56 protein-coding genes and 1 pseudogene (2 of these 57 running past the window's edge) are annotated in these 55512 nt (G+C 62.9%); 28 read left to right on the top strand and 29 right to left on the bottom strand.

The window, feature by feature from the left end:
* Both CN673_RS13400 and CN673_RS13395 read right to left on the bottom strand, forming a co-directional pair.
* On the bottom strand, positions 1-1571 hold the 5' portion of the coding sequence (locus CN673_RS13400) for an acyl-CoA mutase large subunit family protein (RefSeq protein ID WP_099866851.1). It extends 55 nt beyond the left edge of the window; only the first 1571 of its 1626 coding nucleotides appear in the window; it begins with the start codon at positions 1569-1571; its stop codon lies beyond the left edge, outside the window.
* Positions 1568-2344 carry an enoyl-CoA hydratase/isomerase family protein gene (locus CN673_RS13395; protein ID WP_099866850.1) on the bottom strand — a complete coding sequence of 259 codons (777 nt, stop codon included), beginning with the start codon at positions 2342-2344 and terminating at the stop codon, positions 1568-1570. The genes CN673_RS13400 and CN673_RS13395 overlap by 4 nt, the downstream gene beginning before the upstream one ends.
* Before the next feature lie 253 nt (positions 2345-2597).
* Here CN673_RS13395 and CN673_RS13390 point away from each other — a divergent pair, with 253 nt between their 5' ends.
* Positions 2598-3344, top strand: a complete 747-nt coding sequence (locus tag CN673_RS13390; RefSeq protein WP_099866849.1) for an IclR family transcriptional regulator — start codon at positions 2598-2600, stop codon at positions 3342-3344.
* A gap of 48 nt (positions 3345-3392) precedes the next feature.
* Positions 3393-3815, top strand: coding sequence for a PaaI family thioesterase (locus tag CN673_RS13385; protein WP_198585993.1), 423 nt, complete (start codon positions 3393-3395; stop codon positions 3813-3815).
* A 37-nt stretch (positions 3816-3852) separates the two neighbouring features.
* Here CN673_RS13385 and CN673_RS13380 read toward each other — a convergent pair whose 3' ends face one another.
* Genes CN673_RS13380 through CN673_RS13370 form a run of 3 tightly spaced genes read right to left on the bottom strand, consistent with a single transcriptional unit; the run spans position 3853 to position 5682 of the window.
* Positions 3853-4440 (bottom strand): energy-coupling factor transporter transmembrane component T family protein, encoded by a 588-nt coding sequence (locus CN673_RS13380; RefSeq protein WP_245409901.1) that lies wholly within the window; start codon positions 4438-4440, stop codon positions 3853-3855.
* Positions 4440-5114 (bottom strand): energy-coupling factor ABC transporter ATP-binding protein, encoded by a 675-nt coding sequence (locus CN673_RS13375; RefSeq protein WP_099866846.1) that lies wholly within the window; start codon positions 5112-5114, stop codon positions 4440-4442. The genes CN673_RS13380 and CN673_RS13375 overlap by 1 nt, the downstream gene beginning before the upstream one ends.
* Positions 5115-5136: 22 nt before the next feature.
* Positions 5137-5682 (bottom strand): biotin transporter BioY, encoded by a 546-nt coding sequence (locus CN673_RS13370; protein WP_099866845.1) that lies wholly within the window; start codon positions 5680-5682, stop codon positions 5137-5139.
* 191 nt (positions 5683-5873) lie between these two features.
* Between CN673_RS13370 and maiA the strand changes: the two genes are divergently transcribed.
* The 4 genes from maiA to CN673_RS13350 are packed head-to-tail and all read left to right on the top strand — an operon-like array spanning position 5874 to position 8901.
* Positions 5874-6521 carry a maleylacetoacetate isomerase gene (gene maiA / locus CN673_RS13365; protein ID WP_099866844.1) on the top strand — a complete coding sequence of 216 codons (648 nt, stop codon included), beginning with the start codon at positions 5874-5876 and terminating at the stop codon, positions 6519-6521.
* A 23-nt stretch (positions 6522-6544) separates the two neighbouring features.
* Positions 6545-7759, top strand: coding sequence for a 3-hydroxybenzoate 6-monooxygenase (locus tag CN673_RS13360; protein WP_099866843.1), 1215 nt, complete (start codon positions 6545-6547; stop codon positions 7757-7759).
* Positions 7760-7798: 39 nt separating this feature from the next.
* Positions 7799-8680, top strand: a complete 882-nt coding sequence (locus CN673_RS13355) for a substrate-binding domain-containing protein (protein WP_099866842.1) — start codon at positions 7799-7801, stop codon at positions 8678-8680.
* 11 nt (positions 8681-8691) lie between these two features.
* On the top strand, positions 8692-8901 hold the full coding sequence (locus CN673_RS13350; protein ID WP_099866841.1) for a TOBE domain-containing protein: 210 nt from the start codon (positions 8692-8694) through the stop codon (positions 8899-8901).
* Here the strand turns inward: CN673_RS13350 and CN673_RS13345 are convergent.
* The 10 genes from CN673_RS13345 to CN673_RS13300 form a co-directional block, all read right to left on the bottom strand.
* Positions 8882-9676 carry an ABC transporter ATP-binding protein gene (locus tag CN673_RS13345; protein WP_198585999.1) on the bottom strand — a complete coding sequence of 265 codons (795 nt, stop codon included), beginning with the start codon at positions 9674-9676 and terminating at the stop codon, positions 8882-8884. The genes CN673_RS13350 and CN673_RS13345 overlap by 20 nt on opposite strands.
* Positions 9677-9678: 2 nt before the next feature.
* Positions 9679-10722, bottom strand: coding sequence for a FecCD family ABC transporter permease (locus tag CN673_RS13340; protein WP_099866840.1), 1044 nt, complete (start codon positions 10720-10722; stop codon positions 9679-9681).
* Positions 10692-11741 (bottom strand): iron ABC transporter substrate-binding protein, encoded by a 1050-nt coding sequence (locus CN673_RS13335; RefSeq protein WP_099866839.1) that lies wholly within the window; start codon positions 11739-11741, stop codon positions 10692-10694. Before CN673_RS13335 ends, CN673_RS13340 begins: the two co-directional genes overlap by 31 nt.
* Positions 11738-12535, bottom strand: coding sequence for a substrate-binding domain-containing protein (locus tag CN673_RS13330; RefSeq protein ID WP_157928896.1), 798 nt, complete (start codon positions 12533-12535; stop codon positions 11738-11740). The genes CN673_RS13335 and CN673_RS13330 overlap by 4 nt, the downstream gene beginning before the upstream one ends.
* The gene (locus tag CN673_RS13325; protein ID WP_099866838.1) at positions 12519-13358 is read right to left on the bottom strand and encodes an ABC transporter substrate-binding protein; all 840 of its coding nucleotides are present in this window, start codon (positions 13356-13358) and stop codon (positions 12519-12521) included. Before CN673_RS13325 ends, CN673_RS13330 begins: the two co-directional genes overlap by 17 nt.
* A gap of 21 nt (positions 13359-13379) precedes the next feature.
* Positions 13380-14120, bottom strand: coding sequence for an ATP-binding cassette domain-containing protein (locus CN673_RS13320; protein ID WP_099866837.1), 741 nt, complete (start codon positions 14118-14120; stop codon positions 13380-13382).
* A complete protein-coding gene (locus tag CN673_RS13315; protein WP_099866836.1) occupies positions 14113-14820 on the bottom strand; it encodes an ABC transporter permease in 708 nt (235 codons plus the stop codon). The genes CN673_RS13320 and CN673_RS13315 overlap by 8 nt, the downstream gene beginning before the upstream one ends.
* A 151-nt stretch (positions 14821-14971) precedes the next feature.
* A complete protein-coding gene (locus tag CN673_RS13310) occupies positions 14972-15982 on the bottom strand; it encodes a 4-hydroxyproline epimerase (protein ID WP_099866835.1) in 1011 nt (336 codons plus the stop codon).
* A 10-nt stretch (positions 15983-15992) separates the two neighbouring features.
* Positions 15993-17258: an NAD(P)/FAD-dependent oxidoreductase gene (locus tag CN673_RS13305; protein ID WP_099866834.1), complete on the bottom strand. Its 1266-nt coding sequence runs from the start codon at positions 17256-17258 to the stop codon at positions 15993-15995.
* 125 nt (positions 17259-17383) lie between these two features.
* On the bottom strand, positions 17384-17539 hold the full coding sequence (locus tag CN673_RS13300) for a DUF3563 family protein (protein WP_099866833.1): 156 nt from the start codon (positions 17537-17539) through the stop codon (positions 17384-17386).
* A gap of 340 nt (positions 17540-17879) precedes the next feature.
* Here CN673_RS13300 and CN673_RS13295 point away from each other — a divergent pair.
* The 8 genes and pseudogenes from CN673_RS13295 to CN673_RS13260 all read left to right on the top strand — a co-directional run.
* Positions 17880-18215, top strand: a pseudogene (locus tag CN673_RS13295) (transglycosylase SLT domain-containing protein); the annotation flags it as partial.
* A gap of 192 nt (positions 18216-18407) precedes the next feature.
* Positions 18408-19391 carry a serine hydrolase domain-containing protein gene (locus CN673_RS13290; protein ID WP_370853043.1) on the top strand — a complete coding sequence of 328 codons (984 nt, stop codon included), beginning with the start codon at positions 18408-18410 and terminating at the stop codon, positions 19389-19391.
* A gap of 145 nt (positions 19392-19536) precedes the next feature.
* Positions 19537-19785 (top strand): acyl carrier protein, encoded by a 249-nt coding sequence (locus CN673_RS13285; protein WP_157928895.1) that lies wholly within the window; start codon positions 19537-19539, stop codon positions 19783-19785.
* 176 nt (positions 19786-19961) lie between these two features.
* The gene (locus CN673_RS13280; RefSeq protein ID WP_099866829.1) at positions 19962-20228 is read left to right on the top strand and encodes an usg protein; all 267 of its coding nucleotides are present in this window, start codon (positions 19962-19964) and stop codon (positions 20226-20228) included.
* A gap of 154 nt (positions 20229-20382) precedes the next feature.
* A complete protein-coding gene (locus CN673_RS13275) occupies positions 20383-21804 on the top strand; it encodes an MATE family efflux transporter (protein ID WP_099866909.1) in 1422 nt (473 codons plus the stop codon).
* A gap of 28 nt (positions 21805-21832) precedes the next feature.
* Positions 21833-22675, top strand: coding sequence for an urease accessory protein UreD (locus tag CN673_RS13270; protein WP_099866828.1), 843 nt, complete (start codon positions 21833-21835; stop codon positions 22673-22675).
* A gap of 34 nt (positions 22676-22709) precedes the next feature.
* Entirely contained in the window at positions 22710-23012 is a 303-nt protein-coding gene (locus tag CN673_RS13265) for an urease subunit gamma (RefSeq protein WP_099866827.1), read from the top strand.
* A 12-nt stretch (positions 23013-23024) separates the two neighbouring features.
* The gene (locus CN673_RS13260) at positions 23025-23330 is read left to right on the top strand and encodes an urease subunit beta (protein WP_099866826.1); all 306 of its coding nucleotides are present in this window, start codon (positions 23025-23027) and stop codon (positions 23328-23330) included.
* Positions 23331-23353: 23 nt separating this feature from the next.
* On the opposite strand, the gene CN673_RS13255 is transcribed toward CN673_RS13260, so the two are convergent.
* Positions 23354-23878: a hypothetical protein gene (locus CN673_RS13255; RefSeq protein ID WP_099866825.1), complete on the bottom strand. Its 525-nt coding sequence runs from the start codon at positions 23876-23878 to the stop codon at positions 23354-23356.
* 145 nt (positions 23879-24023) lie between these two features.
* Between CN673_RS13255 and ureC the strand changes: the two genes are divergently transcribed.
* From ureC to ureG, 6 genes are all read left to right on the top strand, one after another.
* Positions 24024-25736 carry an urease subunit alpha gene (ureC, locus tag CN673_RS13250; RefSeq protein WP_099866824.1) on the top strand — a complete coding sequence of 571 codons (1713 nt, stop codon included), beginning with the start codon at positions 24024-24026 and terminating at the stop codon, positions 25734-25736.
* A 58-nt stretch (positions 25737-25794) separates the two neighbouring features.
* Positions 25795-26241: a host attachment family protein gene (locus CN673_RS13245; RefSeq protein WP_099866823.1), complete on the top strand. Its 447-nt coding sequence runs from the start codon at positions 25795-25797 to the stop codon at positions 26239-26241.
* Positions 26242-26312: 71 nt separating this feature from the next.
* Positions 26313-26723: a DUF2177 family protein gene (locus tag CN673_RS13240; RefSeq protein ID WP_099866822.1), complete on the top strand. Its 411-nt coding sequence runs from the start codon at positions 26313-26315 to the stop codon at positions 26721-26723.
* Between the two features lie 31 nt (positions 26724-26754).
* Positions 26755-27246, top strand: coding sequence for an urease accessory protein UreE (locus CN673_RS13235; protein WP_099866821.1), 492 nt, complete (start codon positions 26755-26757; stop codon positions 27244-27246).
* A gap of 11 nt (positions 27247-27257) precedes the next feature.
* Positions 27258-27956 carry an urease accessory protein UreF gene (locus CN673_RS13230; RefSeq protein ID WP_099866820.1) on the top strand — a complete coding sequence of 233 codons (699 nt, stop codon included), beginning with the start codon at positions 27258-27260 and terminating at the stop codon, positions 27954-27956.
* Complete coding sequence (gene ureG, locus CN673_RS13225; protein WP_099866819.1) at positions 27953-28591, top strand: urease accessory protein UreG; 639 nt, start codon at positions 27953-27955, stop codon at positions 28589-28591. The genes CN673_RS13230 and ureG overlap by 4 nt, the downstream gene beginning before the upstream one ends.
* Here the strand turns inward: ureG and CN673_RS13220 are convergent, their stop codons facing one another.
* The 4 genes from CN673_RS13220 to CN673_RS13205 all read right to left on the bottom strand — a co-directional run bounded on the left by CN673_RS13220 (position 28592) and on the right by CN673_RS13205 (position 32613).
* Entirely contained in the window at positions 28592-29344 is a 753-nt protein-coding gene (locus tag CN673_RS13220; protein WP_099866818.1) for a proteasome-type protease, read from the bottom strand.
* 89 nt (positions 29345-29433) lie between these two features.
* Complete coding sequence (locus CN673_RS13215) at positions 29434-30228, bottom strand: transglutaminase family protein (RefSeq protein WP_099866817.1); 795 nt, start codon at positions 30226-30228, stop codon at positions 29434-29436.
* Positions 30229-30230: 2 nt separating this feature from the next.
* Positions 30231-31169 (bottom strand): alpha-E domain-containing protein, encoded by a 939-nt coding sequence (locus CN673_RS13210; RefSeq protein WP_099866908.1) that lies wholly within the window; start codon positions 31167-31169, stop codon positions 30231-30233.
* Positions 31170-31176: 7 nt separating this feature from the next.
* A complete protein-coding gene (locus tag CN673_RS13205; RefSeq protein ID WP_099866816.1) occupies positions 31177-32613 on the bottom strand; it encodes a circularly permuted type 2 ATP-grasp protein in 1437 nt (478 codons plus the stop codon).
* A gap of 197 nt (positions 32614-32810) precedes the next feature.
* Between CN673_RS13205 and CN673_RS13200 the strand changes: the two genes are divergently transcribed.
* Positions 32811-33683: a DMT family transporter gene (locus CN673_RS13200; RefSeq protein WP_099866815.1), complete on the top strand. Its 873-nt coding sequence runs from the start codon at positions 32811-32813 to the stop codon at positions 33681-33683.
* Positions 33684-33768: 85 nt separating this feature from the next.
* On the opposite strand, the gene CN673_RS13195 is transcribed toward CN673_RS13200, so the two are convergent.
* The gene (locus CN673_RS13195; protein ID WP_099866814.1) at positions 33769-35076 is read right to left on the bottom strand and encodes a DEAD/DEAH box helicase; all 1308 of its coding nucleotides are present in this window, start codon (positions 35074-35076) and stop codon (positions 33769-33771) included.
* 461 nt (positions 35077-35537) lie between these two features.
* Between CN673_RS13195 and CN673_RS13190 the strand changes: the two genes are divergently transcribed.
* Positions 35538-36743 (top strand): ABC transporter substrate-binding protein, encoded by a 1206-nt coding sequence (locus CN673_RS13190; protein WP_198585992.1) that lies wholly within the window; start codon positions 35538-35540, stop codon positions 36741-36743.
* Between the two features lie 176 nt (positions 36744-36919).
* Complete coding sequence (locus CN673_RS13185) at positions 36920-39166, top strand: putative bifunctional diguanylate cyclase/phosphodiesterase (protein WP_099866813.1); 2247 nt, start codon at positions 36920-36922, stop codon at positions 39164-39166.
* Between the two features lie 24 nt (positions 39167-39190).
* Here the strand turns inward: CN673_RS13185 and CN673_RS13180 are convergent, their stop codons facing one another.
* From CN673_RS13180 to CN673_RS13150, 7 genes are all read right to left on the bottom strand, one after another.
* Positions 39191-40468 carry a branched-chain amino acid ABC transporter permease gene (locus tag CN673_RS13180; protein WP_099866812.1) on the bottom strand — a complete coding sequence of 426 codons (1278 nt, stop codon included), beginning with the start codon at positions 40466-40468 and terminating at the stop codon, positions 39191-39193.
* Complete coding sequence (locus tag CN673_RS13175; protein ID WP_099866811.1) at positions 40468-41466, bottom strand: branched-chain amino acid ABC transporter permease; 999 nt, start codon at positions 41464-41466, stop codon at positions 40468-40470. Before CN673_RS13175 ends, CN673_RS13180 begins: the two co-directional genes overlap by 1 nt.
* Before the next feature lie 8 nt (positions 41467-41474).
* A complete protein-coding gene (locus CN673_RS13170; protein WP_099866810.1) occupies positions 41475-42179 on the bottom strand; it encodes an ABC transporter ATP-binding protein in 705 nt (234 codons plus the stop codon).
* Positions 42176-42991 carry an ABC transporter ATP-binding protein gene (locus CN673_RS13165; protein ID WP_099866809.1) on the bottom strand — a complete coding sequence of 272 codons (816 nt, stop codon included), beginning with the start codon at positions 42989-42991 and terminating at the stop codon, positions 42176-42178. Before CN673_RS13165 ends, CN673_RS13170 begins: the two co-directional genes overlap by 4 nt.
* Before the next feature lie 264 nt (positions 42992-43255).
* Positions 43256-44302 (bottom strand): glycine betaine/L-proline ABC transporter substrate-binding protein ProX, encoded by a 1047-nt coding sequence (proX, locus tag CN673_RS13160; RefSeq protein WP_099866808.1) that lies wholly within the window; start codon positions 44300-44302, stop codon positions 43256-43258.
* Between the two features lie 81 nt (positions 44303-44383).
* Entirely contained in the window at positions 44384-45328 is a 945-nt protein-coding gene (locus CN673_RS13155; RefSeq protein ID WP_099866807.1) for an ABC transporter permease, read from the bottom strand.
* A 41-nt stretch (positions 45329-45369) separates the two neighbouring features.
* On the bottom strand, positions 45370-46593 hold the full coding sequence (locus CN673_RS13150) for a quaternary amine ABC transporter ATP-binding protein (RefSeq protein ID WP_099866806.1): 1224 nt from the start codon (positions 46591-46593) through the stop codon (positions 45370-45372).
* A gap of 624 nt (positions 46594-47217) precedes the next feature.
* Between CN673_RS13150 and CN673_RS13145 the strand changes: the two genes are divergently transcribed.
* From CN673_RS13145 to CN673_RS13125, 5 genes are all read left to right on the top strand, one after another.
* Positions 47218-48327: an ABC transporter ATP-binding protein gene (locus CN673_RS13145; protein ID WP_099866805.1), complete on the top strand. Its 1110-nt coding sequence runs from the start codon at positions 47218-47220 to the stop codon at positions 48325-48327.
* A gap of 119 nt (positions 48328-48446) precedes the next feature.
* Positions 48447-49547, top strand: a complete 1101-nt coding sequence (locus CN673_RS13140) for an ABC transporter substrate-binding protein (RefSeq protein ID WP_198585991.1) — start codon at positions 48447-48449, stop codon at positions 49545-49547.
* 80 nt (positions 49548-49627) lie between these two features.
* Positions 49628-50908, top strand: a complete 1281-nt coding sequence (locus tag CN673_RS13135) for an ABC transporter permease (protein WP_245409898.1) — start codon at positions 49628-49630, stop codon at positions 50906-50908.
* A 10-nt stretch (positions 50909-50918) separates the two neighbouring features.
* The gene (locus CN673_RS13130) at positions 50919-51770 is read left to right on the top strand and encodes an ABC transporter permease (protein WP_099866803.1); all 852 of its coding nucleotides are present in this window, start codon (positions 50919-50921) and stop codon (positions 51768-51770) included.
* A 115-nt stretch (positions 51771-51885) separates the two neighbouring features.
* Positions 51886-54897 (top strand): response regulator, encoded by a 3012-nt coding sequence (locus CN673_RS13125; protein WP_157928894.1) that lies wholly within the window; start codon positions 51886-51888, stop codon positions 54895-54897.
* 6 nt (positions 54898-54903) lie between these two features.
* On the opposite strand, the gene mnmC2 is transcribed toward CN673_RS13125, so the two are convergent.
* Positions 54904-55512, bottom strand: partial view of a tRNA (5-methylaminomethyl-2-thiouridine)(34)-methyltransferase MnmC2 gene (gene mnmC2, locus CN673_RS13120; protein WP_099866905.1) — the 3' portion only. The gene runs 102 nt beyond the window's last position; only the last 609 of its 711 coding nucleotides appear in the window; its start codon lies beyond the right edge, outside the window; its stop codon occupies positions 54904-54906.

Below are 55512 nucleotides of genomic sequence, written 5' to 3'. Positions count from 1 at the left end.
ATCTCGCCAACGGTGGCGTAGGCGTGGCAGCACTCGACGAGGTAGGGCATGACGTTCTCGTCATCCTTGGCTGCTGCCTCCCCAAGGCGGGCAAGCGAGCGTTCGACGGCCGCATCGTCGCGGCTGTCGCGGACCTTCTGATACTTCTCCAGCACCTGACGCACGCCTTCGGGATCGAGCCGGAAGACTTCGCCGCTATCCTGGTCGCGCGTTGCGCGTTCGCCGAGATTGACACCCACGACCTTGCGCAGGCCGTCGTCGACCGCCTGTTTGCGCTCGCGGGCGCGCTCGGCGATCTGCGCCTGGAGATAGCCGTCCTCGATGGATTTCACGACGCCGCCATAGTCGTCGATGCCGCGCATGACCTTGAGGATTTCCTCTTCCATCCGGTCGGTCAGCCACTCGGCGTAGTAGCTGCCGCCGAGCGGATCGACGGTGCGCGCGACGCCGCTTTCATGGGCGACGATCTGCTGCGTCCTCAGCGCGATTTCGGCACTCGTCTCGGTCGGGATCTGAAAGGCCTCGTCGAAGGCGCAGGTGAAGATCGACTGTGCGCCACCCATCACGGCGGCAACCGTCTCGATGCCGACCCGCACGATGTTGTTATAGGGTTGCGCCGCCGTCAGGGAGGAGCCGCCGCACACGACCCCGAAGCGGAAATGCAAGGCTTTCTCGTCCGTTACGCCGAAACGTTCGGACAGGAGTTTGGCCCATATGCGCCGACCGGCACGGAACTTCGCAACTTCCTCGAAAAGATCCATATGGACGTAGAAGAAGAAGCTGAGACGCTTGGCGAAGGCGTTGACGTCGCCGCCGCGGCGCATGAATTCCTCGACATAAGCCAGGCCGTTGGCGAGTGTGTAGCCCATTTCCTCGACGGCGGTGGAGCCCGCGTCGCGTACATGGGCGCCGGCGATCGATATCGGATTGAAGCGCGGCGTCTGCTCGTTGGCATAGAGCACGCTGTCGGCGATCAGTCGCATGGACGGGCGAACGGGGAAGATCCAGGTGCCGCGCGCCACATACTCCTTGAGGATGTCGTTCTGGATCGTGCCAGTCAGCTTCTCGCGCGCGACGCCCTTCTTGTCGGCCGCAGCCAGATAGAGTGCATAGACGATCGCCGCCGTTCCATTGATGGTGAAGGAGGTGGAAATCTTCGACAGATCGATCGAGTCGAACAGGATTTCGGCTTCGGCCAGATTGGATAGGGAGACGCCAACCTTGCCGATCTCCGATCTGGCGATCGGGTCGGTCGGATCGTAGCCGCACTGGGTTGGCAGATCGAGCGCGACCGAGAGCCCAGTCTGGCCGCGATCGAGCAGAAAGCGGTAACGCTCATTGGTTGCCTCGGCCGTGCCGAAGCCGGAATATTGCCGGATCGTCCAGAGGCGGCCGCGGTAGCCGTTTGGAAAGATGCCGCGTGTGTAGGGGAACTCGCCCGGGCCGCTGCCGTCGGACACGGTCATCTCAGGCGTCACCGTGATGGGGACCTCGATGCCGGAAGGCGTCGTGCCGAGCGCATCGAACTGCGTCGCGGCTTGCTCGGTTTTCTTGGCAGCGGGGACGCTCATGCTCTTTTCGCCTTGTTGAGGATTGCGTCGACGGCCGCGTCGTGGTCCGGGTGGGCCCAGACCTCGCCGAAGCGGGCCGTTTCGATGCCATCCATGGTGTCGCGGCCCGCGTTTTTCGCTTCGATGGCGAGCGCCTTGAAGGCGCGCATAACCTGCGGGGCCTGGGAGAGCATCGGAGAGATGAAGCGGTCCATCGCCTCGTCCAACGTCTCGCTTTCGCCAGCCGCTGCATCGATGAGACCCATGGTGATGGCCTGTTCGGCGTCCAGCATCTCCGAACGGGCGAGCAGGCGGAGCGCCCGCGACGGACCGACGAGGCGCATCAGATCCACTCCGCCGCCCCAGGCGCTGGCGATCGCAAGTCTGCCTTGAATGAAGCCGATCCGCGCATGGGCGGCTGCGACGCGCATGTCGCAGGCGACGGCAAGTTCGGCCCCTCCGCCGAGCGCATCGCCGTTGAGGCCGGCGACCACCGGCACGGGAAAATCGCGGATGGCCTGAAGCGCATGCTTGGCATCGCGGGCCATCTCTTCGGCGGCCAGGTCGCCCTGGACTTCGGCGAGATCGCGAAGGTCGCCGCCGGCGGCAAAGCTTCGGTCGCCGGCGCTGGTGAGCAGCGCAAGTTTCAACGAATTATCCGCCGCGCTTTCGCGGAACGCTTCGCCGATCGCGGCGAGAAGGGACCGGCTGAGCGCATTCCGCTTTTCCGCGCGATCGATATGGACCCGCAGCACGCCATCTGCGCGCGTTACCTGCAATCCGGGTCTATCCATGCCGAACGCTCCTCCACATTCGAAATACGGAAAGAGTGTTTGGCATTTCGAATATATTGTGTCAAGCGCGGGGGATATGGAATAGCGGCTGCATCGCGTGTGGTGCGCAGCCAGGATGGACGATCCGCTGATCAAATCGGGGAGGCGGCGCGAAGGTCGGGGGTGGGCATTCGAAATGGAAAAAACTATTTTCTAAAATAGAATCGTTGGCACAGGTCGCGCGATCGGGCGGCGAGCTGCAGGATTGGAAGCGATGTCCAGAAGCACAGGACGCACATTGGACCTTTTCGAGGTTTTCGCACGCGAGCGCCGCCCGCTCAGTCTTTCCGAGCTGTCCAAGGCAATCGGCGTCGCGCCGTCCAGTTGCTTTTCCATCGTGAAGACGCTGAAAAGCCGTGGGTTTCTCTACGAGGTCGGCGAGCGCAAGGCGCTCTACCCGACGCGGCGCATGCTGGAGCGCTCGCTGGCGATCGCCGAGCACGAACCCCATCTCATGCAACTCGTGCCGGTGATGGAAACGCTGCGCGACGCGACGGGCGAGACCATCATTCTCGGTCGACGCCAGAGCAACGAGATCGTCTATCTCAAGGTCGTAGAAGGATTGCACACCGTGCGCTACACCGCGCAGGTGGGAGAGCTCAAGCCGATGCATTCCAGCGCGATCGGCAAGGTTGTTCTCGGCGCACTGGATCGGGCAGACCGTCTCGCGCTGATCGAAAAGCTGCCTTTGCGCCAGATGACCGACAACACGATATCCGATCGCGGTCGGCTCGTCGCGGATCTCGATGAGGGCATCGCGCGCGGCTATCAGATGACGCTGGGCGAAAACGTCGCCGACGTCGTGGCGATCGCCATGCCGGTCAAGATCGGCAACGACGAGTTCGGAATCTGCATCGCCGGCCCGCGCCATCGCATGGAGCCAAGACACGCCGAACTTGCCGCGATCATCGCCAGCACTCTTCAATCCTTCGCCTCGGGCAAGATGCGTGGGCGATCGTGAAGCCCTGACCGCGCGGCTGCCAACGAGAGAGAGTTTCAGGACCAACGCATGACAACATCAATGAACGATCCGCGCACTGCCGGCTGGACGATGCAGGCAGATGACGGCTTCGTCGGCCTTGTCGGCCCGTTCTGGACCCGCATGGTCGGCGAACACCCGGCCTACGGATTCCTTGCCGAGCCACGCCATGCCAACCTTTTGAATGTGGTCCAGGGCGGCATGCTGATGACCTTTGCCGACCGGGCGCTTGGACTGGAGGCCTGGAAGGCGGCAGGCGATACGCCGTGTGTGACCCTGCAGTTCAACACCCAGTTCATCGCGGCGGCGCCAATCGGCGCGTTCGTCGAAGTCGAACCGCGCGTCATCCGCATGACACGCAGCATGGTGTTTCTGGAAGGGCAGATCCTGGCCGACGGCACGCTGGTCGCTTCAGCGCAAGGGATCTGGAAAATCCTTCGCCAGCGCAGCTGAACGGTCTTCGAGCACGGCGCGCGAACTGGCTCAATCTTCACGAGCGCGCGTCGATCGCATCGGCGATATCGTCGGCCATCTTGAGCAGGCGCAGGATGACGGGAACGGCGACGGCGATGACCGAACGCTCGAGGCCGCGCGCCTTCTGTGCCTCGCGCACCTGGGCAGTGACGTCGGCGATCAGCGGAATGAAGCGTAGCGCCATCGACAGCGCGAGGCTCACCCTTGACGGGTCGACGCCGAAATGGCGCAGCGGCGCCAAACCGCGCTCCATCGCTGCCAGCATGGCCGATACCTGCGTCGTCAGCGTGACCAGCGACGCCAGGAGGATGAGGGTGGAGAGCCGGAGAGTGACGAGCGCGCCGGCCTGCCAGTCATTGAGCCATAGCTGAAGCGCGAAGATCAGCGCCAGCAACCAGAGCGCTGGCCGGATTTGAGCGATGAGCGTGCGCGCATCGAGGCCGGCAATCCGGTAGGCCACGCATACGAGCACCAGGATGCCAGCGATGTGGAACGGATTGGCGATGAGGAAAATCGCGGTGCCGGCGATGACAAGGCCCAGCAGCTTGGACCCGGCCGGCAGGCGATGGAGCACCGATTCGCCGTGACGGTATAGGCCGAGCATCACGACATCGCTGCCACATAACGGGCGAGCGCAGGGCCAGGCACGTCATCGGCCAGGATGCGGCCTTCATCGAAGACGAGGACCCGATCGTAGTCGCGGACCAGATCGAGATCGTGCGAAACGGTGATCACCGGCTGGTCGAGGCCAGCGATCACCTGTGCGACGTGGTTCCGGTTGCGCAGGTCGAGAAGTGTCGTCGGTTCGTCGAATACGATCACCTCCGGTTCCATGATCATGACGCCAGCGATGGCGAGCAACTGTTTCTGCCCGCCGCTGAGCGTCTGCGTCGAGCGCTCGCTCAGACCATCGAGGCCGAAGCGGGTGAGCACGGAGGCGATCCGCGCCTCTTTCTCGGCCCTGGGCAGATCCAGGCGCTTCAGCCCGAACGCGATGTCCTCCTTGACGATCGGATAGACGATCTGGTTGTCGGGATTCTGGAAGATGAAGCCGACCTTGCGGCGCACGGCCTTGCCATGATCGGCCGTGTCGAGCCCATCGACCGTCACCGTGCCCAGACTCGGGACGATGAGGCCGTTGAGGAGGCGGGCAAAAGTGCTCTTGCCCGAGCCATTGGCGCCGACGACGCCGATGCGGCGTTCGCTCAAGGCAAGATCGAGGTCCTCAAGAACCGGCCGCTCGTCGAACTGATGGGATACGCCGGCGAGGCGGATCATGCGCGATACCCTCCAGGGACCGTCAGGCCCTGGCCATCATCGGATAAGCGCGCCGCACGGTCATGGCCACGATCGTAGCAATGGCAACCTTGACCAGGTCGCCGGCGACAAACGGCGCGTTGGCCAGCAGGGCCTGCATGTAGCTCAGGTCGACGACCACCGCGACCCAGGCGGTGCCGATCAGATAGAGGGCGGGAATGCCGCCGATGAAGATGTACGCCGTCGCCTTCAACGCCGTCAGATTGCGCCAGTTGCGTTCGAAGAGCCAGCCGATCAGCCATGCGGAAATCGCCCAGCCGAGAAGGAAGCCGCCGGTCGGTCCGAGAAAGACACCGAAGCCGCCGCGTCCGCCGGCCAGGAGCGGCAGACCGGCCGCGACGAGGACCAGCAGAAGCGCCTGGGAGAGAAAGCCCTTGCGCGCGCCGATGATCGCACCCGCCAGCATCGGACCCATCGACTGTGCCGTGATCGGTACGCCGGTGAGCGGCAGCGTCACGGGCGGAAACAGGCCGAGCGCCGCTGTGAATGCTGCAAAAAGGGCGATATGCACAATGTCTCTGGTGCTCATGGGCTCTATCCTGTCGCTTCTTCGTCCTCGGCGGCGCGGGCCGCCCTGTCAAGGCAGGCGCCTAGCCCAACGGGCGCGGATTGGCAACGCCGGAGACACGGCGCGATCGCGTGCCGTCCTCGGCCCTTGCCGGTTGCGAGCGGATGCGGCACATGGCAGGGCGAGGACATCTGGTAGGAGGCACCGCATCCATGGCTCTGACGCTGCATGGTTATTTTCGTTCTTCAACGTCGCTGCGCGTGCGCGTTGCGCTGAACTACAAGGGGCTGGCGTATGAGCAGGTCACGCATCACCTGCGCAAGGGTGAGCACCGGACGGTGGATTACCTGGACGTCAATCCGCAGGGGCTGGTGCCCGCGCTGGTAACGGACACGGGCGTGACCCTCACGCAGTCGCCGGCGATCCTGGAGTGGCTGGAGGAAGCCCATCCCGAGCCGCCGCTGCTTCCCGGCGATATTCAAGGGCGGGCGCGGGTGCGCGCGCTGGCGGCTATGATCGGATGCGAAATCCATCCGCTGAACAATCTGCGGGTGCTGAATGCGCTCAAGACGCGCTTTGATGCCGACGATGACGCCGTGGCCGAATGGTTTCGTCACTGGGTGGGCGAAACATTCGCGCCGCTGGAAAGACGCCTTTCCAATGACGCGGAGACCGGGCGTTTTTGTCACGGCGACACGCCGACCCTGGCCGACGTCTACCTCTATGCCCAGGTGATCAACAATCGCCGCTTCGCAGTGCCGAGCGAGGTCTATCCGACCATCATGCGCATCTTCGCCGCGTGCGAGGAAAGCGAAGCCTTTGCGGCGGCGCGGCCGGAAAACCAGCCGGACGCGGAATGACCGGGGCGGCGCGGGCTAGGGCGATGAAGCCCATCGTCATCGCCGGCGGCGGCATCGGCGGTCTGGCCACCGCCGTCGGGCTGGCGCGCAAGGGGTTCCGGTCGATCGTGCTGGAAAAGGCCGCACGCCTCGGCGAGATCGGGGCAGGCATTCAGCTCGGCCCCAATGCCTTCCATGCGTTCGACTATCTCGGCGTCGGCGACGCGGCGCGGAAAATGGCCGTTTATATCGATGCGCTGCGCCTGATGGATGCGCTGTCGGGTGAGGAGATCACCCATATCGATCTGACCGAGCGCTTTCGCCAACGGTTTGGCAATCCGTATGCGGTGGTGCATCGGGGGGACCTGCACGGCGTATTCCTCAAGGCCTGCCGCGACAGCGATCTGGTGGAATTGCGCACATCGAGCGCGGTTGAAGGATACGAACACCGGCCGGACGGCGTGGCCGCGCGCCTTGCGGACGGGACGATTGTCGAGGGAGCGGGTCTCGTCGCGGCAGACGGACTGTGGTCGGCCATCCGCGGTCAGCTGGTTAGAGACGGCACACCGGTCGTTTCCGGCCACACGACCTATCGGTCCGTCATCCCGGTCGAACAGATGCCGGAGGATCTGCGCTGGAACGCGGCGACGCTTTGGGCCGGCCCGAAATGCCACATCGTCCATTATCCGCTGTCCGGCTGGAAGGTCTTCAACCTGGTCGTGACCTATCACAACGACGCGCCGGAGCCGGTTGCCGGACAGCCCGTCTCACGCGAGGCGGTGGAGCGCGGTTTCGAACACGTGCATCCAAGAGCGCGGCAGATCATCGAACACGGCCGCGACTGGAAGCTCTGGGTGCTGTGCGATCGTGCGCCGACCGATCGATGGGTCGACGGACGTGTCGTGTTGCTGGGCGACGCGGCGCACCCGATGCTGCAATATTTCGCCCAGGGCGCCTGCATGGCGATGGAAGATGCGGTCTGCCTTGCCGATGCCCTTTATGAAGCCTCGGGCGATTTCGAAACCGCCATCGCGCGCTATCAGGCGGCCCGTATCGACCGCACGACGAAGGTGCAGCTCCAGTCCCGCCTGATCGGCGAACACATCTACCACCCGGCCGGGGCGCATGCCCATTTGCGCAACACTGTCATGGCCGCCAAATCGCAAGACGAGTGGTATGACGCTGTGCAATGGCTTTATGGCGGCAGCGGCCTTGTCGGCGGCGTTCAGTCCGTCACCGGGCAGCGCCGCCGCGTTTGACCATTGCAGGGATATGCTGCGCCGTTATGATGCAAGACCATGCATGAATTTCTCACCGTCCGCGAAGTCGCCGATCTGCTGCGGATCAAGGAGCGCAAGCTCTACGATCTGACCTCGGAAGGCGCCTTGCCCGTCACCAAGGTCACCGGCAAGCTCATCTTTCCGCGCGATGCCCTGATGGCATGGCTGAGGCACAATACCGACTACGGCTCGGCCCTGCCTGCCCTGATGGCGCATCCGGCGGTCGTTGCGGGCAGTCACGATCCATTGCTCGACTGGGCGCTTCGCGCCTCCGGCAGCGAGCTTGCAACCTACTATGACGGCTCGGCGGATGGCCTGAAGCGGCTGAAAGCCGGCCAGGCCGTTGCCGCGGGTGTGCATTTTCACAGCGCGCAGGAGGGCACCGCGACGGTCGACCGGGTCTCGGCCGAAATGGTGCACGAGCCCGTGGTCCTCGTGGAATGGGCGCGACGCGTCCAGGGACTGATCATCAAGCCGGAACTGGCCGATGGCATCAGATCGATCGAGGATGTCGCCGGCCGGCGGGTGGTGTGCCGGCAGGCCGGCGCCGGCAGCGAAGCGCTCTTTTCCCTTCTCCTTGGGCAAGGCGGCGTGGATGAGAGCGACTTTACGAGATTGCCGGAAGTGGCACGCAGCCAGAGCGATCTTGCCGAAGCGGTGGCGCACGGCAGCGCCGATCTCGGATTCGGCATCGAAGCAGTCGCGCGTCAGCACAAGCTGGCTTTCGTACCGCTCGAGACCGAACGGTACGACCTGCTCGCGTGGCGGCGCGATTTCTGCGAGCCGCCGATGCAGCGATTGATGGACTTCACGCGGACCGCCGCCTTTGCCGAGCACGCCCGCCAGATGGGCGGCTACGATGTCGAGGCGACGGGCCGGATCATATATAACGGAGCTTGAAGGAGCACCCGATGAAGCTGAGTGCAAGGAATGTCCTGACGGGCACGGTCGTCGACGTGACGAAGGGCGCCGTCGCCGCCAAGGTCAAGATCGATATCGGGGGCGGTCATCACATCACCTCCACCGTCACCGTCGAGGCCGTCGAGGAACTGCGCCTGGAGAAAGGCAAGAGCGTCAGCGCCATCATCAAGGCATCCGACATCATTCTCGGAGCCGATTGAGACCATAGCCGAGGCGCGGCACGCATATCGTCGTAAGGTCAGCCAGTCTCGTCACCTCGATCCGCACGCCGTAGACCTCGCTCAGCCTTTCACCAGTCAGCGTCCCGCCCGCCGGGCCGTTTGCGAGAATGCGTCCGTTTCCCATGAGGACGGCGCGGTCGGCGACGGCCAGGGCGTGGTTCGGATCATGGGTCGAAAATAGGACTGTATAGCCATCCCTTGCCAATTTCGCGATCTCGTTGAGCACGACAATCTGGTTGCCGTAGTCAAGACTGGCGGTTGGTTCGTCGAGGACAAGCGCATGGGTATCCTGTACGAGCGCCCGAGCGATGAGCACCATCTGGCGCTGGCCGCCGGAGATTCTGGAATAGTCGCGGTCGGCTAGATGGCTGCAGCCAAGGTGGGCAAGGACCGCTTGGACGCGCTTACGGTCTTCAGATCCAGGTGCTTCGAATAAGCCCAGGCGCGCCTGGCGGCCCAGCATGACAACATCCGATACGGTGAACGGAAATGGTGGTGCATGCTGTTGCGGGACGGAGGCAAGGCGGCGGGCCCGTTCAGCCGGCGTCATCGTGTCGATTGGCATGCCCTCAACGCGGACGGAGCCGCACAGGATCGGAATGGCCCCGATCAGGGTCTTGAGCAAGGTGGTCTTGCCGCAGCCGTTCGGGCCGAGCAGGCAGGTGATGCTGCCGGCGGCCACGTCGAGTGCGATGTCGGTTGCCACCGGATGGCGACTGCCATAGCCGATCGATAGGCCGCGCGCTTCTATCATGCTCACGACCACGCGTTGCGGCCACGGGCCATCAGGAAAACGAAAACCGGCGCTCCGATGACGGACGTCAGGATCCCGAGGGGCACTTCCGTTGCCGCGATGCTGCGCGCAATCGTGTCGACGATGATCATGAAGATCGCACCGAGCAGGATCGCGGTCGGCAAGAGCCTGGCGAACCCCGGCCCGACCAGCATGCGCGCGCAATGCGGAATGATCAGGCCCACCCATCCGACCACGCCGGCAAAGGAAACGACCGACGCGGTGATCAGGGTTGCCGCCAGGATCAGGATCAAGCGGATGCGCCGCGTATCGACACCGAGCGCGCACGCTTCTTCGTCGCCCATGGCGAGCACGTCGACCTTCCACCGCAGCAAGATCAAGGGGATCATCGCGCAGGCAGCAACCGGCAGGGCGGCGGTCATGTCGTTGGCATGGATCGCCGCAAGGCTACCGAGCAACCAGAACGTGATCGCGGGCAGTTGGTCGTAGGGATCGGCAAGGACCTTGATGAGCGACGTGGCCGAGCCGGCGAGAGCGCCGATGACGACGCCCGACAGGACGAGGACCAGGATGGTATCCTGTCGCCTGACGACGCCGGCTATGGCCATGACACAGAATACCGCGCCGAGCCCGCCGGCGAAGGCGAGAAACTGGATGCCCGGAACGGGTAGCGAAAGAAAGATCCCGAGTACCGCGCCAAGGCCGGCACCGGCCGAGACGCCAAGGATGTCGGGCGATACGAGCGGATTGCGGAAAATCTGTTGAAAGACGCTGCCGGCAGCAGCAAGGCAGGCACCGAGCGCAAGGGCGGCCAGCACCCGCGGCAGGCGGATGGACTGGACCACGGTCGCCGCCTGCGGATCGGCCGGCGCCCGGCCGACCATCAATGCCAGGAGATCGGACAGCGTGACGGGATAGGCCCCAACCGAGACCGCTGTCAGCGCCGTGACGATCACCAGTGCGGCGAGGGCGCCGAAAAGCGCCGCTTGCGATGTCGCGCTGCGGGCTTTCGATCTCACTGCTGCGGCGGCCGGCCTTTGGTCCATTCGATGAGTGTCGCAAGTTCGCTGTCGGTCAGATCGACATGATAGAACAATTTGTAGAAACGGCGGGTCTCGGCTTCCAGATCGAACGCGAATGCATCCGGAAAGAAGGATGCTGCCAGCCAGTTCAATCCGATCAGACGGTTGATGGATGGCGGGCGATCAATCCATCCGAACGGGGCTGTCGGGCTGAGATAGACGCGCCCATTCGCCACCGCATCGATGCCTTGCCACAGTGGGTCGGTCCACACGGCATCATAGAAGGCGCGGTCCCATGTCACGATCGTGTCGGGATCGGCGACGATCACCTGTTCGATCGATGTCTCCACCAGACCGCGCTGGCCGTTACCCGGATCGGCGACATTGATGCCGCCAGCGCGCTCGATGATCTCGGTGTTGATCGAGCCTTTCAGCCCGGTCTCGAGCCCGGCCGGCCCGCGTGCCAGATAGGTCCGCGGCCGGTCGGAGGGCGGCGTGACGGCGAGCACCGAATCGATCTTCGCGAAAGTCGCCTCGCTATAGCGGGCAAGCGCATCGCCGCGTTCGGCAACGCCGAGGATGTCACCGACAAGGCGCAGGGCCTCGGCCGTATTGGCAAATCGCCCATCGATCAGGACGTAGGGAATTCCTGTCTGCGACTGAACGCGATCGGCAAGCGAGACATAGGTATCGCTGACCGAGCCAAAGTCGAGAATGAGGTCGGGCGCGATGCCAAGGACGACCTCCAGGTTGGCTTCGCCGCCGCGCCCCGTCAAACGCCCGGTCTCAGGCAGATCGCGATAGGGCTCTGCGATGAACGGCAGCTCTTCGGGATAGGGTCGACGTGGCCAGCCGACCATTGCTTCGGGCTTGAGAGCGTAGAGCAGCACCATTGCCGGAGGCCCCGCCGCATAGACGCGATCGATCCTGTCGGGGATATCGATCGTCCGGCCGGCCGAATCGACGATCTGTCGTGCCGATGCCGGGCCGGTCAGGAGCGCGATCACGAGGCCCGCGACTATGGCTAGCCGTTGCAAGATCATGCCTGTTCGCCCTTGATCCCGATAAACCCGAACCGATTGAAATGGGCTGTCGCCTCCGCACTTGAGAGATAGCTATGGAAAGCCTTGGCGGACGGGCCGGCTCCGGCGAGTTGCGCCAGGCCATAATGCGCATCGACGGCTAGCGGTGCTGGCAGATCGATGATCGCCAGACCCTCGACTTCGGCCATGGCGCGCGTCGCGTTCGTCCGATAGGTGACGAAGATGTCGGCCTTTTCCGTTTCCATGAGCCAGCCATAGATATTGCGGCCCGCTGGCGCGGGGGGAAGACCCGGTGCGCCTGTCAGTCGCAAGGCCTTCTCAACAAGCGCAGCGAAAGCACCCGTGCGGGTTGTCTCGATACGCCGGAAGAGTTCGAGGGCGTAGTCGCCGGATGGGTCGTTTCCTGGCGTGGACATTCCGACAGATAGAGATGGATCAAGCAGAAGCGATGCAGGATCGCTCACTCCGGTGGCAAGCTCACGGCGCGTCAGGAGGCACAACCGATTGGTGAGAAGCGGGGCAACGGTGACCGCCAGTCCGCTCTTGAGGAGGGCGCGGGGATGGGCCATGTCGGCAGATAGGAAAAGGTCGGCCCGATGGTCTGCCTCGATGCGGCCGCGTAGCAGTCCCGACGCACCGAACTCCATCGAGATGGAAATCCCTGTGGATTGGCTGAAGCGATCAGCAACGCCGGCGGCTGCGGCCTTCAGGCTGCCTGCCGCACAGAGATGCACCCGACCGTCGTCATCGACGGCCGGGGGCGTGGCTGTCCTGTTCTCAGCTGTCGCTTTCATCAGCATCGGGGAAGAACAGTTGCTGGCCGTCGATCTTGTAGTCTGCGATCGCTTGCTGGCCTTCGTCCGACAGCATCCAGTCGATGAATTGCTGGCCGGCCTCGGTCTTGACGTTCTCGCAGTGGTCGGAACTGACGAGGATGATGCCATAGGGGTTGAACATCGCCTCGTCGCCCTCGACCGCGATTTCGTAGTCGCCCTTGTTGCCGTAATTGATCCAGGTGGCGCGGTCGGTGAGGACATAAGCGCCCATGCCAACGCCGGTGTTCAGTGTCTCCCCCATGCCGGAGCCCGTCTCGCGGTACCAGCCGCCATCGGTGCCGGCAACGTCGATGCCGGCTTCTTCCCAAAGCTGCAGCTCCTTGGAGTGCGTGCCGGAATCATCGCCGCGCGAGGCGAACGGCGCCTGGCTTTCGGCGATCTTGGTCATGGCATCGACCACGTCGCTTGAGCCGGCGACGCCCGCCGGATCGGCAGGTGGGCCGACGATGACGAAATCGTTGTACATCAGCGGCTCGCGCGAGACCCCATAGCCGGATTCGACGAAGGCTTCTTCCTGCTCGCGGGCATGGACGAGCAGCACGTCGCCGTCGCAATTTTCCGCGTTGTTGATGGCCTGGCCGGTTCCCACGGCGACGACGCGCACTTCGAGACCGCTCTCCTCCTGGAACATCGGCAAAAGATGCTCGTAAAGGCCTGAAGCCTCCGTCGACGTCGTCGACTGGACAATGATGAATTCGTCTTCCTGTGCAAGCGCCGAACCGCTTGTCAGCACGGACCCTGCGAGGACGACCGCGCTCCACCGAATTGCATTGGTCTTCATGGTTTTCTCCCTTTGTTGGCCTCAGATCAGTATTTCGCCGGCGGCGAAGGCGCGGGCCTCGTCGGTCGCCGGGGCGTCGAAAAAGCGTTGGGTCGGCGCGTGCTCGACGATCCCGCCGCGGTGCATCAGCATCACCGTGTCGGCGAGGCGGCGCGCTTGAGCCATGTCGTGGGTGACGAGTACGATCGAGGTGCCTTCCTCCCGTGCCTTGTCGATCATCTCCTCAATGCGCAGGGTCGAAGCCGGATCGAGGCTGGCGGTCGGTTCGTCGAGAAACAGAATTTCCGGGCGCATGGCCATGGCTCGTGCCATCGCCAGACGCTGCTTTTCACCGCCCGAAAGCCGCCGGGCGGACGTTGCCGCGATGTGGGAAAGTCCTGCATGCTCCAGGGCTGCGAGGGCTAGGCGTTCTGCCCGAGAACGGTCATGGCCGGCACATTTGAGCGCGTAAGCGACATTGGCGAGGGCCGAGCGGCGCAAGAGGACGGGATGCTGAAGCAGCATGCCGAGCCGCCGATAGTCGCTGCGGGCGGGCGGACGCCCGTTCCAGGTGACGTTGCCACGATCGGGACGCATCAGGCCGCACAGCGTCTTGATCAGCATCGACTTGCCGGCGCCGTTCGGGCCGACGATCGCGGTGACGGACCGCTCGCCGAACTCGATGTCCGAGACGTCCAGGAGGACGCGCCCGGCACGGGTGATCTGAAGGGCGCGGCCGCAAACGGGCGTTACTGCGGCGATCTGGCTTGTTCGATCAAGCATAGGCCGCGCGCTCCGCCGTACCGCGCAGGGCAAAAACCATGGCGTTCACGGTGACAGCGATCGCCACGAGGATGATGCCGAGACCCAATGCGAGGGCAAGGTTTCCCTTGGCGGTTTCCAGCGCGATCGTCGTCGTCATGACGCGGGTCACGTGGTTGATGTTGCCGCCCACGACGATGACGGCGCCGACCTCCGCGATGGCGCGGCCAAAGCCGGCGAGCAGCGCCGTCATCAGCGAGAAGCGGCCTTCCCACAGGAGCGTGACGAGCCGCTGGATCGCGTTGAGACCGAACAGCGTCATCTGCTGATCGTACTCGTCATTGAGATCTTCTATCGTCTGACGGGCCAGCGCGGCGATGATCGGAGTGATAAGCAGAGCCTGGGCGATGATCATCGCCGTCGGCGTGTAGAGAAGCTGCAGCGGGCCCAGCACCCCGGCATTGGACAGAAGCAGATAGACGACAAGGCCGACGACCACCGGCGGCAGCCCCATCAGCGCGGTTATGCCGACGACGAGCGCACCGCGGCCAGGAAAGCGCGACACCGCAAGCAGCGCGCCGAAGGGAAGCCCGATGATGGCGGCAACCAGCACCGCGGTCAGACTGACTTGCAGCGACAGGAACACGATCTCGCGCAGATCGGCATCGAAATTGACGATCAGCGCGAAAGCCTGTCCGAACGCTTCTGCAAAACTATGCATAATCCGCTGATGCCTTGGGTGCGAGCCTCTGATCGCGCCCAGATTATGCGAGCGTTCGAGCGTCTACAACCAAAAGACGATCGATGCTGGTCGAAATGCGCCGATTGTCTCCTGAAATTCGATCAGAAAGAACTGCGGACATAATTATGCGCTATTTTGCTGTATAAAGGGAAAAGCCATGAGCGTATGGGTCGCGATCGTCGATGGTGATCGTGTTGAGGCCGGTCACCCGTGCCCATCCACCGATCGAGGGAACGATCGCGGGCCGGTCCGCCACGGTGGTTTCGGCTTCCACTCGTCCGTGGAACAGAGAGCCGATGATGCTTTCATGGATGAACGCGTCGCCGGCCCTGAGCCGGCCCTTGGCGGCCCAATGCGCCATCCGGGCCGACGTTCCCGTGCCGCACGGCGAGCGGTCGATCGCGGCTTCGCCGTAAAAGACGGCATTTCGGGCATGCGCTGCCGGGTCGCGCGGTGCGCCGGCCCAGAGCACGTGCCGCAATCCCTTGATGGCAGCGTGCTCAGGGTGCTGGAACGCATATTCTTCGTTCAGTGACGCGCGCAGCTTGGGGCTCCACGTCAAAAGGTCGTTCACCGTCACGTCGGCGATGTCCGAAAAGGCCTCCTGGGGCTCGACGATCGCATAGAAATTGCCGCCATAGGCGACATCCACGGTGATCTCGCCCAGACCCTCGACATTCGCCGTCAGTCCTTGTGCATGAAGAAAGGACGGCACGTTGGTGATGCGCACTTCCTCGACATGGTCACCCTCCTGGCGGTAGGTCGCCGTGACCAGTCCGGCTGGCGTGTCGAGGCGAACAATCCCAGGCGTCTTCGGCTTCACCAGACCGTGCTCGATCATGGTCGTCACCGTGCCAATGGTGCCGTGGCCGCACATGGGCAGGCAACCCGAGGTCTCGATGAACAGGATGGCGATGTCGCAGTCTTCCCGCGTCGGCGGGTAGAGGATCGAGCCGGACATGATGTCGTGGCCGCGCGGCTCGAACATCAGGCCCGTGCGGATCCAGTCGTATTCGGCGATGAAATGTGCGCGCCGCTCCAGCATGGTCGCGCCTTCCAGTTGCGGCGCGCCGCCGGCGACGACACGAACCGGATTGCCGCAGGTGTGGCCGTCGATGCAGAAAAAGGTGTTGCGTGCCATGGGTGATCTTTCAAAAGCGGTCGGGAGCGTAGGGCGCAAGCGGGAGTGCCGCGGGCTGGCCGCCGGCGAGGTCGGCAACGAGTCTCGCCGTCGCAGCGGCTTGTGTGAGGCCGAGGTGACCGTGGCCGAAGGCGTAGATCACACGAGGCGCACCGGGTGAACGTCCGATCACCGGCAGGGTGTCTGGAAGCGAGGGGCGAAAGCCCATCCACTGCGTTCCGCCGTCGGTCTTCAATCCCGGCATGAAGCGCGCAGCCTTGGCCAGCATCACTTCGCAACGGCGATAGTCAGGCGGTCGCTTCAGGCCGGCCAATTCAACGGCGCCGCCGACGCGTACGCCACAATCGAGCGGCGAGACGACGAAGCCGTGATCATCGAACACAAGCTGACAGCGCAGGTCGAACGCGTCGGACGCCAGCGTCGTGTTGTATCCGCGCTCGGTTTCCAGCGGTATGCGGTCGCCGACCTGTGCGGCAAGGTGATGAGACCAGGCGCCGGCCGCGATCACAGCCTGGCCGGCCTCCAGGCTGCCGATGGCATCGCCGCGCAATGTGACGCCGTCTTCATTCGTCGTCACGGCCGTTATGGCGTCTCGCAGAAAGCTGGCCCCGCGATCGGTCGCCGCGCTGCCGACCGTTTTGGTATAGACCTGCGGATCGCCGACATTCGACCATTCCGGCACGAAGGTGGCATGGCTGAAGTGGCGGGCGAGGCCGGGTTGGATGGCATCGATGCCGGCCCGGTCGAGGTGACGAAACGCGATGCCGTGGCGCTCGCGCACGTCCCATCCCGGTTTGGCCGCCTCGAAGCTTCGGGCAGTGTCGTGCAGATGAAGGGCGCCATGGTCGTGCACCATGCCTTTGAGATCGAGGGCGGCGATCAGGGCCGAAGTCTCGCGCTGGGAAAGTTGCATCAGCGCGGCCTGCGCTTCGATGCTGCGACGATATCTCGGCAGGCGACCGGCGCGGAAGAAGCGCCATAGCCAGGGCGCGATGGCGGGCAGATGGGAGGGCGGGAGCGAAAGCGGTCCGCTTGGATCGACCAGCCACTTCGGCGCTTTCCAGAGGATGCCGGGCGAGGCGAGAGGCAAGATGTCAGAAAATGCGAATGCTCCGGCATTGCCCGCGCTGGTCTCCTCGCCGATGCCCGTTCGGTCGATGAGCGCTACGCTGAGCCCGCGCGACGCCAGCGCATGGGCGCAGCTGACCCCGACGATCCCGGCGCCGACCACCGCTACGTCGACGCGAATCCTGCCCCGGTTTCGCGAGCCGGTCATCTGTATTGCGCGTGACCGCCGCGGCGGTATTCTAGTGAACTGGCCATCGATCTTCCCGCTGTCGCGCCCCTTAAGCGGGCAGCGTCCCGAGAAGACCGCAAAGACCGGGTCGTTTCAAGCGGGTGTCAGCCGAAACGACCCCGGAAACGGCCCTGGTCGATTTCGCGCATACGCATTTCCAGATCGACGATCGAGGTCGCTCCGTTGAGATAGGCGTTCTCCCGGTCGCGGCGTGGCGACCCGTCGAACAGGCGGTTCATCCGCTGAATAATGTTCTTCATGACTAGCTTCCTTCTTTGTCTAGCAAAGGTAGGCTGCCTTGTGCGGCGCACAATAAGCTTGAAGGCATGGGTGCCATGCGTTCCATGCAGGCGGTCCGATCGTCCGGCTGTCCACAAAAACGCCGCATCCGTGTCCGATGCGCCATGAAAGGGACGAGCTTGCCGCTCCGGCGGTCCATCATCCAGGAGTTTCCCAATGCCGGCACTCAGCCGTCGGTCGGTCTTGTCTTTTTGCGCGCTTGCTGTCCTTTCGATGGCCACTGGGTGCACGACGGTGAAAGAGGAGCCGGAGACGGTCACCGCGCCCGCCGCTGCGCCACAGACCGATCTCGATCGGATGATCGCCCGTTATGCAGCCCATTACGACGTGCCGCTGTCGTTGGTGCGACGGGTGGTCCAACGTGAAAGCCGCTTCAATCCCGGCGCGTACAATGCGGGAAACTGGGGCCTCATGCAGATCCGCTACGACACGGCGCGCACCATGGGGTATCGCGGCGAGCCAAAGGGACTGCTCGATGCGGAGACCAATCTTCGCTACGCGGTAAAATATCTGCGCGGCGCCTACCTCGTCGCCGATGGCGATCACGACCGCGCAGTTCGGTTCTATGCCAGCGGCTACTATTACGACGCCAAGCGCAAGGGTTTGCTGGTGGAGACGGGGCTGCGGCCCGCATAAGACATCCCCCGAAAATCATCTTTCACGGCGGTGTGAATTGCCGCGATCGGCTCTGATCGGTCAGATGCCGGCATCATGATTCATCCAAAGCGCCAATCGATCTTCAGTTTGTTCGTTCTGCTCCTTCTGGGAACGAGCGCGACAGGACAACCCCTGCCATCGCAGGTGCCCGTTCCCTCATCCCCCGACGGCATGGTCGAGAATGATGGTGCGCGTTCCGGCCGCGCGGCGATCATCGCGACAGCCGATGCGTTCGAACCGCTCCAGACGCTCATCGTTGCAAGAAGCGGCAATGTGCTGATCGAGGAGGGCTTCGACGGCCACCTGCCAAGCCAGCCGACCAACATAAAATCGGCATCGAAATCGATCCTCTCCGCTATGGTCGGGATCGCGATCGACAAGGGACTGATCGAGGGTGTGGATCAACCCATCGCCGATTTTCTTTCAGACAGCTTTCCCGAAAATCCCGATCCGCGTCTTAACGAGATCACGATCGGTCATCTCCTTTCGATGCAGGCAGGATTGCAGCGCACGTCCGGCGGCAACTACGGGCGGTGGATCGCCAACCCCAACTGGGTGAGCGCCGCACTCGCCCAGCCATTCGTGGCCGAACCGGGCACGGGGATGCTCTATTCGACGGGCAGCAGCCATCTGCTTTCCGCCATCCTCACCAGGGTGGGCGGACGCGATACGATGGCCCTTGCCAATGAGTGGCTCTCCATGGATGGCGCTTTTCGCATCGCCGACTGGGAGCGCGACCCTCAGGGCATACCGCTCGGCGGCAACCAGATGGCGGTAAGCCCGAAGGCCCTCTTCGCCTTTGGCGAACTCTATCGCAACGGCGGAGAATTCGACGGCGAGACCGTTGTTCCGGCCGCGTGGATCACCCAGTCGTGGACGGCGCGCACCAATTCCGTCTTTTCGGGCGAGCGCTACGGCTACAACTGGTTCATCCGGAATATGGACGGATACGACTGTTTCTATGCTTGGGGCTATGGCGGTCAGATGCTCTACATCCTGCCGGAGCTCGACATGACGGTCGTAATCACCTCCGACACCGACCAGCCCTCGGGACGGTCGGGTTACAAGGATGACCTGCATGCCTTCGTCGAAGACGAGATCATACCGTTTGTCCTCGATCAGGACACATCCGGCGACGCTGTCAGAAATCGTTAAGCTTTCCGAATTATGAATGAGGCCGGAAGCGGCATCTCGTCGGCGCCGACCTGCCGCAAGACCGGCCAGTGCGGAAATGGGTTCCGGACAGGTCCTCAGACTTCACCGGCGCAAGGCCGCAAGAGGCGGCCATCGAGGGCAAGCCATGACCCAGCTTTCCGACGAAATCATCCATTATATCGCCAGCTACAGCGACCGTGACGTGGCCGAAGTTGAGGGCGACACGAGCATCGACGACCTGGGAATTCATTCCCTGGAGATGACCGAGATCGTACTCGACCTTGAAGAGCGCTACGGCGTGGAGACGGACTCGATCGACCTGTGGCGATCGTTCCGGACCGTCAACGACATCATCCACGCGGTCGGCGAGTTGCTGTCCGCCAAAGCGGCCTGAGCACGCAAGAGCCGAAAGCAACGTCAAGGCGGATGATTGGTAGCAGTTTCGCTGATATGCTGCTAGTTGGCTGATTTAACTAATGAAATTGTAGTATTATCGAAGTTTCTGGTGGACCGGACGGTTTGAAGCGCGCACACTTGGCGGTGCGAATGCGGTTGCCGTTGTGAGGTCACATGGAAAGCGACTTTGAAAGGCAGTTGAAGGGATACGGTCTGACGACCGCCCATATTCTCTACAGGTTGCCGGATCATCCCGTCGTCCTGCAATCCTACATATGGCAGGACTATGATCTTGCGCCGGATTTTCCGCTGATGCGCGGTTTCCTCGATTTTTGGCAGTCCACCCTCGATGGATTGCTCCATTCGGTTCGCTATACCCATCAGCGCCTGATCGCGCCGCGCGAGTGGCGCATGCTCAACGGCGAATTCATTCTTCACTGAGTAGAGCCGTGCGTATCCCGTCCGCCGCGCTGATCGCATCCATCAAAAACTCTCATCGCAGAAGCGATTTCGTCTCGCCGAGAATTGCGGTATGGCAGTTGGCATTGGCCGCCCTGCCATGGTGCCGGTGGCCGCGATCTATTCGGAGACAGACATGGACACGCGCGTCGACGCTGCAATCGTCGATCAGGCAGGCCTGCGTCCCGGCATGTCCTGGGGTGGTCATGCCCGCGCAACCGTGGTGCTCGCCACGCCGTTGATCGGTGCCCAACTCGGCCATATGGCCATCAACATCAGCGATACGGTGATGGTCGGCTGGCTCGGCGCGACCGAGCTTGCGGCGGCCGTCCTTGCGACGCAGGCCTTTTTCCTTGTCTTCATTTTCGGTGTCGGGTTCGCCCAGGCCGTCATGCCGGTCGCGGCGCATGCCGAGGGGCGGGGCGATGTGCGTGGCGTGCGCCGCTCGGTGCGAATGGGCCTTTGGGTGCTCGCCCTTTATTCCGCCGTCGTCATGGTGCCGCTCTGGCAGATCGAGCCCATCCTGCTGGCTCTCGGGCAGGCGCCCGAAACCTCGGCGCTCGCCGGCCAGTACATGCGGGTCGCGCAGTGGGCGATGTTCCCCGCGCTGTTCCTGATGGGGCTGCGATCCTATCTGGCCGTGATCGGCAAGGCACATGTGCTGATGTGGGCGACGTTCGCGGGCGTGGCGCTCAATATCGGGCTCAACTACATCTTCATCTTCGGCAATCTCGGCGCGCCGGCGCTGGGCATCGTCGGTGCCGCCGTTGCATCCCTCGGCACCAATCTTTTCGGCGCGCTTTGGCTCATGCAATACACAAGCACGAAGCCGCAGCTGAAGAAATACGAGCTCTACGTCCGGTTCTGGCGACCCGATTGGCCTGCCTTCTTCGAAGTGATTCGACTGGGCTGGCCGATTGGCCTGACGATCATAGCCGAGGCAGGCCTGTTCTCGGCGGCGTCCATCATGGTCGGCTGGCTCGGCACCATCCCTTTGGCGGCGCACGGCATTGCCCTGCAACTGGCTTCGATCGCCTTCATGATTCCGCTTGGTCTGGCCAGCGCCTCGACCGTGCGGGTGGGGCTTGCCCATGGACGTGAGGACTGGACAGGCCTGATGCGCGCCGGATGGTCGGCCGTGGTCATGGCCGCGGGCATCGGCCTTGCGGCGGCGCTCACCTTCTGGCTTGTCCCTGAACTTCTGGTCGGGCTCTATCTCGATGAAACCAATGCGACGGCGAGCGAGGTCATCGCCTTCGCCGTGCCGCTGCTTTACGTGGCGGCGGCATTCCAGATCGTGGACGGGATCCAGGCGGTCTCCGCGGGCAACCTGCGCGGGCTGAAGGATACCCGCATGCCGATGATCATCGCAATCGTCAGCTACTGGTTCATCGGGCTGCCGGCAGGATACGTCCTGGCATTTCCGATTGGTCTCGGCGCGGTCGGAATATGGTGGGGTCTTGCAGCAGGGTTGACCGCCGCCGCGGTGCTGATGTCCTGGCGCTTCGGCGAACGCGACAGGCTGGGCCTGACGACACCCCACAGCGAGATTGCGTGAGCGGGCAAAATCCATAAAGTCGCCGGCCATGCATGAGACAGCACCAGTCGTCATAGAGCCAGCGCTTCAGCGTGCCCGTGGAGAAGGCCGGCTCGCGGTCAAGTCGGTCGACGGGGAAAGCAGGCTCGCAACGCTCTACCAGGATGGCTGCGCAAAGATCAGACTGCCGTGGCCCGTTCGAAGTGCGCCGCTCGAAGCGGTGCTGATCAACACGTCCGGTGGCATGACCGGTGGTGACCGCATGACCTGGTCGGTCGAGGTCGGGCAGGGCGCTCATGCGTCCGTCACCACACAGGCCTGCGAACGCATCTATCGATCGACCGGCGCGGAGGCGCTCGCCAGCACACGGCTCGATCTGGCCGATGGCGCCACGCTCGCCTGGGTGCCGCAGGAGACGATCCTTTTCGACCGCGCCCGGTTCAGGCGCAATCTTCAGGTCGACATGGCCGTTGACGCGCGCCTGCTTGTGGTCGAACCGCTGATCTTCGGACGCGCCGCGATGGGCGAGGTGGTCGAGAAGGTGGATTTTCATGACCGGTGGCGCATTCAGTGCGGCAATCGTCTCATCCATGCCGAGGATCTGGCGTTCGCTGGAAGCGGGCAGGCGCAGCTTGACCGGCCGGCGATCGCCGGCGGCCATATCGCACTGGCAAGCCTTTTGCTGATCGCCGATGATGCCGAGCAACTGCTTGAGCCTGCCCGCGACCTGATCGGCGATGCCGGCGGCGTGAGCGCGTGGACGGTGGGCGGACGTGGCAAGATTCTTGCTCGTCTTTCAGCAGAAAGCAGTCTGGCCCTGCGCAAGACCCTGATGCCGCTGCTCGCATTGCTTAACGGGCGGGCACCATTGCCCAAGATATGGGCAAGCTGACGGGGCGCCGGCTTAAAGGAGGATTTTCGAGGGGATGAATCTCACACCGCGTGAAAAAGACAAGCTGCTCATTTCGATGGCTGCCATGGTCGCGCGCCGCCGCCTGGAGCGTGGCGTGAAGCTCAACCATCCGGAAGCGATCGCCTTGATCACCGACTTCGTCGTCGAAGGCGCGCGGGACGGGCGTCCGGTCGCCGAACTGATGCAGGCCGGCGCCGAAGTGCTGACGCGAGCCGAGGTGATGGAGGGCGTGGCCGAGATGATCCACGACGTGCAGGTCGAGGCGACGTTTCCCGATGGAACAAAGCTCGTCACCGTTCATGAACCCATCCGCTGACAGGAGCACGATATGATTCCGGGCGAAGTGATTACGGCAGCTGGCGATATCGAACTCAATTCAGGCGCCCAGACGACGACGCTGATCGTCGCCAACACCGGCGACCGGCCGGTGCAGGTGGGCAGCCACTACCACTTCTTCGAGACGAACCCCGCGCTTGCCTTCGACCGCGACAAGGCGCGCGGCATGCGGCTCGACATCGCGTCGGGTACGGCGGTGCGCTTCGAGCCCGGCCAGGAGCGCGAGGTGACGCTGATCCCGATTGGCGGAAGCCGTCGGGTTTTCGGCTTCCGTCAACAGGTTATGGGTGATCTTTGAGTCCGGGCGGAAAGCGCGGCGGTTTATTCGCCTTCGGCTTCGTCGATGGTCACGCCCTGATCGGGCGCCACGCCGCGGACGAAGATGGTGGCATCGGGCTCGTCGAGGTCGATCGACACGACATCGGGAATGTTCACCTCTCGCGAAGTCAGGGCGTTGTAGAAGATGGCGCTGGCTTCCAATGCCTTTTGAAGCTCCAGGATGCGTTCGCTGCTTGCCTCGATCGCTTCTTCCACTTCGGGCGGCGCATTTTCGATCATGTCACTGAGATAGACGACGTCGATCTTCTCCATGTTGGTGATGATCTTCACCCGATCGATGCTTTCGCGCAGATCGGCGATCGTCTGCTGCAGGTCGTCGACACGTTCGGCGGCGCTGGTGTCCTCAACCGAAATTTCCGAATCGGCGATGTTTTCCGATGCGTCCCGGTTCTCGAAGCTCTGCGAGATCGCCGGCGTTGCGGTGAGAAGGGCGCAGGTCCCGGCGAGCAAGAGTGTCCGGACGCGGCTCTCCACGCCTTTCAGCCCGGTCTTGATCGCAATTCCCATCCTTCTCTCCATTCATTTGTCGTTTCTCTCGGCGCGTGCTTCGCCCCGCATCAGCTCGAGCCCGCTCATAAACCATCGCGAGGCTCGTTGTCGAACGTGATTATCGCGCCTTCCAATTTCAATAGACTGCCACGGAGCTTCTGCCATGCCCGCGAGAATTGACCGCGCCTCCTATGCTGGCATGTTCGGTCCGACGGTGGGCGACCGCGTGCGCCTTGCCGACACCGAACTCTTCATCGAGGTCGAAGAGGACCGCACGCGCTATGGCGAGGAAGCCAAATTCGGCGGCGGCAAGGTCGTGCGGGACGGCATGGGCCAGAGCCAGGTCAGCCGGGCGGACGGTGCGGTCGACACGGTCATAACCAACGCCCTGATCGTCGATCATACCGGCATCGTGAAGGCCGATATCGGGCTGAAGGACGGTTTGATCGTGGCGATCGGCAAGGCGGGAAACCCCGATACGCAGCCTGGGGTCGATATCGTTATCGGTCCCGGGACGGAAGCGATCGCCGGGGAAGGAAAGATCGTCACCGCCGGTGGCTTCGATTCCCATATCCATTTCATCTGCCCGCAGCAGATCGAGGAAGCGTTGATGTCGGGCGTCACAACGATGCTCGGCGGTGGCACCGGGCCGGCGCATGGAACGCTGGCGACGACCTGCACGCCCGGACCGTGGCATCTGGCGCGCATGATCCAGTCGCTCGACGCCTTCCCGATGAACATCGGGCTTTCCGGCAAAGGGAATGCCTCGCTTCCCGGGGCATTGGAGGAGATTGTGCTGGGCGGCGCCTGTGCGCTCAAGCTCCACGAGGACTGGGGCACGACACCGGCCGCGATCGACAATTGCCTTTCCGTCGCCGACGACCATGACGTTCAGGTGATGATCCACACCGACACCTTGAACGAGAGCGGCTTTGTCGAAAGCACCGTGGATGCCTTCAAGGGGCGCACCATCCACGCTTTCCACACCGAAGGGGCAGGAGGCGGACACGCGCCGGACATCATCAAGGTCTGCGGTCTGGCGAACGTCATTCCCTCGTCGACCAACCCGACTCGCCCCTATACCCACAACACCATTGCCGAGCACCTCGACATGCTGATGGTGTGCCACCATCTGTCGCCGTCCATTCCCGAAGACATCGCCTTCGCCGAAAGCCGCATCCGCAAGGAAACGATCGCGGCCGAAGATATCCTGCATGACATGGGGGCCTTCTCCATCATCGCATCCGACAGCCAGGCGATGGGCAGGGTGGGCGAGGTGCTGATCCGCACCTGGCAGACGGCGGACAAGATGAAGCGGCAGCGCGGCCGTCTGCGCGAGGAAACCGGCGAGAACGACAATTTCAGGGTCAAGCGCTATATCGCGAAATATACGATCAACCCGGCGATCGCGCACGGGATGAGCGCTCATATCGGATCGGTCGAGGTGGGCAAGCGGGCGGATCTGGTTGTCTGGGACCCGGCCTTTTTCGGGGTGAAGCCGGCGCTGGTTCTCGTCGGCGGGACCATTGCGGCCGCACCGATGGGCGATCCCAACGCCTCCATCCCGACGCCGCAACCCGTCCATTACCGCATGATGTTCGGTGCATTCGGCAAGACCGCGGCCCACTCCTCGGTGATGTTCGTCTCATGCGCTGCGAAGGAGAACGGGCTTGCTGCAGCGCTTGGCGTGGAAAAGCCAATGATCGCGGTCGAGAACACCCGTGGCGGCATCTCGAAGGGATCCATGCGGCTCAATGACGCGACGCCGCATATCGATGTGGACCCGGAAACCTATGAAGTGCGCGCCGACGGGGAGTTGCTGACCTGCGAGCCGGCGGATGTGCTGCCCATGGCGCAGCGCTATTTCCTTTTCTGAGGAACCCGTCCCGAAACCATCCGTTGGCCCTTCGCAATGAAACGAAGGAGGCTCGACGATGAGCGGCATCATGCTGAAACACGATGGCTGGGTGGTGGTCGCCGATGGCGAAAAGGCGCTTTTCCTGCGCAACGAGGGCGACGCGATGAACCCGAACCTGGAAGTGTTTCGGGAAATGGCGCAGGAAAATCCCGCAACCCGCGAACAGGGGACCGACAAACCCGGCCGCATGCATGACGCAGGTCCGGGGCACCGCTCGGGCGTCGCGGATACGGACTGGCATCAGATCGGCAAGGAGCGGTTCGCCAAGGATATCGCGGCGAGGCTGTACAAATACGCGCACTCGGGACGGTTCGACAGACTCGTTCTCGTCGCTCCGCCCACGGTGCTTGGCGACATGCGCAAGGAACTGCACACGGAAGTGGCCGAGCGAATCGTCAGCGAAGTTCCAAAAACGCTGACCAATCATTCCATCGACAAGATCGAAGATCTGCTTTTGCACTGATCGCGTAGAAAGGCTGTACTGGCCCGCGTCCCTGCGCGGCAAGCCAAGGCGCCGCGGCGAGAGGATTCAGCATGAAATTTTTCTGGGTCTATCTCGTCGCGGCTTTCATCTTTCTGGCGATCGACGCTGTCTGGCTCGGCTATGTTGCCCGTGACTTTTACAAATCCCGCATGGGCGATCTGCTGCTGGACCAGCCGCGTTTCGCCATCGCGGCCGGCTTTTACGCGATATTCGTGATCGGTCTCGTCTATTTCGCGATCGCCCCGGGACTTGCGGCAGGAAGCTTCTGGCTCGCCGTCTTCAATGCCGGCCTTTTCGGCATGTTCTGCTACATGACCTATGACGCGACGAACCTTTCCACGATGAAGGGTTTCGATGCGACGGTTGCAATGGTCGATATCATATGGGGCGCCGCGCTCAGCGCCTTCACCGCTGGCGTCACCTACGCCATCGCGTCGGCATTCTCCCTCTGGCACAATTGATGCATGGAACTCCCCTACGATCGGAGGGATCATGCAACGCATCGAACGCATCACACGAAAGGGCGACTGGTCAGGCGACGCCGCCGACACGATCACGCTCGACGAGACCGGCCGGCACCGCAGACGCATCCGCCTGACGACCGATGGCGGCCGAGCAATCCTGCTCGACCTGCCCGAAACCACGCTCCTTCGCGATGGAGACGGACTGCCGCTGCCGGATGGCGGAACCATCCTTGTGCGGGCCGCACCCGAGGCACTCTACGAGGTGCGCGCCGCGAACCCGTCGCCCGAACGCCTTCTGCAGCTTGCCTGGCATCTCGGCAACCGGCACTTGCCTGCACAGATTTTCAGCGATCGGATCCTGATCCGGCGCGATCATGTCATCCGCGACATGCTGAGCGGGCTCGGCGCGAGCGTGCGGGAGATCATTGCGCCGTTCGACCCGGAAGGCGGCGCCTATGGCGATCACGGCCACGCCCACACGCACGACGCTCACAGTCATTCCCATAGCCATTCCGATTGACGGCGGGCGGCATGGAAACCGAAAATGAAGGGGCTAGCCAGCTGGAACTGCTGCGCTTGATGACGTTCTTGTCGCCCGCCTTTCCAGTCGGGGCCTTCAGCTACAGTCATGGTGTCGAGCGGGCCGTCCATGACGGGCTCATCGTCGATCGCGCCGGCCTTATCGAATGGCTGGAGGACGTGTTGGCAAGGGGCTCCGGCTGGAACGATGCCGTCCTGTCGGCCGAGGCATGGCGACGGGCCGGGAAGATGACGGCGCTGAAGGCGCTGGCGGAGCTTGCCGAGGCGTTAGCAGGTTCGGGCGAGCGTCACCTCGAGACGATGGCGCAGGGCGAGGCATTCATCGATGCAGTCGATGCCTGGTCGGGCAATGCGTGGCCGGGCGGTGACGGCGCGCTACCGATGGAGCGGTCCATGGCCTATCCGGTCGCCATCGGTGCGACAGCCGCACGGCGCGGCATTGCGCTGGAGCCCATGCTTGCCGGTTTGCTCCATGCCTTTGCCGCCAATCTGGTGCAGGCTGCGGTGCGGCTCGTGCCACTTGGCCAACGCGACGGGGTTGCGGCTCTCGCCCAACTCGAAGCGTGTGTCGTGCACACGGCCGAACGTGCGGCGAACGCGACGCTCGACGATCTCGGCTCGTGCAGCTTCAAGTCGGAGATCCTGTCCATGAGACACGAAACGCAATATTCGAGGCTATTCAGATCATGACTCAATCTCATCACGGTCCCTTGCGCGTCGGCATCGGCGGGCCGGTCGGCGTCGGCAAGTCGACGCTGACCGAAAAGCTGTGCAAGGCAATGCGCGATGAATTTTCCATCGGCGTCGTCACCAACGACATCTACACAAAGGAAGATGCAGAGATGCTGACGCGTCTCCAGGCGCTGCCGCAGGACCGTATCGTCGGCGTGGAGACGGGCGGGTGTCCGCATACGGCGATCCGCGAGGACGCCTCGATCAATCTGCGGGCGATCGACGACCTTTGTCGCCGGCATCCGGACCTTGATCTCGTCTTCATCGAATCAGGCGGAGACAATCTGGCGGCGACCTTTTCGCCCGATCTGGCCGACCTCACGCTCTACGTCGTCTCGGTCTGCCAGGGCGGTGACATTCCGAGGAAAGGCGGGCCGGGTATCACCCGTTCCGATCTGCTCATCATCAACAAGACCGATCTGGCACCTTATGTGGGCGTGGATCTCGACCAGATGGATGCGGATGCCAGGCGCATGCGTGCCGGCCGCCCGCTGCTTTTCACCGATCTCAGCCGCGGCGCGGGACTTGACGCGGTGGTGGACTTTCTCATCGAGACCGGAGGCTTGGAACGCCGGGCGGCAGCAGCTGAATAGTCAGCTGTTGGACTTGTACAGTCCCTCATAGTTCGGAAGGCGCTGAAATGCTTCGCGCAGTGCCTCCGACCAGCCTTCCGATATCTCCTGGTAGTAGGGATCGGAGGCCATCAGGCGCCGTTCGGCGCCGCGCTCAAGGCTGTTGCTCACATAGGTCTGGATATCGAGCGGCAGGCCGACCGAGAGGTTGGATTTGAGAGTCGAATCAAAGGACACGATCAAAAGCTTCGCAGCTTCCTCGAAGCTCATGTCCGGGTCGTAGGCGCGAACCAGAATCGGTTTGCCGTATTTGTGCTCGCCGATCTGGAAGAACGGGTTGTCGTCCGTCGCCTCGATGAAATTGCCTTCCGGATAGATGAGATACATCCGGGTTTCGCCGCCGGCGATCTGCCCGCCGAGGATGAAGGTGGCGCCGAAGCTGGCTTCGCTCTTGAAGCCGCCGCCGTCGGCGATCTCACGGATGACGCTGCGCACCGTATCGCCGACGAGCTTGGCGGCCTTGAACATGGACGGCACTTCGTAGATGTCGGGATCGCGCTCTTCGGTCGTCTTGTGCCGCTCTTCCAGCATCGAGACGACGGTCTGGGTGGTGGCCAGGTTGCCGGCAGAGAGCAATGTGATGATCCGGTCGCCCGGTCGCTCCCACGTATACATCTTGCGGAACGAGGAAATGTTGTCGACACCCGCATTCGTGCGGGTATCGGACATGAACATCAGCCCGCGCCTCAGCCGAAGACCGACACAGTAAGTCATTGCCGTTTCAACCCCGTCGTGGCCGGGCGCACCGTCCTTCCCGCCTGCGCCGGCGAATCGAACGACCGACCGTCGTTCAGCAGCGAATATTACTGCTCGACCGTGATCGAAACGGCAAGCGTTTCCGCCGCGTTTCCAAGCCGTATGCCCGAGATGGGGGCGGCGTCGACATAGTCCAGGCCGGTTGCCATGCGCACATAGCGTTCGTCGGGGGAAATGCCGTTCGCCGCGTCGAAGCCAACCCAGCCGAGACCTTCGACATGGGCTTCGGCCCAGGCATGTGTCGCAACCTGTTCGGTCCGGTCGTTCATCATCAGATAGCCGGAGACATAACGCGCGGGAAAGTCGAGATAGCGGGCAGCGCTGAGGAAGATGTGGGCGTGATCCTGGCAGACGCCGCTCCCCGCTTCCAGCGCTTCCTCGGCAGTCGTTTCCGCGTCGGTCGTGCCGATCTCATAGGCGACAGTCTCGGCAATGCGCGCCATGAGTGCGTGAAGGCGCTCCAGCGGCTCATCATTGTCGACCGAACGGGCGAGATCCCTGATCGGCTTGGCCGGCTTGGTCAGGCGGGTCTCACGAAGATAAAGCCAGAGCGGCGAGAAACCGATGTGCGGTCCGGCAACGCCGTGGCGATCCTCCGTGTCGATTTCACCTGAAGCAATGACCCGGATCATGTCGCTGCCCGGATGTGTACTCACCATCTGCACGAAGTTGCCGTAGTGATCGTCATAGGCGACTTCGACGTTCCCGCCCTCGATTTCCGTATTCCAGTGCAGCACCGTCTGGCCACGGCCCGAGAGCGGCGTCAGCCGCAGGCGCTGGAGTGCGTATCCGACCGGTTGGTCGTAGTTGTATTCGGTCGTGTGGCTGATCTTCAGATGCATGATCAATAGAACCGATAGGCTTGCGCGATCTCGTTGCCGAGGCGGGCATTGCGGGTGATGAAATCTTCGAGGAATTGGTGCAGGCCCGCATCGATGATAGCGCGGATGTCGCGGTTCCTGAACGATTCCAGGATCTCAAGCGCGGTGTCGTGGGCGGGGTGGCGTTCGGAATATTCCGCTGCCAGATAGCCGAGATTGTTCGAGATCTTCTCATGGCAGTATGCCAGCGACCGGGGCATGCGCCCGTTCAGGATGAGAAAGTCCGCGATGTTGACGGGGTTCAGATCGGATTCGTAGACCCATCCATAGGATCGGTGGGCCGAAACCGAACGCAGGATCGAGACCCATTGGACATTGTCGAGCGAGGAGCCGACATAGGTCACGGCCGGCAGTAGCAGGTAGTATTTGACGTCGAGGATCCGGGCCGTGTTGTCGGCACGCTCTATGAATGTGCCGATGCGTGAGAAATTGAAGATCTCGTTGCGCAGCATCGTGCCGTGAAACGCCCCGCGGATGAGGCCGGTGCGCTGCTTGATCATGTCGAGAACACCGGGCAGGTCGGTATCGCGAACGCGCCGGGAGAGACGGTGCTTCATCTCGATCCAGCATTCGTTGGTGCTCTCCCAGGCTTCACGCGTCAGGGCGGTGCGCACCATGCGGGCATTATTGCGGGCGCTGTCGATCACAGACATCACGCTGGAAGGGTTGGCCGTGTCGCGCAGCAGGAAGTCGATGGCGTCCGGACCCGTCACCGTCTCGTGATGCTGGCGATAGGCGTCTTCGGCGCCGGCGCTCTTGAGCACGGACACCCATTCGTCATCCGACCCGTTGGATGCGGTCAGCGACATGCGCACGCCGGCGTCGATCAGGCGGGCGGTGTTTTCCGCGCGCTCGATGTAGCGGAACATCCAGAACAGGCCATTGGCTGTACGTCCCAGCATCATCGCATCAATCCTCCAGCACCCAGGTGTCCTTGGTGCCTCCGCCCTGGCTGGAATTGACGACCAGCGAGCCGGCCTTCAGCGCGACGCGGGTGAGGCCGCCGGGTATGATCTGGATCCGGCCTGGCGAAACGAGCACGAAAGGCCGCAGGTCGACGTGACGCGGCGCCACACCCTTCTTGACGAGGATCGGGACGGTGGAGAGCGACAGGGTTGGCTGGGCGATGTAATTGCCCGGCCGAGCCTTGAGCTTGGCGGCGAAGGACGCGCGGTCCTTCTTGGATGCGGTCGGGCCGACCAGCATGCCATAGCCGCCGGAACCGTGGACCTCCTTGACGACCAGATCCGCCAGGTTGTCGAGGACATATTGCAGGCTCTCAGGCTCCGAGCAGCGCCACGTGGGCACATTCTGAAGAAGCGGCTTGCGGCCGGTGTAGAACTCGACGATCTCCGGCATGTAGGAGTAGATCGCCTTGTCGTCGGAAATGCCGGTGCCGGGCGCATTGGCGATCGTGATGTTGCCGGCCCGGTAGACATCCATGATGCCGGCGACGCCGAGGGCGGAATCGGGGCGAAAGGTGAGGGGATCCAGAAAGTCATCGTCGACGCGCCGATAAAGGACGTCGATCGGCTTGTAGCCTTGCGTCGTGCGCATCGCAACGCGCCCGTCGACCACGCGCAGATCCGACCCCTCGACGAGTTCGGCGCCCATCTGGTCGGCCAGAAAGGCGTGCTCGTAATAGGCCGAATTGTAGATGCCCGGCGTCAGGACGGCGACGCGCGGCTTGCCCTCGCATCCCGGCGGCGCACAGGCTTCCAGGCTCTGGCGAAGCAGCATCGGATAGTTCTCGACCGGCCGCACCTTGATGCGGTGGAACAGCTCGGGAAACATCTGCATCATCGTTTCCCGGTTCTCCAGCATGTAAGAGACGCCGGACGGCGTGCGGGCATTGTCCTCCAGGACGTAGAACTGGTCTTCGCCGGTGCGCACGATATCGGTGCCGATGATGTGGGTGTAGACACCGCCGGGCGGCCGCATGCCGATCATCTCGGGCAGGAACGCCACGTTCTGTTCGATCAACTGGCGCGGGATGCGGCCGGCGCGGATGATCTCCTGCTTGTGGTAGATGTCGTCGAGAAAGGCGTTGAGCGCGGCGACGCGCTGCTCGATGCCTTGCGCCAGGCGGCGCCATTCCTTGCCGGATATGATGCGTGGCACGATGTCGAACGGAATGAGGCGCTCGGCCGCTTCTTCCTTGCCGTAAACCGCGAACGTGATTCCGGTCTTTCGGAAGATTGCTTCGGCATCGCGCGATTTCATCACCAGGCGCGCACGATCCTGCTCGCGATACCAGTCGAAATACTTGGAATAGGGCGCGCGGACATCATCGTCCGACGCCATCATTTCATTGAAAGGCAAATCGAAATTCCCCTTTTTCTTCATCAAAGAGCAAAGCCCTGCCCATTGCAAGACACCGATTTCACTTGATTTGATCTGCCTGTTTTTTGGGCGCAGAGAGCTGAAGAATTGGATCGGCGGCTTTGACTTGCGGGGCCGGCAGGCCTATCGACATCTGATCGCTCTTCCAAGGTCGGGATCGGGTCCTGCCTCTTGTGCCCCAGCTTGTGCCGAGGCTACAAATGACAATCGAACGCCTCGTGCCCGCACTCTTCGTGCTGCTCTGGTCGACCGGATGGATCGTTGCACGCTATGCTGCGCCGCACGCCGATCCGCTCTTCTTCCTGTCCCTTCGCTACGCCTTCGCCGGCCTCGTCTTCCTCGTGTTCTGCGTCATCGTGCGAGCCAACTGGCCGCGGACACGCGCCGAATGGGGTCACGCCGCTCTCTCCGGCGTGCTGCTCCACGCGATCTATCTCGGCGGCGTCTGGTGGGCGATCGCGCATGGCGTTCCGACCGCGCTTTCGGGGTTGATCGCTGCCCTCCAGCCGCTTCTGACAGCATTGAGCGCTCCGTTCATCGTCGGCGAGCGGCTGTCGTCCGGCCAAAGGCTCGGCATCGTGCTGGGTCTGGTCGGGCTGTTGATCGCGATCGTGCCGAATATCGCTGCACTCGATCCCGCCGAAGTCGGCGCGGCGATCGTCCCCCTCATCGTCAACGTGGTGGCGATGTTCTCGGTCACCGCCGGCACGCTCTATCAGAAGCGGTACCTTCAGACAGGCGATCTTCGAACCATCGCCACATTGCAGTATCTCGGCGCGTTCGTTGTCACCGTGCCGGCCGTGCTGCTGCTCGAGGACATGCGGATCGTCTGGAATTTCGAAGTCTGGGTCGCGCTCTTGTGGTCGGTCTTCGGGCTTTCGGCGCTGGCGATCGCGCTGCTGCTATACCTTATCCGCCGTGGCCAGGTCTCGCGCGCGGCCTCGCTGATCTATCTGGTGCCGCCGACTGTCGCCGTTCAGGCGTTTCTCTATTTCGGCGAGGACCTGCCGTTGCCGATGATCGTCGGCACGGTTGTGGTGGCGATCGGCGTCTATCTGACAAACCGGAAATAAGCGACTGGTTCGTGATAGGGCCGCCGGACATGCAAACGGCCGCTCGATGGCGGCCGTTTGTCGTTTCTTCCTGGCGCGCAATGCGTCAGGCGGTGCGGCGCTGGCCTTCGCCCGATCGGCGCTGACCGGCCTTGCCGCGGAATTTCTTGCGCTGGGGACGGGCGGACGGTGCATTGCCGCGCCGCTCCCTCTGGCCGCCGTTGCCGGCGCCGCGCGGGCCGCGGCCACCACCGCCACCGCGTTTCGGACGGGCCTGATCGGCCGGCGCGTCGCCGCTGGCCACCGAAATCGAAATGCCCATCAGCTTCTCGATGTCGCGCAACAGGCGGATCTCGTCCGGCGCGCAGAATGCCACGGCTTCGCCGTCACGCCCGGCACGGGCGGTGCGTCCGATGCGATGCACATAGGCGTCGGGGACTTCCGGCAGATCGTAGTTATAGACATGCGTGACGCCGGGAATGTCGATGCCGCGCGCAGCGACGTCGGTGGCGACAAGAACGCGAATCTTGCCCTCACGAAAACCCTTCAGGGCACGCTCGCGCTGGTTCTGGCTCTTGTTGCCATGGATCGAGGCGGCCTCGAAGCCGGCAGCGGCAAGCTGTTTCATAAGCTTTTCCGAGCCGTGCTTGGTGCGGCCGAAGACGAGCGCCAGACCATTGGGATTGGCTCGAAGGCTTTCCATGAGCAGCGCCGTCTTGCCCGACTTGTCGGTGACGAAATGCACGCTCTGCTCGACCTTGTCCGCGGCCTTTCCGGGCGGGCTGACCTCGACGCGTATCGGGTCGGTCAGGTAGCTGGCGGCCAGTTCGGCGATCTGCTTCGGCATTGTGGCCGAGAACAGAAGCGTCTGGCGCTTCTTCGGTACGAGCTTCACGATCTTTCTCAGATCGTGGATAAAGCCGAGGTCGAGCATCTGGTCGGCCTCATCGAGGACGAGACGATGCGTCTGGTGCAGGCTCAGCGCCTTGCGATCGACGAGGTCGAGCAAACGGCCCGGCGTGGAGACGAGAATGTCGACACCCTTGTCCATCATGCGGATCTGGCCGTTGATCGACACGCCACCGACGACGACGCCGACCTTGAGCGGCGTCTTCTTGACGAACGATTTCAGGTTGACCGCGATCTGATTGACCAGTTCGCGGGTCGGCGCGAGAATCAGGGTGCGGGCAGAGCGCGGTTCGGGCCGCTTGCCTTCGGCGATGAGGCCGTCGATGAGCGGAAGGCCGAATGCGGCCGTCTTGCCGGTTCCGGTCTGGGCGAGACCGACGAGGTCGTGTCCCTTCAGCACCAGCGGAATCGCTTCATTCTGGATGGGTGTCGGTATTTCGTAGCCGAGCGATTCGATCGACTGGAGGACGAGCTTGGACAGGCCAAGCGTCTGAAAATTCTGCAAAATAATATGCCTTTCAGGCGTGGGCAGCACGCCGCTCGGACTGATGTCCGATCGGTCGGCCTCAAGAACCCCGCGTGAATGGGAACTTGGATGAACGAAAGCCTTCGGGCGTTTAGCTTTGTCAGGGCCGATAGGCCATGCACGCTGACGCCGCTTTAAACCTTTTTGATCGGATGAAGTTTGTCCGAAAGAGCCAGCTCACGCGGCGGCCGAAAGGGAAAGCTTGGTCGCATGTCGTGCTTTTCCCGCCGAAAGTCAAGCCGCCATTGCGCTCGCCTGCTGAAACCCGTGCGGCGGCGGAGATTAACGATGGCGCTTCATCGCCGCGCGATTTTTGCCGAATCGCCTTCCCAGTATGGCGCTAATCGGTATGATCGGCCAACTTCCGGTCGCAATCGGAAGGAGCATCCAGAGAGGACCCCGGCTGCAAAAGACGGCCGGCATTCAGGGAGATAATGTTCATGATGTTGCCAAAACTCAAACTCGCGCTCGCCACGGGCGTCGCGGTCGCAGGCTTTTCGACGGCGACACTGGCGGAAGATTTCACGGTAGGCTTTCTCGGCGGCATCACCGGTCCGATCGAAAGCCTGATGCCGCCCATCCAGGCAGGCGCCGAACTGGCGATCAACCAGGCGAACGAGCAGGGCGGATTCTTCGGTGACGGCAGCCAGGGCTCGCTCGCCGTCGGGGATACCGGCTGCGAAGCCACCCGTGCTGCCGACGCGGCCGACCGTCTGGTCAACGTCGACGGCGTTGCGGCGATCGTTGGCGCGATGTGCTCGGGCGCAAGCGTTTCGGCCGCCAACAATGCGGCTGTTCCCGGCGGTGTCGTCATGGTTTCGCCGGCCTCCACAGCGCCGTCGCTGACCACGCTGGAAGACAGTGATCTGGTCTTTCGAACCGCGCCGTCGGATGCGTTTCAGGGCGAGGTCCTGGCCAATCTCCTGGCCGACAAGGGAATCACCAGCGTTGCAGTCAGCTACGTCAACAACGACTACGGCAGCGGCCTTGCCGATGCCTTCGGCACGGCCTTTCAGGCCGCTGGCGGCGAGGTCCTGACGTCCGAAGCGCATGAGGACGGCAAGGCAGACTACCGCGCCGAACTCGGCTCGCTGTCTTCGACGGGTGCGGAAATGCTGGTGGTGCTTGCCTATGTCGATGGCTCTGGCGGCACGCTCATCCGACAGGCAGTCGAAGGCGGCGACTTTTCGCAGTTCGCGGGCGCCGACGGCATGGTCGGCGGCCGGCTTGGCGAACTGGTCGGCGAAGGCGCAGACGGCATGATCGCCACGCGTCCGGGCTCGCCGGACCTGCCGGGACGCGACGCCTACGAGGCTGCAGCCGAAGAGGCGGGCTTCGATCCCAATGCCACCTTCGCGGCCCAGTCCTATGACGCAGCGTTCCTGCTGGCGCTCGCGCTGGAGAAGAACGGCGGCGAGAAGGAGGGGTTGAACGAGGCCCTGCGCGAAGTGGCGACCGAACCCGGCGAAACGATCCTGCCTGGCGAATGGGAAAAGGCCGTTGAGCTGATCGCGGCTGGCGAGGACATCAACTACGAAGGTGCCTCGGGCAGCCACGAGTTCGACGATGCCGGCGACGTCCCCGGCGTGTTCGACGAGATGGTCGTCGAGGGCGGCGAGTTCACGCTCGTCGGTCCAGCCAGCTAAGGCTCTTCGGCCGGTTGATCTTTACTAAGTCCTGAGGCAGCCCGCGTGCATTGCAGCACGCGGGCTGTTTTTACGTCGAGCCGACCGACTTAGTCCCATTTTTCGGAGCGTTTGCGTAACGGATTGGAAACCCGGCGTCTTTAGCCATTTAAGTGTGGCATGGCAGGGGGCGTCTCATGATCCATTTTCCGGTTCCAGCCGACGAAGAGGCAAGATTGCGTGAGCTTCTGGCGCTCAGCCCAGGTGATGGGCAGGCAAGCGCGGAGATGGAAGCGATCGTCGCGCTCGCCTGCAGCATATGCGATGCGCCAACCGCGCTGTTGAGCCTCATCGACAAGGACACGCAGCGAATTCTCGCCAAGGTCGGCTTTCGCGGCCGGACGGTGCCGCGCCACCACGCGTTCTGCAATCTGACCGTCTTCGGAAACCAGCCGTTCTTCGTAACCGATGCGGCGCAGGACCAGCGGTTCGTCGACAATCCGTTCGTCGCCGACGGCGTGCGCTTTTATGCCGGCGTGCCGTTGCGAGGACCGTCGGGCCAGCCGGTCGGGGCGCTGTGCGTCATCGACACATCGGCGCGGGAGATCACGGAACAGCAGATAGGGCAGTTGCAGAACCTGGCGACGCTCGCCGAAGTGTTGTTGCGGCAGGACAGCGATGCGCGCCGGCTTGCCGATCTTTCGCGCACCGTGCTGGCTGACGGCGAGCAGTTGCGGGCGCAGGCGCGCGAACTCGACGTGATGCATCGGATGCTGGAAGACGCCTCGGTCCTCGGCGAGATGGGAGCCTTCGACTACGACATGCGAACCGGCCGGACCCGCTGGAGCGATTCCATGAAGCGGATCCACGAGATAGAAGGAGATATCCAGTCGACCAACGATTTCAGCCATCTCAAGCAGTTCTATTCGCGCAAGGATCTGGCGCAGTACGTTCGCGCCGTCCGTCATGCGATGGAAACGCGGCAGACGGTCGACATCGAAGCGTCGATCCGCACCGCAAAGGGCGCAAAGCGATGGGTGAGGGTGCGGGTCGGGTTCGAATATGAGAATGGCGAGCCGGTCCGGCGCTTCGGTATCATGCAGGACGTCAGCCGCCAGAAGCGCATGGTCGACCGGCTGGACTACCTGGCCAATCGCGATCCACTCACCGGGCTCTACAATCGCAACTACTTTCTGCGGCAGGCCGACCAGTTCCTGGCTGCCCATCCCGACCGTTTGCGCGGCGTCGCGATACTTGATCTCGACGGATTCAAGTCGATCAACGACAGCTATGGTCACGGGGCGGGAGACGCATGTCTCAAGGTTGTGGCAGCCCGCTTGCGTGAGTACTGCAACAACACGTCGATCCTCGTGCGGCCCGGCGGCGACGAGTTCACGATCGTTTTTGCCCGCAACGGCGACAGCGACGATACCCTTGCCCGCTTCGAGGGGCTGCGCCAGGCCGTGGGACAGCCGATCGAGTGGAAAGGCCTGACGTTCCAGGTTTCGGTCTCGATCGGCCTTGCGCTCTGGGATGGTGGGCGAAAGGCCATGACGGCAATGGAGCTGGTCCAGCAGGCCGATCTTGCCGTCTACAAGGCGAAGGCCTCGGGGCGCAATTGCGTGGCGTCCTACTCATCCGATCTTCATCGCACGGCCCTCAAGCGGTTCAACCTGATCAGCCGTGCACGGCAGGCGATCGAGCGGCGGGAGTTCGTCCTTTTCTACCAGCCGAAGGTTCGCCTTTCCGACCAGAAACTCGTCGGGTTCGAGGCGCTGATCCGCTGGCGCCAGGATGACGGGAACTTCAAGACGCCCGGTCATTTCCTGGCGGCGCTCGAAGATCCGGAAATGTCGCGACGCATCGGCGCCTTCGTTATCGAGGCTGCGGTGGAACAGGCGCGCGCCTGGCGGGCCATCGACTTCGACTTCGGCCATATCGCGATCAACGTGTCGTCGAGCCAGTTCGCGGGGCGCAGCTTCGTCGACGATCTCATGGCCAGGATGGACGCGGCATGCCTTGCCCCGACGGACATTCAGGTTGAGGTGACGGAAGGAGTGCTGCTATCGACCAGCGGCACGGTGGACGTCGCGCTCAGGCGGCTTTCGGAGCGCGGCATCAAGGTCGCCTTCGACGATTTCGGCACGGGTTATGCCTCGCTGGTCCACCTGCGCCAGTTCGAGATCGATATCATCAAGCTCGACATGTCGTTCATCCAGTCGATGCTGACTTCTCAGGCGGACATGGCGATCGTGCAGACCGTGCTTCTGCTGGCGGAACGCCTCGGCAAGACGGTCGTCGCGGAAGGCGTGGAGACCGACATGCAGATGGAGATGCTGCGGGTCAACGGATGTCAGTTCGCACAGGGTTACCTTTTCAGCCCGCCTGTGCATCCCGACGCGGTGTTGGCGCAATGGGGCGGGAACACCCGCCAGGCCGGGTAAGAAATCCGGCCGGGCGGCGCATGCTCAGCCCTTTCGGGAGAGCCGTTCCGGCATCAGCCCCTTCGGTGCGAACCTGAGGACGAGCGTGATGGTCAGCCCGATGACGAAAACGCGCATGGAGAGCGCGCGGCTATCGAGATCGGCCGGCGGCTGCCAGCCGAAGGACTGACCAATCGTGCGGATATGATCGAAGATATAGAGCGTCACGGGCTCGGACATCGTCCAGATGATGTAGACCAGCAAGGCGCCGAAGATCGCGCCGCGATTGTTTCCAGGCCCGCCGAGGATGACCATCACCCAGATCAGGAAGGTGTGGTTGAGGTCGAGAAAGCCATTCGGGTCGAAAATGGTATTGAAATGGATGAGGGCGGCCCCGCCGATGCCCATCAGAACGCAGCCGAAGACGAAGATCTGCAGGCGCCGCCGGTTGACGTCCTTGCCCATTGCGGCGGCCGCGTCCTCATTGTCGCGGATGGCCCGCATCATGCGGCCCCACGGCGCGCCATAGGCCCGCTGCAGGAGAAGATAAACGATAACGAGCATGACCGCCGTCATCACGAGATATCCCGATCGGGCGGCGGTGAAGCCGATCTCGCTTGCCGTCGGGAGCGGCCAGGGCAGGGGCGATACCGTCTGCGTGCCGCGCGTCAGCCAGTCGGCATTTTTCAGGAAGGTCTTGATGATCTGGGCGATGCCCAGCGTCGCGATGGCAAGATAGTCCGAGCGCAGGCCGAGGCAGATCTTGCCGACCACCCAGGCGATGGCGCCAGCGACGACACCCGCAAAGCCCCATCCGATGTAGACGGGCAGGCCGAGCCCACCGACGAAGCCAGCCTCGCTCTCGATATAGCGGGCGGCCGGATCGAGGCTTTGGGACACGACGAGATAGGCGATTGCGAGGGTTACGAGCGTCAGGAACGTGACCAGTCCCTTGGGCAGACCAAGCTTTCCCGACCGGGAAACGGCGAAGACCAGGCCAGCCCCGATGACGATCTTGACCGCGATGTCGCCGATAAGGGACGGGCCGTCGGAAGCCCAGAAGGCGCCGTTCACGGGATAGCTGATGAACATCGAGGCGAATGCACCCGCCGCGATGAAGCCCATGATCCCGACATTGAAGAGACCGGCCGTGCCCCATTGCAGCGACAGGCCGAAGGCGATCAGCGCGTAGCACAGCGCTTCCACGGTGACACGAAGCGCGTAGGCGGTGCCCTGCGACATGAACACGGCAAGGAGCAGAACGCCGAGCGCGGCAAAGAGCAGGAGATCGCGGCGATTGTCGCCGGCGGTGAAGCTGGCCATCACAGCACCCTTCCCTTGAAGATGCCGGTCGGGCGGTAGATCAGGATGATAATGAGGAGGACAAACGGGACCATCAGCTTGTATTCGGTTGGTACGAAAGCCAGCGAGGGGGGCACCTCGAACGCGCCGTCTGTCATTCGGGCGATCGGCCGGAGCAGCACGGACCAGTTGAAGACCGCGAGCGTTTCGGCATAGCCGACCACGAAACCGCCTGCGATTGCGCCGTAAGGCTGGCCGATGCCGCCGACGATCGTGGCGGCGAAGATCGGCAGCAGGATATTGAAGGACAGGTCGGGCTTCAAAGACACGTCGAGCGCGAGCATGGTCCCGGCAAGAGCCGCCAGCCCGCCGCCGATGATCCAGGTGGTGCGCACGACGGTTTCGATGGAAATCCCGGTGACCTGTGCGAGCGAGGGATTGTCGGAGACAGCACGCATTGCCTTGCCGAGGCGCGAGCGCGACAGGAAATAATGCAGTGCGACGACGGCGATCGCCGTCACGATGAACAGCGCGATCTGCGGCTCCGTCAGCGTGATCATCTGATTGGCGCCCGGCACCTCGATGCGGAAAATGTCCTTGCGTTCGTTGAAATACATCTCGCGGGAAGAGGGGCCGGCGAACAGTCGGATGACGCCCTGCAGCATCAAGGTCACGCCGATCGAAGCCATGACCAGGACGATGCCGCGCGCGCCGGCGTTGCGCAACGGACGGTAGAAGGCCCGGTCGATGCCGATCGCCATCCCCGCCGTGACCAGCATGACGACGGGCAACATCATCATTGCAAGGGGCAGCGGCGCCGTGACCCCGGCCGCTGCCAGCGCCGCGGCCATCGCATAGGCGACGAAGGCGCCGAGGGTCATCATGTCGCCATGGGCGAAATGGGCGAAGCGCAGGATGCCGAAGATCAGCGTCACGCCGATCGCGCCCAAGGCATAGATCGAGCCGATGATCGCGCCGGCGAAAATGCCCTTGTTGATGAAGAAGACGAGTTCGTTCATCGGACCCTCTATCCTCCCAGGAAGCTCTTGGCGACTTCCGGATTGTCGAGCAGGGCCCGGCCGGTGTCGGTGTAGGAATTGTGCCCGTTGGCAAGAACGAAGCCCTTGTGGGCAATGGCGAGCGCCTGCTTGGCGTTCTGCTCGACCATCGCGACGGTGACGCCGGTCTTGTTGATGGCGATGACGCGGTCGAAAATTTCCGACATGTACATCGGAGACAGCCCAGCCGTCGGCTCATCGAGCAGGATCATCTTCGGCTCGATCATCAGCGCCCGGCCGAAGGCGACCATCTGGCGCTGGCCGCCGGACAGCTCGCCGGCCGGTTGGCGGCGCTTGTCCTTCAGCGGCGGAAACAGCGCATAGATTTCGTCGAGAACGTGCGAGAAGTCATCGCGCCGCGTGTAGGCGCCCATCTCCAGGTTCTCGTGCACGGTCAGTGTCGGGAAGACATTGTCTTCCTGGGGCACCATGGCGATCCTGTGTGCCGCAAGCTTCTCCGGGCTCATGCCGGTAATGTCGCGGCCGTCGAAATGGATCGAACCGGCGGTGATGTTCAGCATGCCGAAGATGGCCTTCAGCGTCGTTGACTTTCCGGCGCCGTTGGGGCCGACGATTACGCCGATCTCGCCTTCTTCGAGCGTCAGGTTGACGCCCTTGAGGATCATCATCTGGCCATAGCCGGCGTGCAGGTCGCGGATCTCGAGCAGGCTCATGCGCGCGCCTCCTCGTCTTCCACGTGGTAGGAGGTGGCATTGCCGGTCGGCGAGCCGCCGAAATAGGCCTCGATGACGGCCGGATCCTTCTGGATGTCCTCGATATGTCCCTTGGTCATCACGCTGCCGGCGGCCATGACGATCACCGGATCGCAGAGCCGTGCGATGAGGTCCATATCGTGCTCGATGACGAAGAAGGTGTAACCCATCTCCCTGTTCAGCCGCTCGATGTTGGAAGCAAGATCGTTCAGCAGCGTGCGGTTGACCCCGGCTGCGATCTCGTCGAGCAGCACCACCTTGGCATCGGCCATCATCGTGCGGCCGAGTTCGAGAAGCTTTTTCTGGCCGCCGGAGAGGTTGCCGGCTAGTTCGTGCTTCACATGGGTGATCTTCAGGAAGTCGAGGACTTCCTCCGCCTTGCGGCGGATTTCCGATTCCTGTCGGGCGACGCGGCCGGGCAGGAACCATGCGCCGCCAAGACCCTCGCCCGTCTGGCCGTCCGGGACCATCATCAGGTTTTCCAGGACGGTCATGTTGGAGAATTCGTGGGCGATCTGGAAGGTGCGCAGAAGGTGGCGATGAAAAAGAACGTGGGCGGGAAGCCCGGTCACGTCCTGCCCATCAAGAAGGATGGCGCCTGACGTTGGAGGAAAGTTTCCCGCGACCATGTTGAAAAGCGTCGACTTTCCCGCGCCATTCGGGCCGATCAGCCCGGTGACCGATCCACGCTCCACCGACAGGCTGCAGTCGTTGACGGCGCGGAAGCCGCCAAAGCGCTTTGTGACGCCCTTGACCTCGATAATGGCTGACATCGTTCCCCGCGGGCGACATTGAGCGCCCGATTGTCGTTGTTTTCGTTCCCCCGGCCGTCAATTCGACGCCTGGGGCCGCAATTGGCGCGCTCTCTATCACCGGCGCTCGCCTATGGGAAGAGCATGCCCGGCCTGACGCTTCGCCGCAATCGCGGTTCTGCACGACGCGTTGCCCATCTCACCGCATTTTGACCTCTGCGCGGTCCTAAATGCACAACGGGCCCTCGATGAGGGCCCGTTGCAATCGGTTCGATGATGCCGCAATCAGGATGCGGCTTCACGCGCGGCCGTCAGCCACTCGTCGACTTCCGCCCGGTTCTCTTCGATCCACTCGGCCGCATGGGCTTCGATGTCGGCGGTCTCGTTCTCGCCTTCGTACATCTTGGCGTTCTGCTCGAACACGTCCGCAAGGGGCACGGATGCCGCTTCGAGAAGAGCGCGGACCGACGGGTTTTCCTCGAGGAAGGCGCTGTTGGCGACCGGCACGATGTCGTTGGCCGGGAAGCCGAGGGCGCAAGGATCGTTGACGCAGCCTTCGACGCCTTCCAGCGTGGCGGCGTCTTCAAGGCCCTTGGTCGATTCCGGCAGGTCGATCTCCGGCACTTCGATCCACACGACGTCCTCGCCGGGCTTCAGGACATTGACGGTCCAGTTCGGCGTCCAGGTGTAGAAGAAGATCGGCTCGCCCTGCTCATGCGCTGCAACGGCGTCCGCCATGGAGGCCGAATAGCCGGCCTTGATCGGATTGACCGTGTCGCGCAGGCCATAGGCGTCGAGATGGTGCTCGATGCCCTCCTCACAGCCCCAGCCGGGCGGGCAGGCGACGAGATCGGCCTTGCCGTCGCCATCGCGGTCGAACAGTTCGGCGATCTCGGGGTCCTTGAAGTCCTCGAGGTTGTCGATGCCGTGCTCGTCGGCCGTCGCCTTGTCGATCAGATAGCCTTCCAGGGCGCCGCCTTCGGCGACCGTGCCGACCTTTTCGGCTCCGCTTGAGAAGTCGTCCTCATAGGTGTTGTGCAGCGGGAACCAGCCATCGACCCACAGGTCCATGTCGCCCTGTGCGACCGATTGGTAGAAGATCGGGTTGTCGAGCGCGCTCGGGCCTTCGACCGTGTAGCCCAGCTCTTCCAGCATCTGCTTGTAGATCTGGGTGTAGAAATAGCCGGTGTCCCAGGTCGGCTGGGCCATGTTGATCGTTACGCCTTCGCCCGGCATGTCTTCCTGCGCGAAAGCCCCGGTTGCCGCTGTCAGGCAGAGAGCGGCAACGGCGACGCCGCCGGAGAGCCGTGTGATGAGGTTCGATGCTGACATGATGTGGTCTCCCTATGTCGGTTTTTTCGTCGTTCCTGCGCCAGTTGGCGCAGGAACCGTTCGGTCCGCGTGCAGCGGCGTTCAGCGGGCGGACGGCGCCGGCTTGTCCGCCGGAGCGGATGCGGTGCGCCCTGCCGGGCTGAAATAGGATTTGAAGGTCGCCAGAAGCGACGGTGTCTTCACCGATTTGCGTTCGGCAAACGACTGGGTGATCCGGTCGAGGATGATCGCCAGAATCACGATGCCGACCCCGCCTTCCATGGCGGTGCCGACGTCCAGACGCCCAAGGCCGGTGTTGACCGTCAGGCCGAGCCCGCCGGCGCCGATCAGGGCCGCGATGACGGCCATGGAGAGCGCCATCATGAGCGTCTGGTTGAGCCCTGCCATGATGGTGCGAAGCGCCAAAGGAAACTGCACTTCCCAGAGCACCTGGCGCGGCGTGGACCCGAAGGCGTAGGCAGCCTCGACGAGGTCGGAGCGCACCCCGCGAATGCCGAGATTCGTCAGGCGGATGATGGGTGGCAGCGCGAATATGATTGTCGCGATGACGCCTGGTACGGTGCCGACGCCGAAAAGCATGACGATCGGCACGAGATAGACGAAAGGCGGGATCGTCTGCATGATGTCGAGGATCGGGCGGAGAACCGACATGAAGCGGTCGTTGCGGGCGCCGAGAATGCCAAGCGGGATGCCGATCAGGGCGCAGAAGAAGACCGCCGTGACGATCATGGCGAGCGTCGTCATCGTCTGCGACCAGACGCCGATCAGGTCGAGAAAAACCAGTGCCAAAGCGGTGAAGATCGCGACGCCACGGCCGGCCGTTCGCCAGGCGATGAGCGTGAGGATCGCCGCGAAGAGGAGCATCGGCATTGCGTTCAAGAACGCGTCGAGTCCATCCAGCACCCATGAGATCGGCACCTGCATGGAGCGGAAGAGGGGCCGGAAGTTCGGCACCAGCCAATCCTTCACGCCGGCGTCGATCCAGTCGCCAAAGGGGATTTCAAAAAGATCTGACGGGCTAAACATACCAATCGCTCCGGACTGAATTTCAAGAGGCGACCGCCGGCTCAGGCGGGCGTCACGCGCTTGTCGGCGGCTGCCGCTGCTTCGGATTCGCCGCGCACGAGTTGGGCGAAGATCGCTTGCGGTTCGACGACGCCGACCAGTGTTCCCTCCGCATCGACCACGCCGACCGGCAGGCCGGTGGTGGATTTCTCGTAGAGCGCATGAAGCTCGGCGTCCGCGGCGATCGTCTCGAAGTCGCGGCGCAGGACGGTGCGGATGTCTTCGTTCTTGTTTCGGCGGCTGGCCGCGGCAAGCGCGCGGTAGGTCGCAATGCCGGTGACCGATCCGTTCTCGGTTGCGAACAGGGCGTCGCGACCGAGGTCTTCCATGCGCGCCAGGGCATCCCCGATCGTGTCGCTTCCAAGTTCGATCGGCGCAGGGTCCATCGCGATGCTGTCGACGGAAAAGACGCGCGAGCGGTCGATGTCCTGGGTGAACGCGGCGACGTAATCGTCGGCGGGGCTGCCGACGATCTCCTGCGCCGTCCCGACCTGCACGAAGCGGCCGTCCTTCATGATCGCGATCTTGTCGCCGAGGATCAGCGCTTCGTTCAGGTCATGGGTGATGAAGATGATGGTCTTCTTCAGCGTCCGCTGAAGAACGAGGAGTTCTTCCTGCATGTCGCGCCTGATGAGAGGATCGAGGGCCGAAAACGGCTCGTCCATCAAGAGGATTTCGGGCTCGGCGGCGAGGCCGCGCGCCAGGCCGACACGTTGCTGCATGCCTCCCGACAGTTCGTCGGGATAGCTGTCGGCGTAAGTGTCGAGCCCGACTTGCGCGAGCGCGGCGAGGGCCTTCTCGCGGCGCTCGGCCACCGCCATGCCCTTGACCTTGAGGCCGTAAGCGACGTTGTCGACAACCGTCTTGTGCGGAAACAGCGCGAAATGCTGAAAGACCATCGCGACCTTCTCGCGCCGCACCTGACGCAGTGTCTCGGCCGGGCACGAAGCAACGTCGGTGCCGTCGATCAGGATTTCTCCGCGCGTCGGCGCGATGAGGCCATTGATCATGCGCACGAGCGTGGACTTGCCCGAGCCGGACAGCCCCATCACGACGAAGATCTCACCCTCGGCGACATCGAAGCTGGCATCGTTCACGCCCACCGTATGGCTGGTTTCCGCCAGGATCTCAGCCTTGGATCGGCCGTTCTTCAGAAGTTCGAAGGCCGGATCTGTGTCGTCACCAAATATCTTGTATATATTTTTCGCTGTAACCTTGGTTGCCATGAGGTCCGTTCAAATAGAGATTGGCTGAATGATCGCGATCAACGCGAATTGACGGGCAAGATGCCGCTTGGCGTTGCCTTGAATGTTTGTCGATGAGTTTGAAATAGGGCGTGGGATCGGAATGGCGCGGACGATACCGGCGCTGTATTCGGATGGCAACCGCTGTGGCACATTTTAATCCTCCCGTCGCCGGACAATGTCAGAGGGGGAGGCGTGTGGCCGTGCAAAATGCGCCGCACGCATGTCGCTGATAGAAAAATACGCGGCGCGTCGAAGACGGCCCGAGCATCGCGATGGTGCGTTGCAAAATAGTCGAAGGAATTTTTGAGGCGAGTGTTGATCTCTGGCCAAAAAGTGACATGCTTAGCCCCATCAAAACAAGCGCACAAAGCGCTGTAAGGGGAACATAAGCAAATCTCACTCGTCGAGATTTGCTCAATTGGGAAGGCGTTCTTTGGAACTTCTCTCACCAATTTCGGGCGTGAAGTCCGGATTTCATGACCTATCAGATGCACCAATGTGGCCGTCGCAAGGCGTGTCGCTTCGTCAGCACGCATATCCTGTTTGCGACATTGTGAAGCGCCGCGATTCTTGGTCCGATCGTGCCGGAAGCGGTGAGGGCCGATGACAGCAGAAAACGCATCGCAAAGCCGTGGCGCAAACGTGCGCTACGAAAATGTTCAGAAAAGCTATGACGGCGAAACGCTCGTCGTCAAAGATCTCAACATCGACATCAAGCGCGGTGAGTTTCTCACCATGCTGGGGCCGTCCGGCTCGGGCAAGACGACCTGCCTCATGATGCTCGCAGGGTTCGAGCCGGCGACCAATGGCGAGATCTTTCTGAACAACGCACCGATCAACGACGTGCCGCCGCACAAGCGCGGGATCGGCATGGTGTTTCAGAACTACGCGCTCTTTCCGCACATGACAGTCGCCGAAAATCTTGCCTTCCCCCTTCAGGTACGCAAGATGAGCAAGGCCGATCAGGAAGCCAAGGTGAAGAGGGCGCTCGAAATGGTCGAGTTGCCGACCATGGGCGGCCGTCGTCCGGCGCAGCTTTCCGGCGGTCAGCAGCAGCGCGTCGCCGTGGCCCGGGCGCTGGTGTTCGAGCCCGATCTGGTGTTGATGGACGAGCCCCTCGGCGCGCTCGACAAGCAACTGCGCGAACAGATGCAGTTCGAGATCAAGCACATCCACGAAAGTCTCGGTGTCACCGTCGTCTATGTCACGCACGACCAGACGGAGGCGCTCGTCATGTCGGACCGGGTGGCGGTCTTCAACGATGGCGTCATTCAGCAATTGTCACCGCCTGACACGCTGTACGAATCGCCGCGCAATTCCTTCGTCGCCCAGTTCATCGGCGAGAACAACAAGCTCGACGGAAAGGTCGAGAGTATCGATGCCGATTATTGCTCGGTTCGACTGACCGACGGTACGCAGCTTAAGGCCGAAAAGGTCAATGTCAGCAGCGTCGGCGATCTGACCACGCTGTCCCTGCGCCCGGAGCGGGTCGAGACTTCGGGTCTCGACGGCATGGAGAATGTCGTGCGCGGACACATCGAGGAATTGATTTATCTCGGGGATCACATCCGGGTTCGCATGAACATTGCGGGCAACCCGGATTTCGTCGTCAAGGTTCGCAACCGTTCCGGCGAGCAGAAGCTCAAGGAAGGGCAGGAACTTGATGTTGGTTGGCGTGCCAGCGACTGCAAGGCGCTCGACCATGTGCAGTGACGGCGCGGCGCGTTCCGCTCCTGTCGCATTGCGCGAAATTGCCGCCGGAACGTTCCGGCTGGCCGGAATGTCCGCCACACCCATCGGTGCGGCGGTAATCACCACAGGGAGAACAGTAAATGCTTAGGAAAATGCTGCTTGCATCTGCTGCAACGGTCGTCGTGACCGCTGCCACACCGGCGCTCACGCAGGACGCCGACAGCCTGACGATCGTCTCCTGGGGCGGCGCCTATGAGCGGTCCCAGCAACTGGCCTATTACGAGCCCTTCACCGAAGAGACCGGGGTCGAAATCCTGCAGGAATCGGAATCGGCCAACGGGCTTGCCGGCATCCGCTCGCAGGTCGAGGCCGGCAACGTCTCGTGGGACGTCGTCGACCTTCTTCAGTCCGACGCACAGCGCGCCTGCGACGAGGGGCTCCTCGAAGTGATCGACCCGGCCGAATGGCTGGCCGATGGCGACGACGGCACCCCGCCGGAAGAAGACTTCATCGAGAACACGATGGGCGACTGCTTCATTCCGCAGATCCTTTACGCCACCATGTTCGCCTACAACACCGAGGCTTTCCCGGACGGTGGCCCGCAGACGGTCGAGGACATCTGGGATCTGGAAGCGTTCCCCGGCACGCGTGCCCTGCAGCGCATCCCGCAGAAGAACCTTGAATGGGCGCTTCTTGCCGACGGCGTCGAGCCGGATCAGGTCTATGAGGTGCTGGCGACGGAAGAGGGCCAGGATCAGGCTTTCGCCAAGCTGGACGAAATCCGCGACAGCGTCATCTGGTGGGAAGAAGGCGCTCAGCCGCCGCAGCTTCTCGCCGACCAGGAAGCCGTGATCGCGACGGCTTACAACGGCCGCATCTTCGATGCGCAGATGAACGAGGACCAGCCCTTCGAGATCATGTGGGATCACCAGATGTTCGAAGTCGACGGCTGGGTCATCCCGGTCGGCAATGAGGACGAGCTGGACACGATCAAGGAATTCATCCGCTTCTCGACTGACACGCAGCGGCTTGCCGACCAGGCGCAGTACATCGCCTACGGTCCGGCGCGCAATTCCTCGGCATCCAAGGTCTCGACCTTCGAAGGCACCGACATCGAGATGGCGCCGCACATGCCGACCAACCCGGAGAACCTCGAAACGGCGATCGCCTTCGACGTTCAGTTCTGGGCCGACTACGGCGACGCTCTCGAAGAGCGCTTCAACGCCTGGCTGGCGCAGTAACAGCCGATGCCTGCCGCCGACCGGTCGATCAGACCGGTCGGCGGGTCAACACTCGATCGCAATAACCAGGCGGACGCCGGATGACCGACGCTACGATGGCAGATATGGCCGCTTCCGGCGGACAGGAACTCAAGACCAGCGACGGCCGTTCGCTGAAGGCCGCGCTGAAGGCTTCGCAGAGCGTCGAGCGGCGGCGGGCCTTCCTTCTGGTCCTGCCACTGCTTGCCCTTCTCGTCGCATCCTTCATCATCCCGATCGGCCAATTGGTCACGCGTTCGGTCTACAATCCGGAAGTCGCAAGCTATCTGCCTGAAACCTCCAGTGCGCTTTCGGGCTGGAACGGCGAGGGAGTACCGGACGAGGAAGTGTTTGCCGCGCTGGCGGCCGACATGGTCGTTGGGGCGGAGAACCGCACGATCGGCCGGGTTGCCGCGCGCATCAACCGCGAAATGCCCGGCACGCGATCAATGATCATGGGCCTGTCACGCTCGGCCGAAGAATTGCAGCCTCCCTACCGCGAGGCCTTCCTGGCCGACGACGAAGGGTGGGGCGAACAGGCGCTCTGGCGCTTCCTCAAGCGCGAAACCCGCATCATCACGCCCGCCTATTACCTGATCGCCACCGATCTTGAGTACAACGCCGAAGGCGAGATCGTACAGCGTCCGGAGAATTACCAGGTCTATCGTACCCTGTTCTGGCGAACCGCCTGGATGAGCCTCACCATCACGGCGCTCTGCGTTCTGCTCGGCTATCCGATCGCGCATCTTCTGGCGACCCAGCCATTGCGGATCGCCAACATCCTGATGATCTTGGTGCTCCTGCCGTTCTGGACGTCGCTTCTCGTGCGCACATCCTCGTGGATCGTGCTCTTGCAGCAGCAGGGGGTGATAAACGACATGCTCGTGTGGCTCGGCGTCGTCACCGATAGCGGGCGTCTGCGGATGATCTACAACAAGACGGGCACGATCATCGCGATGACGCATATCCTGCTGCCGTTCATGATCCTCCCGCTCTATTCCGTCATGAAGACGATACCGCCGTCCTACATGCGCGCGGCGCGCTCGCTCGGTGCGACGCAGACCTACGCCTTCACGCGTGTCTACCTGCCGCTGACCATTCCGGGGCTTGCCGCCGGCGTGCTGCTCGTCTTCATCCTGGCGATCGGCTATTACATCACGCCGGCTCTGGTCGGCGGCGACAGCGGCATCTTCATCTCGAACCTGATCGCTTCGAACATGCAGAGTTCGCTGGCCAACCTCAAACTGGGTGCGGCGCTCGCGACGATCCTGCTGGTCCTCGTCATGCTGTTCTACTTCGTGTTCAACAAGCTGATCGGCGTTGACCGATTGAAGTTCGGCTAGGAGGAAACCCATGTCTCTGCCCGCCTATGCTTCGACCGGCGAACGCGCCTGGTACTACAGCTACAGGGTCATCTGCGGCCTGATCTTCCTGTTCCTGATGTTCCCGATCATCGTGATCGTGCCGCTCTCGTTCAACGCCCAGCCCTATTTCACCTTCACCCGCGAGATGCTGTCACTCAATCCGGAGGGCTTTTCCACCAGGTGGTATAACGCGCTGTTCAACAGCTCGCGCTGGATGGCGGCGATCCAGAATTCGTTCTTCATCGCGATCTGTTCGACGCTCATCGCCACGACGCTCGGCACGCTCGCCGCGCTCGGCCTCAGCCGGCCGCACATGCCCGCGCGCGCTTTCATCACCGCCTTCCTGATTTCGCCGATGGTCGTGCCGCTGATCATCACAGGCGCTGCGCTCTTTTCGTTCTATGCGCGTCTCAACCTGACGGAATCCTTCGTTTCCATCATCCTGGCGCATGTCGTTCTCGGCACGCCTTTCGTCGTCATCACTGTCACTGCGGCGCTATCGGGCTTCGACCAGAGCCTGATCCGGGCCGCGCAGAACCTCGGCGCCAGCCAGACGACGACGTTCTTCAAGATCATTCTGCCGTTGCTTCTGCCGGGCGTCATTTCGGGTGCGCTCTTTGCGTTCATCACCTCGCTCGACGAAGTCGTGGTGGTGCTGTTCCTCGCCGGTCCTGCACAGGAGCCGATGACGGTGCGCATGTTCTCCGGGCTTCGCGAGAATATCAATCCGACGATCCTCGCCGTCGCGTCCGTGCTCGTCTTCATGTCGATCATTCTGCTGACGACGCTCGAGCTCATCCGCAGGCGGCAGGAGCGTATGCGCGGCATGTCTCCGGGCTGAAACTGCCATCCAACGGAACGTGGTTAACACATTCTTCAAGCCGGCCATGCATTCTGCATAGGGGGACGGGGGGCAGGAATGCCTCCCGCATGGATTCTTTGGCGAGGTGGTGCCCGTGTCATCAGCACACGAAGAGCTTGATCAATCCGAATTCGAGGCCTTGATCGAGCGCGTCGGCGCCGCCAAGCTGCCCGCATATCTCAAGAGCGGAGAACTGCGTTTTCAAGCCGTGAGCGGACCTTATGCCGTGGAACGGGGCATGCTGCCTGGAGCGCTTGTGGGGCAAGGCGATCCCGGCCGCGAAGAGGAGGGCTACGACCGCGCGCGCGATGAGGCGGAACGGCGCTGCCTGGTGTTCGGCAAGAGCCAGCGGCTCGCCGGGTCTGCCCGTGACCGTGCTGGCGGCCAGATGATCTTCCACCGCATCCGCGGGCCGCGTGGGGCCCTTCATGTCCTCGCACACGATCCGCGGATCGATCTGCAGTTGCGCGCCGAGGCGCCGGTCGAGGACAAGCCGTGCGACGATGGCACGGGTGTGGTGACCCCGACCGAGACTCGGAACAAGGAACTGGAGGATGCCATTCAGGCCATGCCGATGGGCGTGGTCCTGACAGACCGCGACCTGACGATCGAACTGGTCAATGGTCCGTTCTTCGACATCTGGAAGCTGATGCGCCGCGAAGATCTTGTCGGCCGCAATTTCCGTGCGCTGATGGACATCAATCGCCACAACGGCATCTACGACGTCGAGGACACGGATTGGGAGACCTACGTTGCCCGCCGGCTTGAGGAAATAGCGAAAGGCGGCGTCGCGCCGCGCCCGTTCCGGCGAGCCGATGGCGTCGCGCTCATGTATTCGGTGACCCCGATTTCCGATGGCCGCCGGATGATCTGCTACTACGACATCAGCGATCTGGAAGAGCAAAAGCGCAAGGCCGACGAGGCGAGTCAGGAGACGACCCGCACGCTGCGCCTGCTCGACGATGCGGCCGAGGCCATGGCCCAGGGGCTCATGATCTACGATCAGGAGAGCGTCATCTACACCAACCGGCGCTTCCATGAATTCCTGGATGTGCCGAGGGACAAGGTCGCGCCGGGCCTGCCTTGGACCAACCTTATCGACTACTGCGCAGCGCGCGGCGACTACGGCCCGCCCGAAGCGGCGGCCAAGGCGTCCGCCTATATCCGCGATTGCGCGGCGAAGGGCATCGTTCATCAGATGGAGCGGCGCGGCCGCGAAGGCAGGTGGTTGCGCATCGACGGCAAGCCGACGGCCGGCGGCCTCACCGTAGTGACCTATTCGGACATCTCCGAACTCAAGTCCCGCGAAGCGGATCTGGAAGCGCTCGTCGTGAAGGCGGAAGCATCCGACCGTGCGAAATCCGAATTCCTGGCAAATATGAGCCATGAGATACGCACGCCCATGAACGGCGTGCTCGGCATGGCCGAACTGCTGTCGAAAACCGATCTCGACACGCGTCAGCGCACCTATTGCGACATCATCGTCAAGTCCGGCAACGCCCTTCTCACGATCATCAACGACATCCTCGACTTCTCCAAGATCGAGGCCGGGGAGATCACGCTCGACTCGCAGCCCTTCGACCTGCGCGATGCGGTCGAGGATATCGCCAGCCTGATGGCCACGGGCGCCAGGGAAAAGGATCTGGAATTGGCGGTCAGCATCCCACCGGAACTGCCGCAAGCGGTCATCGGCGATGTGGGGCGCTTCCGCCAGGTATTGACGAACCTCGTCGGCAATGCCGTGAAGTTCACGGAGAAGGGCCATGTGCTCGTCAGCATCGACGGGGCAGTGTCCGACGAGACGCTGGCCCTGACGATCAGGGTCGAGGATACGGGGCTTGGCATTCCCGCGGACAAGGTCTCCGCCATATTCGAGAAGTTCAGCCAGGTCGACGGCTCGTCGACGCGTCGTCATGAGGGCACCGGTCTCGGCCTTGCGATCACGCAGCGACTGGTCGCGCTGATGAAGGGCGAGATCACGGTGGACAGCGAGGAGGGGCGCGGTTCCGTCTTCACGCTGTCGTTGGCTCTGCCCGTCCACAAGGCGGCGGCGCCGGCTCGGCCCGAGGCTGCTGAACTGGCCGGGACGCGAATTCTCGTCGTTGATGACAACGCGGTGAACCGAGACATCCTGCAAACACAGCTTTCAGCGCGCGGTTGCGACGTGTGCGCAACGATCGACGCGGCGGAGGGGCTTGCGTTTCTGCGTGCTGCCGCCGGTATCGGCGTGACCGTCGATTGCGTCATCCTCGATCATCACATGCCTTGCATGACGGGACTTGAGATGGCTGCGGAGATTCGGCGCGATCCGCAGTTGGCGACGACGCCGCTCGTGCTTTTGACATCGGTCGATGTCGATCCGCTGTCTTCGGACATCACCGCGCTGGGTCTTGCTGCCTGGCTGACCAAGCCGGCGCGCGAGCATCTTCTTCTGGAAACGCTCGCAAGGGCGATCGCTGGCAAGCCGACCGGGGCGCTCGCGACTGCAAACGAGACGGCCTCACATGCCGAGCCTCGATCGCCGGCAGAGCAGGACGAATCGCTCGACCTTTGGATCGACGACGAACGTCTTGCCGAGTCGGTCGCGGGTATCGGCGCGGCGCTGTGGGCCGATGACGAGGCAGATCACGGCGAGCATGCCCACACTGACCGTGACATGGGACGCAAGGCGCAGAGCGCCGGCCGTCCGGTCTCCCCGCGCGCCCGTCAGAACGTCGATATCCTCGTTGCGGAAGACAACGAGGTGAACCAGATCGTGTTCAGCCAGATCCTCGACGATCTCGGCGTGGTCTATCGCCTTGTCGACAACGGCGCATCGGCTGTGGAGGCGTATGCGAACATGGCGCCGCGGCTGATACTCATGGATGTCTCGATGCCCGTGATGAACGGGCACGAGGCGGCCCGTTCGATCCGCCAGAAGGAAAGCGCGGCCGATCGCCGGGTTCCGATCATCGGTGTGACGGCCCACGCGCTCAAGGGTGACCGCGAGGCGTGTCTGGAAGCGGGCATGGACGATTATCTGTCCAAGCCGATCAGTCCGGAAGCACTTGAGAAGAAGATCAGGCAGTGGCTCGACATCGATGCGCTGGCCGCGCGTGCCGGATAGGGTGGATCAGGGCAGGTAGCCGGTCAGCATCTGCCGCTTGCCGGCGTGTCCGGGGCGCTTGAGTACTGAAAATCCGGCCGCTTCGAGATTGCGGCGAACCCAACCGGCGGCGCTGTAGGTCGCAAGGGTGGTGCCCGTCCGGCTCTTGCGCGCCAGTGTCCGCATCAGTTCGCCGCCCCACATGTCGGGATTGCGCGAAGGTGCGAAGCCATCGAGATACCAGGCATCGACAGGCGCAGCGATCGTATCGATGCAATTGGCGACATCGCCGATCACCACGCGAAGCGTCGTGCCTTCGTCGAGCGTGATTGTGATGACAGCCTGCATGGCATCGGGAGAGGGCCAGTCCGCTACGAGCTTTTCGACCAGAGGCCTACGTCCGGGCCAGACGGCGAGCGCACGTTCGATCTGATCGGCAGCCAATGGGTAGCGTTCGAAGCTGACGAATTCCAGCGACTGTCCCGCCCTGCGCGTGTCGTGCCAGAGCGCAGCCGTCTCGATGAAGTTCAGCCCCGTGCCGAATCCGAGTTCACCGATCCTGAACCGCTCGACGTCCCGCCAGCGCGCGGGCAGGCCGTTGCCGTCCAGGAAGACGTAACGCGTTTCTGCCGCCCC

Source organism: Neopararhizobium haloflavum (assembly GCF_002750855.1).
In the GTDB taxonomy this organism is placed as follows: domain Bacteria; phylum Pseudomonadota; class Alphaproteobacteria; order Rhizobiales; family Rhizobiaceae; genus Georhizobium; species Georhizobium haloflavum.
The sequence above is the reverse complement of the archived record's forward strand: the minus strand, read 5'-3'. Positions and strand labels throughout refer to the sequence as shown.

Bases quoted from the DNA above. Each gene is read 5' to 3' on its own strand.
- CN673_RS13395 (WP_099866850.1), bottom strand. From the start codon at position 2,344: ATGGATAGACCCGGATTGCAGGTAACGCGCGCAGATGGCGTGCTGCGG.
- CN673_RS13390 (WP_099866849.1), top strand. From the start codon at position 2,598: ATGTCCAGAAGCACAGGACGCACATTGGACCTTTTCGAGGTTTTCGCA.
- CN673_RS13385 (WP_198585993.1), top strand. From the start codon at position 3,393: ATGACAACATCAATGAACGATCCGCGCACTGCCGGCTGGACGATGCAG.
- CN673_RS13380 (WP_245409901.1), bottom strand. From the start codon at position 4,440: ATGCTCGGCCTATACCGTCACGGCGAATCGGTGCTCCATCGCCTGCCG.
- CN673_RS13375 (WP_099866846.1), bottom strand. From the start codon at position 5,114: ATGATCCGCCTCGCCGGCGTATCCCATCAGTTCGACGAGCGGCCGGTT.
- CN673_RS13370 (WP_099866845.1), bottom strand. From the start codon at position 5,682: ATGAGCACCAGAGACATTGTGCATATCGCCCTTTTTGCAGCATTCACA.
- maiA (WP_099866844.1), top strand. From the start codon at position 5,874: ATGGCTCTGACGCTGCATGGTTATTTTCGTTCTTCAACGTCGCTGCGC.
- CN673_RS13360 (WP_099866843.1), top strand. From the start codon at position 6,545: ATGAAGCCCATCGTCATCGCCGGCGGCGGCATCGGCGGTCTGGCCACC.
- CN673_RS13355 (WP_099866842.1), top strand. From the start codon at position 7,799: ATGCATGAATTTCTCACCGTCCGCGAAGTCGCCGATCTGCTGCGGATC.
- CN673_RS13350 (WP_099866841.1), top strand. From the start codon at position 8,692: ATGAAGCTGAGTGCAAGGAATGTCCTGACGGGCACGGTCGTCGACGTG.
- CN673_RS13345 (WP_198585999.1), bottom strand. From the start codon at position 9,676: ATGATAGAAGCGCGCGGCCTATCGATCGGCTATGGCAGTCGCCATCCG.
- CN673_RS13340 (WP_099866840.1), bottom strand. From the start codon at position 10,722: ATGGACCAAAGGCCGGCCGCCGCAGCAGTGAGATCGAAAGCCCGCAGC.
- CN673_RS13335 (WP_099866839.1), bottom strand. From the start codon at position 11,741: ATGATCTTGCAACGGCTAGCCATAGTCGCGGGCCTCGTGATCGCGCTC.
- CN673_RS13330 (WP_157928896.1), bottom strand. From the start codon at position 12,535: ATGAAAGCGACAGCTGAGAACAGGACAGCCACGCCCCCGGCCGTCGAT.
- CN673_RS13325 (WP_099866838.1), bottom strand. From the start codon at position 13,358: ATGAAGACCAATGCAATTCGGTGGAGCGCGGTCGTCCTCGCAGGGTCC.
- CN673_RS13320 (WP_099866837.1), bottom strand. From the start codon at position 14,120: ATGCTTGATCGAACAAGCCAGATCGCCGCAGTAACGCCCGTTTGCGGC.
- CN673_RS13315 (WP_099866836.1), bottom strand. From the start codon at position 14,820: ATGCATAGTTTTGCAGAAGCGTTCGGACAGGCTTTCGCGCTGATCGTC.
- CN673_RS13310 (WP_099866835.1), bottom strand. From the start codon at position 15,982: ATGGCACGCAACACCTTTTTCTGCATCGACGGCCACACCTGCGGCAAT.
- CN673_RS13305 (WP_099866834.1), bottom strand. From the start codon at position 17,258: ATGACCGGCTCGCGAAACCGGGGCAGGATTCGCGTCGACGTAGCGGTG.
- CN673_RS13300 (WP_099866833.1), bottom strand. From the start codon at position 17,539: ATGAAGAACATTATTCAGCGGATGAACCGCCTGTTCGACGGGTCGCCA.
- CN673_RS13290 (WP_370853043.1), top strand. From the start codon at position 18,408: ATGGTCGAGAATGATGGTGCGCGTTCCGGCCGCGCGGCGATCATCGCG.
- CN673_RS13285 (WP_157928895.1), top strand. From the start codon at position 19,537: ATGACCCAGCTTTCCGACGAAATCATCCATTATATCGCCAGCTACAGC.
- CN673_RS13280 (WP_099866829.1), top strand. From the start codon at position 19,962: ATGGAAAGCGACTTTGAAAGGCAGTTGAAGGGATACGGTCTGACGACC.
- CN673_RS13275 (WP_099866909.1), top strand. From the start codon at position 20,383: ATGGACACGCGCGTCGACGCTGCAATCGTCGATCAGGCAGGCCTGCGT.
- CN673_RS13270 (WP_099866828.1), top strand. From the start codon at position 21,833: ATGCATGAGACAGCACCAGTCGTCATAGAGCCAGCGCTTCAGCGTGCC.
- CN673_RS13265 (WP_099866827.1), top strand. From the start codon at position 22,710: ATGAATCTCACACCGCGTGAAAAAGACAAGCTGCTCATTTCGATGGCT.
- CN673_RS13260 (WP_099866826.1), top strand. From the start codon at position 23,025: ATGATTCCGGGCGAAGTGATTACGGCAGCTGGCGATATCGAACTCAAT.
- CN673_RS13255 (WP_099866825.1), bottom strand. From the start codon at position 23,878: ATGGGAATTGCGATCAAGACCGGGCTGAAAGGCGTGGAGAGCCGCGTC.
- ureC (WP_099866824.1), top strand. From the start codon at position 24,024: ATGCCCGCGAGAATTGACCGCGCCTCCTATGCTGGCATGTTCGGTCCG.
- CN673_RS13245 (WP_099866823.1), top strand. From the start codon at position 25,795: ATGAGCGGCATCATGCTGAAACACGATGGCTGGGTGGTGGTCGCCGAT.
- CN673_RS13240 (WP_099866822.1), top strand. From the start codon at position 26,313: ATGAAATTTTTCTGGGTCTATCTCGTCGCGGCTTTCATCTTTCTGGCG.
- CN673_RS13235 (WP_099866821.1), top strand. From the start codon at position 26,755: ATGCAACGCATCGAACGCATCACACGAAAGGGCGACTGGTCAGGCGAC.
- CN673_RS13230 (WP_099866820.1), top strand. From the start codon at position 27,258: ATGGAAACCGAAAATGAAGGGGCTAGCCAGCTGGAACTGCTGCGCTTG.
- ureG (WP_099866819.1), top strand. From the start codon at position 27,953: ATGACTCAATCTCATCACGGTCCCTTGCGCGTCGGCATCGGCGGGCCG.
- CN673_RS13220 (WP_099866818.1), bottom strand. From the start codon at position 29,344: ATGACTTACTGTGTCGGTCTTCGGCTGAGGCGCGGGCTGATGTTCATG.
- CN673_RS13215 (WP_099866817.1), bottom strand. From the start codon at position 30,228: ATGCATCTGAAGATCAGCCACACGACCGAATACAACTACGACCAACCG.
- CN673_RS13210 (WP_099866908.1), bottom strand. From the start codon at position 31,169: ATGCTGGGACGTACAGCCAATGGCCTGTTCTGGATGTTCCGCTACATC.
- CN673_RS13205 (WP_099866816.1), bottom strand. From the start codon at position 32,613: ATGAAGAAAAAGGGGAATTTCGATTTGCCTTTCAATGAAATGATGGCG.
- CN673_RS13200 (WP_099866815.1), top strand. From the start codon at position 32,811: ATGACAATCGAACGCCTCGTGCCCGCACTCTTCGTGCTGCTCTGGTCG.
- CN673_RS13190 (WP_198585992.1), top strand. From the start codon at position 35,538: ATGATGTTGCCAAAACTCAAACTCGCGCTCGCCACGGGCGTCGCGGTC.
- CN673_RS13185 (WP_099866813.1), top strand. From the start codon at position 36,920: ATGATCCATTTTCCGGTTCCAGCCGACGAAGAGGCAAGATTGCGTGAG.
- CN673_RS13180 (WP_099866812.1), bottom strand. From the start codon at position 40,468: ATGGCCAGCTTCACCGCCGGCGACAATCGCCGCGATCTCCTGCTCTTT.
- CN673_RS13175 (WP_099866811.1), bottom strand. From the start codon at position 41,466: ATGAACGAACTCGTCTTCTTCATCAACAAGGGCATTTTCGCCGGCGCG.
- CN673_RS13170 (WP_099866810.1), bottom strand. From the start codon at position 42,179: ATGAGCCTGCTCGAGATCCGCGACCTGCACGCCGGCTATGGCCAGATG.
- CN673_RS13165 (WP_099866809.1), bottom strand. From the start codon at position 42,991: ATGTCAGCCATTATCGAGGTCAAGGGCGTCACAAAGCGCTTTGGCGGC.
- proX (WP_099866808.1), bottom strand. From the start codon at position 44,302: ATGTCAGCATCGAACCTCATCACACGGCTCTCCGGCGGCGTCGCCGTT.
- CN673_RS13155 (WP_099866807.1), bottom strand. From the start codon at position 45,328: ATGTTTAGCCCGTCAGATCTTTTTGAAATCCCCTTTGGCGACTGGATC.
- CN673_RS13150 (WP_099866806.1), bottom strand. From the start codon at position 46,593: ATGGCAACCAAGGTTACAGCGAAAAATATATACAAGATATTTGGTGAC.
- CN673_RS13145 (WP_099866805.1), top strand. From the start codon at position 47,218: ATGACAGCAGAAAACGCATCGCAAAGCCGTGGCGCAAACGTGCGCTAC.
- CN673_RS13140 (WP_198585991.1), top strand. From the start codon at position 48,447: ATGCTTAGGAAAATGCTGCTTGCATCTGCTGCAACGGTCGTCGTGACC.
- CN673_RS13135 (WP_245409898.1), top strand. From the start codon at position 49,628: ATGACCGACGCTACGATGGCAGATATGGCCGCTTCCGGCGGACAGGAA.
- CN673_RS13130 (WP_099866803.1), top strand. From the start codon at position 50,919: ATGTCTCTGCCCGCCTATGCTTCGACCGGCGAACGCGCCTGGTACTAC.